The sequence below is a fragment of the Micromonospora sp. HM5-17 genome (assembly GCF_003762835.1).
Taxonomy (GTDB): domain Bacteria; phylum Actinomycetota; class Actinomycetes; order Mycobacteriales; family Micromonosporaceae; genus Plantactinospora.
Genome location: NZ_RJWA01000006.1, coordinates 344,728 through 401,795 on the forward strand (window position 1 = coordinate 344,728; position 57,068 = coordinate 401,795).

General features: G+C 74.4%; 52 protein-coding genes and 2 pseudogenes (2 of these 54 only partly in view). 22 read left to right on the forward strand and 32 right to left on the reverse strand.

What is annotated here, in order from left to right; all coding sequences use genetic code 11:
• From hpnH to EF879_RS28515, 12 genes and pseudogenes are all read right to left on the reverse strand, one after another.
• On the reverse strand, nt 1-638 hold the 5' portion of the coding sequence (hpnH, locus tag EF879_RS19345) for an adenosyl-hopene transferase HpnH (RefSeq protein ID WP_233604578.1). Its footprint begins 412 nt before the window's first position; the window shows 638 of its 1,050 coding nt (coding positions 1-638); its start codon is at nt 636-638; its stop codon lies beyond the left edge, outside the window.
• Nucleotides 639-675: 37 nt separating this feature from the next.
• Nucleotides 676-1,635, reverse strand: coding sequence for a 4-hydroxy-3-methylbut-2-enyl diphosphate reductase (gene ispH / locus EF879_RS28860; RefSeq protein ID WP_255420928.1), 960 nt, complete (start codon nt 1,633-1,635; stop codon nt 676-678).
• A gap of 81 nt (nt 1,636-1,716) precedes the next feature.
• Nucleotides 1,717-2,157: pseudogene (locus EF879_RS28865) on the reverse strand (4-hydroxy-3-methylbut-2-enyl diphosphate reductase); the annotation flags it as partial.
• A gap of 29 nt (nt 2,158-2,186) precedes the next feature.
• Nucleotides 2,187-4,394 (reverse strand): squalene--hopene cyclase, encoded by a 2,208-nt coding sequence (shc, locus tag EF879_RS19355; protein WP_123560575.1) that lies wholly within the window; start codon nt 4,392-4,394, stop codon nt 2,187-2,189.
• The gene (locus EF879_RS19360) at nt 4,394-5,431 is read right to left on the reverse strand and encodes a polyprenyl synthetase family protein (protein ID WP_123560576.1); all 1,038 of its coding nucleotides are present in this window, start codon (nt 5,429-5,431) and stop codon (nt 4,394-4,396) included. The genes shc and EF879_RS19360 overlap by 1 nt, the downstream gene beginning before the upstream one ends.
• Complete coding sequence (hpnE, locus tag EF879_RS19365) at nt 5,428-6,777, reverse strand: hydroxysqualene dehydroxylase HpnE (protein ID WP_123560578.1); 1,350 nt, start codon at nt 6,775-6,777, stop codon at nt 5,428-5,430. The genes EF879_RS19360 and hpnE overlap by 4 nt, the downstream gene beginning before the upstream one ends.
• Nucleotides 6,774-7,652 (reverse strand): presqualene diphosphate synthase HpnD, encoded by an 879-nt coding sequence (gene hpnD, locus EF879_RS19370; protein WP_123560792.1) that lies wholly within the window; start codon nt 7,650-7,652, stop codon nt 6,774-6,776. The genes hpnE and hpnD overlap by 4 nt, the downstream gene beginning before the upstream one ends.
• On the reverse strand, nt 7,649-8,578 hold the full coding sequence (hpnC, locus tag EF879_RS19375; protein WP_199736508.1) for a squalene synthase HpnC: 930 nt from the start codon (nt 8,576-8,578) through the stop codon (nt 7,649-7,651). Before hpnC ends, hpnD begins: the two co-directional genes overlap by 4 nt.
• A 217-nt stretch (nt 8,579-8,795) precedes the next feature.
• On the reverse strand, nt 8,796-9,638 hold the full coding sequence (locus EF879_RS19380; protein WP_148086484.1) for a DMT family transporter: 843 nt from the start codon (nt 9,636-9,638) through the stop codon (nt 8,796-8,798).
• A 16-nt stretch (nt 9,639-9,654) separates the two neighbouring features.
• Entirely contained in the window at nt 9,655-11,001 is a 1,347-nt protein-coding gene (locus tag EF879_RS19385) for a glycosyltransferase (protein WP_158624206.1), read from the reverse strand.
• A 298-nt stretch (nt 11,002-11,299) separates the two neighbouring features.
• Nucleotides 11,300-11,872: a CHRD domain-containing protein gene (locus EF879_RS19390; RefSeq protein WP_123560584.1), complete on the reverse strand. Its 573-nt coding sequence runs from the start codon at nt 11,870-11,872 to the stop codon at nt 11,300-11,302.
• Between the two features lie 293 nt (nt 11,873-12,165).
• A complete protein-coding gene (locus tag EF879_RS28515) occupies nt 12,166-12,297 on the reverse strand; it encodes a hypothetical protein (protein ID WP_255420924.1) in 132 nt (43 codons plus the stop codon).
• Between the two features lie 509 nt (nt 12,298-12,806).
• Between EF879_RS28515 and EF879_RS19400 the strand changes: the two genes are divergently transcribed.
• The 3 genes from EF879_RS19400 to EF879_RS19410 all read left to right on the forward strand — a co-directional run bounded on the left by EF879_RS19400 (nt 12,807) and on the right by EF879_RS19410 (nt 15,956).
• The gene (locus EF879_RS19400; RefSeq protein WP_123560587.1) at nt 12,807-13,631 is read left to right on the forward strand and encodes a hypothetical protein; all 825 of its coding nucleotides are present in this window, start codon (nt 12,807-12,809) and stop codon (nt 13,629-13,631) included.
• A gap of 110 nt (nt 13,632-13,741) precedes the next feature.
• Nucleotides 13,742-14,602 carry an SAM-dependent methyltransferase gene (locus tag EF879_RS19405; protein WP_199736509.1) on the forward strand — a complete coding sequence of 287 codons (861 nt, stop codon included), beginning with the start codon at nt 13,742-13,744 and terminating at the stop codon, nt 14,600-14,602.
• A 241-nt stretch (nt 14,603-14,843) separates the two neighbouring features.
• Entirely contained in the window at nt 14,844-15,956 is a 1,113-nt protein-coding gene (locus tag EF879_RS19410; protein ID WP_123560590.1) for a lytic polysaccharide monooxygenase, read from the forward strand.
• 138 nt (nt 15,957-16,094) lie between these two features.
• On the opposite strand, the gene EF879_RS19415 is transcribed toward EF879_RS19410, so the two are convergent.
• Both EF879_RS19415 and EF879_RS19420 read right to left on the reverse strand, forming a co-directional pair.
• Nucleotides 16,095-16,997 carry a DUF2726 domain-containing protein gene (locus EF879_RS19415; protein ID WP_123560592.1) on the reverse strand — a complete coding sequence of 301 codons (903 nt, stop codon included), beginning with the start codon at nt 16,995-16,997 and terminating at the stop codon, nt 16,095-16,097.
• Between the two features lie 120 nt (nt 16,998-17,117).
• Nucleotides 17,118-18,305 (reverse strand): monooxygenase, encoded by a 1,188-nt coding sequence (locus EF879_RS19420; RefSeq protein WP_123560594.1) that lies wholly within the window; start codon nt 18,303-18,305, stop codon nt 17,118-17,120.
• 190 nt (nt 18,306-18,495) lie between these two features.
• Between EF879_RS19420 and EF879_RS19425 the strand changes: the two genes are divergently transcribed.
• Nucleotides 18,496-19,263 carry a YcnI family protein gene (locus EF879_RS19425; RefSeq protein ID WP_123560596.1) on the forward strand — a complete coding sequence of 256 codons (768 nt, stop codon included), beginning with the start codon at nt 18,496-18,498 and terminating at the stop codon, nt 19,261-19,263.
• A gap of 79 nt (nt 19,264-19,342) precedes the next feature.
• Here the strand turns inward: EF879_RS19425 and EF879_RS19430 are convergent, their stop codons facing one another.
• Entirely contained in the window at nt 19,343-19,840 is a 498-nt protein-coding gene (locus EF879_RS19430; protein ID WP_148086486.1) for a hypothetical protein, read from the reverse strand.
• A 270-nt stretch (nt 19,841-20,110) separates the two neighbouring features.
• Between EF879_RS19430 and EF879_RS19435 the strand changes: the two genes are divergently transcribed.
• On the forward strand, nt 20,111-21,697 hold the full coding sequence (locus EF879_RS19435) for a restriction endonuclease (protein WP_233604580.1): 1,587 nt from the start codon (nt 20,111-20,113) through the stop codon (nt 21,695-21,697).
• Nucleotides 21,698-21,706: 9 nt separating this feature from the next.
• Here the strand turns inward: EF879_RS19435 and EF879_RS19440 are convergent, their stop codons facing one another.
• On the reverse strand, nt 21,707-22,108 hold the full coding sequence (locus tag EF879_RS19440) for a helix-turn-helix domain-containing protein (protein WP_123560797.1): 402 nt from the start codon (nt 22,106-22,108) through the stop codon (nt 21,707-21,709).
• A gap of 318 nt (nt 22,109-22,426) precedes the next feature.
• Here EF879_RS19440 and EF879_RS19445 point away from each other — a divergent pair, with 318 nt between their 5' ends.
• Complete coding sequence (locus tag EF879_RS19445) at nt 22,427-23,527, forward strand: acetate/propionate family kinase (RefSeq protein WP_199736510.1); 1,101 nt, start codon at nt 22,427-22,429, stop codon at nt 23,525-23,527.
• 29 nt (nt 23,528-23,556) lie between these two features.
• Here the strand turns inward: EF879_RS19445 and EF879_RS27730 are convergent, their stop codons facing one another.
• Entirely contained in the window at nt 23,557-23,724 is a 168-nt protein-coding gene (locus tag EF879_RS27730) for a hypothetical protein (protein ID WP_199736511.1), read from the reverse strand.
• A gap of 538 nt (nt 23,725-24,262) precedes the next feature.
• On the opposite strand from EF879_RS27730, the gene EF879_RS19455 reads away from it, so the two are divergent.
• On the forward strand, nt 24,263-26,113 hold the full coding sequence (locus tag EF879_RS19455) for an ABC transporter ATP-binding protein (protein WP_233604581.1): 1,851 nt from the start codon (nt 24,263-24,265) through the stop codon (nt 26,111-26,113).
• Nucleotides 26,110-28,008, forward strand: coding sequence for an ABC transporter ATP-binding protein (locus EF879_RS19460; RefSeq protein ID WP_123560606.1), 1,899 nt, complete (start codon nt 26,110-26,112; stop codon nt 28,006-28,008). The genes EF879_RS19455 and EF879_RS19460 overlap by 4 nt, the downstream gene beginning before the upstream one ends.
• A 13-nt stretch (nt 28,009-28,021) precedes the next feature.
• Here the strand turns inward: EF879_RS19460 and EF879_RS19465 are convergent.
• Nucleotides 28,022-28,898 (reverse strand): annotated as a pseudogene (locus EF879_RS19465) (AMP-binding protein).
• 99 nt (nt 28,899-28,997) lie between these two features.
• Nucleotides 28,998-30,014: an iron-siderophore ABC transporter substrate-binding protein gene (locus EF879_RS19470; protein WP_123560608.1), complete on the reverse strand. Its 1,017-nt coding sequence runs from the start codon at nt 30,012-30,014 to the stop codon at nt 28,998-29,000.
• 427 nt (nt 30,015-30,441) lie between these two features.
• Between EF879_RS19470 and EF879_RS19475 the strand changes: the two genes are divergently transcribed.
• From EF879_RS19475 to EF879_RS19485, 3 genes are all read left to right on the forward strand, one after another.
• Nucleotides 30,442-31,470 carry an iron ABC transporter permease gene (locus tag EF879_RS19475; RefSeq protein ID WP_123560801.1) on the forward strand — a complete coding sequence of 343 codons (1,029 nt, stop codon included), beginning with the start codon at nt 30,442-30,444 and terminating at the stop codon, nt 31,468-31,470.
• A gap of 5 nt (nt 31,471-31,475) precedes the next feature.
• Nucleotides 31,476-32,540, forward strand: a complete 1,065-nt coding sequence (locus tag EF879_RS19480) for an iron chelate uptake ABC transporter family permease subunit (protein ID WP_123560803.1) — start codon at nt 31,476-31,478, stop codon at nt 32,538-32,540.
• Nucleotides 32,541-32,640: 100 nt separating this feature from the next.
• Complete coding sequence (locus EF879_RS19485) at nt 32,641-33,450, forward strand: ABC transporter ATP-binding protein (RefSeq protein WP_199736526.1); 810 nt, start codon at nt 32,641-32,643, stop codon at nt 33,448-33,450.
• 328 nt (nt 33,451-33,778) lie between these two features.
• On the opposite strand, the gene EF879_RS28520 is transcribed toward EF879_RS19485, so the two are convergent.
• Nucleotides 33,779-33,904 (reverse strand): hypothetical protein, encoded by a 126-nt coding sequence (locus tag EF879_RS28520; RefSeq protein ID WP_255420926.1) that lies wholly within the window; start codon nt 33,902-33,904, stop codon nt 33,779-33,781.
• Between the two features lie 45 nt (nt 33,905-33,949).
• Between EF879_RS28520 and EF879_RS19490 the strand changes: the two genes are divergently transcribed.
• Together EF879_RS19490 and EF879_RS19500 are read left to right on the forward strand one after the other, a co-directional pair.
• Nucleotides 33,950-34,123, forward strand: coding sequence for a hypothetical protein (locus EF879_RS19490; RefSeq protein WP_233604582.1), 174 nt, complete (start codon nt 33,950-33,952; stop codon nt 34,121-34,123).
• Nucleotides 34,124-34,456: 333 nt separating this feature from the next.
• Complete coding sequence (locus EF879_RS19500; protein ID WP_123560611.1) at nt 34,457-35,245, forward strand: SDR family NAD(P)-dependent oxidoreductase; 789 nt, start codon at nt 34,457-34,459, stop codon at nt 35,243-35,245.
• Nucleotides 35,246-35,399: 154 nt separating this feature from the next.
• Here the strand turns inward: EF879_RS19500 and EF879_RS19505 are convergent, their stop codons facing one another.
• Nucleotides 35,400-35,891, reverse strand: coding sequence for a hypothetical protein (locus EF879_RS19505; protein ID WP_123560613.1), 492 nt, complete (start codon nt 35,889-35,891; stop codon nt 35,400-35,402).
• Nucleotides 35,892-36,139: 248 nt separating this feature from the next.
• Here EF879_RS19505 and EF879_RS19510 point away from each other — a divergent pair, with 248 nt between their 5' ends.
• From EF879_RS19510 to EF879_RS19520, 3 genes are all read left to right on the forward strand, one after another.
• A complete protein-coding gene (locus EF879_RS19510; RefSeq protein WP_148086487.1) occupies nt 36,140-36,871 on the forward strand; it encodes a hypothetical protein in 732 nt (243 codons plus the stop codon).
• Between the two features lie 259 nt (nt 36,872-37,130).
• Nucleotides 37,131-37,565, forward strand: a complete 435-nt coding sequence (locus tag EF879_RS19515) for a hypothetical protein (protein ID WP_123560617.1) — start codon at nt 37,131-37,133, stop codon at nt 37,563-37,565.
• Complete coding sequence (locus tag EF879_RS19520) at nt 37,562-38,344, forward strand: nickel/cobalt transporter (RefSeq protein WP_123560619.1); 783 nt, start codon at nt 37,562-37,564, stop codon at nt 38,342-38,344. Before EF879_RS19515 ends, EF879_RS19520 begins: the two co-directional genes overlap by 4 nt.
• 114 nt (nt 38,345-38,458) lie before the next feature.
• On the opposite strand, the gene EF879_RS19525 is transcribed toward EF879_RS19520, so the two are convergent.
• Nucleotides 38,459-39,058 carry a TetR/AcrR family transcriptional regulator gene (locus EF879_RS19525; protein WP_123560621.1) on the reverse strand — a complete coding sequence of 200 codons (600 nt, stop codon included), beginning with the start codon at nt 39,056-39,058 and terminating at the stop codon, nt 38,459-38,461.
• 60 nt (nt 39,059-39,118) lie between these two features.
• Between EF879_RS19525 and EF879_RS19530 the strand changes: the two genes are divergently transcribed.
• Both EF879_RS19530 and EF879_RS19535 read left to right on the forward strand, forming a co-directional pair.
• Nucleotides 39,119-40,006, forward strand: a complete 888-nt coding sequence (locus EF879_RS19530) for an alpha/beta hydrolase (protein ID WP_123560623.1) — start codon at nt 39,119-39,121, stop codon at nt 40,004-40,006.
• 37 nt (nt 40,007-40,043) lie between these two features.
• Nucleotides 40,044-40,823, forward strand: a complete 780-nt coding sequence (locus EF879_RS19535) for an alpha/beta fold hydrolase (protein ID WP_123560625.1) — start codon at nt 40,044-40,046, stop codon at nt 40,821-40,823.
• Nucleotides 40,824-40,997: 174 nt separating this feature from the next.
• Here EF879_RS19535 and EF879_RS19540 read toward each other — a convergent pair whose 3' ends face one another.
• The 5 genes from EF879_RS19540 to EF879_RS19560 all read right to left on the reverse strand — a co-directional run bounded on the left by EF879_RS19540 (nt 40,998) and on the right by EF879_RS19560 (nt 47,418).
• Nucleotides 40,998-43,364, reverse strand: a complete 2,367-nt coding sequence (locus tag EF879_RS19540) for an AMP-binding protein (RefSeq protein WP_158624207.1) — start codon at nt 43,362-43,364, stop codon at nt 40,998-41,000.
• Complete coding sequence (locus EF879_RS19545) at nt 43,268-44,557, reverse strand: beta-ketoacyl synthase N-terminal-like domain-containing protein (protein WP_123560629.1); 1,290 nt, start codon at nt 44,555-44,557, stop codon at nt 43,268-43,270. The genes EF879_RS19540 and EF879_RS19545 overlap by 97 nt, the downstream gene beginning before the upstream one ends.
• Nucleotides 44,544-45,794, reverse strand: coding sequence for a beta-ketoacyl synthase N-terminal-like domain-containing protein (locus tag EF879_RS19550; protein ID WP_158624208.1), 1,251 nt, complete (start codon nt 45,792-45,794; stop codon nt 44,544-44,546). The genes EF879_RS19545 and EF879_RS19550 overlap by 14 nt, the downstream gene beginning before the upstream one ends.
• Nucleotides 45,784-46,044, reverse strand: a complete 261-nt coding sequence (locus EF879_RS19555) for an acyl carrier protein (RefSeq protein ID WP_158624209.1) — start codon at nt 46,042-46,044, stop codon at nt 45,784-45,786. Before EF879_RS19555 ends, EF879_RS19550 begins: the two co-directional genes overlap by 11 nt.
• A 267-nt stretch (nt 46,045-46,311) precedes the next feature.
• Nucleotides 46,312-47,418, reverse strand: coding sequence for an L-dopachrome tautomerase-related protein (locus tag EF879_RS19560; RefSeq protein WP_123560807.1), 1,107 nt, complete (start codon nt 47,416-47,418; stop codon nt 46,312-46,314).
• A gap of 242 nt (nt 47,419-47,660) precedes the next feature.
• Between EF879_RS19560 and EF879_RS28870 the strand changes: the two genes are divergently transcribed.
• Nucleotides 47,661-48,599, forward strand: coding sequence for a peptidoglycan DD-metalloendopeptidase family protein (locus EF879_RS28870; RefSeq protein ID WP_370375528.1), 939 nt, complete (start codon nt 47,661-47,663; stop codon nt 48,597-48,599).
• 51 nt (nt 48,600-48,650) lie between these two features.
• Here EF879_RS28870 and EF879_RS19570 read toward each other — a convergent pair whose 3' ends face one another.
• The 3 genes from EF879_RS19570 to EF879_RS19580 form a co-directional block, all read right to left on the reverse strand.
• The gene (locus EF879_RS19570; RefSeq protein ID WP_123560635.1) at nt 48,651-49,685 is read right to left on the reverse strand and encodes a TRM11 family methyltransferase; all 1,035 of its coding nucleotides are present in this window, start codon (nt 49,683-49,685) and stop codon (nt 48,651-48,653) included.
• 144 nt (nt 49,686-49,829) lie between these two features.
• Nucleotides 49,830-50,681, reverse strand: a complete 852-nt coding sequence (locus EF879_RS19575; RefSeq protein ID WP_233604583.1) for an SAM-dependent methyltransferase — start codon at nt 50,679-50,681, stop codon at nt 49,830-49,832.
• A 201-nt stretch (nt 50,682-50,882) separates the two neighbouring features.
• Nucleotides 50,883-51,689 (reverse strand): hypothetical protein, encoded by an 807-nt coding sequence (locus EF879_RS19580; RefSeq protein ID WP_123560637.1) that lies wholly within the window; start codon nt 51,687-51,689, stop codon nt 50,883-50,885.
• A 311-nt stretch (nt 51,690-52,000) separates the two neighbouring features.
• Between EF879_RS19580 and EF879_RS19585 the strand changes: the two genes are divergently transcribed.
• Genes EF879_RS19585 through EF879_RS19595 form a run of 3 tightly spaced genes read left to right on the forward strand, consistent with a single transcriptional unit; the run spans nt 52,001 to nt 55,697 of the window.
• Nucleotides 52,001-52,504 carry a (2Fe-2S)-binding protein gene (locus EF879_RS19585; protein ID WP_199736527.1) on the forward strand — a complete coding sequence of 168 codons (504 nt, stop codon included), beginning with the start codon at nt 52,001-52,003 and terminating at the stop codon, nt 52,502-52,504.
• A complete protein-coding gene (locus EF879_RS19590) occupies nt 52,501-53,475 on the forward strand; it encodes a xanthine dehydrogenase family protein subunit M (protein ID WP_123560641.1) in 975 nt (324 codons plus the stop codon). Before EF879_RS19585 ends, EF879_RS19590 begins: the two co-directional genes overlap by 4 nt.
• A gap of 2 nt (nt 53,476-53,477) precedes the next feature.
• Nucleotides 53,478-55,697, forward strand: coding sequence for a xanthine dehydrogenase family protein molybdopterin-binding subunit (locus EF879_RS19595; protein WP_123560643.1), 2,220 nt, complete (start codon nt 53,478-53,480; stop codon nt 55,695-55,697).
• Between the two features lie 103 nt (nt 55,698-55,800).
• On the opposite strand, the gene EF879_RS19600 is transcribed toward EF879_RS19595, so the two are convergent.
• Nucleotides 55,801-56,454, reverse strand: a complete 654-nt coding sequence (locus EF879_RS19600) for a hypothetical protein (RefSeq protein ID WP_199736512.1) — start codon at nt 56,452-56,454, stop codon at nt 55,801-55,803.
• Between the two features lie 321 nt (nt 56,455-56,775).
• On the reverse strand, nt 56,776-57,068 hold the final stretch of the coding sequence (locus EF879_RS19605; protein WP_123560644.1) for a TrmH family RNA methyltransferase. Its footprint extends 529 nt past the window's final position; only the last 293 of its 822 coding nucleotides appear in the window; its start codon lies beyond the right edge, outside the window — the gene reads right to left on this strand; it ends in the stop codon at nt 56,776-56,778.

Consider the following 57,068-nt stretch of genomic DNA (forward strand, 5'->3'; position numbering starts at 1 on the left):
AGCATCATCTGGTCCACCCGGAGCTCGTCGTTCAGGTAGTCGAGTACCTCGATGACGGTCTGCGGCGTGTCGGTGGAGAAGAAGGTGGTGTTGCTGGTGACCCGGAAACCGCGCCGCTTCGCCTCCTTCACGGCCGCCACCGCCTCGTCGAAGACGCCCTCCTTGCACACCGAGGCGTCGTGCCGCTCCCGCAGCCCGTCGATGTGGATCGCGAAGGAGAAGTAGCGGGACGGACGGAAGCGGTCCAGCTTCTTGCGGAGCAGGGCGGCGTTGGTGCAGAGGAAGACGTACTTCCGCCGCTTGACCAGTTCGTCGACGATCTTGTCGATCTCCGGATGCATCAGCGGCTCCCCGCCGGCGATCGAGACCATCGGGGCGCCGCACTCCTCGACCGCCGCGATCGCCTGCTCCACCGGCATCCGGCGCTTCAACACGTCCGCCGGGTGCTGGATCTTCCCGCAGCCCGCGCAGGCGAGGTTGCAGGCGAAGAGCGGTTCGAGTTCGAGCAGCAGCGGAAAGTGGGTCCGTCGCCGTAGTTTCTGGCCGATCAGGTACCGCCCGATCCGCATGCTCTGCCGCAGTGGCATCCCCATCGTCAGCACCCCGCTCCCGCTCGCGCCCCCGTCGGGCTGGTCCATCCCTCGTCCGTCGCCTCGCCTCGCTGTCTACTCCCCGTCATGGTGTCCGTATCTCCTTGGGAAGGGTGAAATGCACGTCCTCGGTGTGCGTGGTGTACTCCCGTATCCCGTCGACGCCGAGCCCGGCGAGGGCCGCGACGGCCTCGTCGACCAGTCGGGGCGGGGCCGAGGCGCCGGCGGTCACGCCGATCGTCCGTGCCCCGGCGAGCCACCGAAGGTCGATCGCGTCGACGGCGTCGACCAGGTACGCGGGAGTTCCCCCGCGTTCGGTCACCTCCACCAGTCGCCGGGAGTTGGAGGAGTTGGCCGAGCCGAGCACCAGGACCACGTCGGAGACGGCCGCGACCTCGCGGAGCGCCGCCTGCCGGTTCGTGGTGGCGTAGCAGATGTCGTCGGAGGAGGGGCCGGTCAACGCCGGGAACCGCCGCCGCAGGACGTCGAGGACCCGGGCCACCTCGTCGGCCGCGAGCGTGGTCTGCACCAGGTACGAGACCCGGTCCGGGTCGGCGACCTCCACGCGCTCGGCGTCGCTGACGCTCTCGACCAGGGCGATCCGGCCGGGTGCCTCGCCGAGGGTGCCCTCGGTCTCCTCGTGTCCGGCGTGCCCGATCAACAGCACGGTGTTGCCCCGGCCCGCGAACCGGCGGGCCTCGCTGTGCACCTTGGTCACCAACGGGCAGGTCGCGTCGATCACCGGTAGTCCCCGGTCGGCGGCTGCGGCCCGGACCGCGGGGGCGACACCGTGCGCCGAGAAGACGGTGGGCGCACCGTCGGGAATCTCGGTCAGCTCGTCGACGAAGACCGCACCCCGACGTTGCAGGTCGGCGATGACGTGCGTGTTGTGCACGATCTGCTTGCGGACGTACACCGGCGGCCCGTGCCGGGCAAGGGCCTGTTCGACGGCGCTGATCGCCCGCTCCACCCCGGCGCAGAACGACCGGGGCGCGGCCAGCACCACCTCCCCGGCGCTGGTCGCGGCGGCCCACTCGACGAGCACTGGGGCGACCTTCGGCAGGGTACGCAGCGCGGCCCGGACCCGTTTCCAGGTCAGCGGACGGTACAGCCGCTCCGGTGGGACGTCGGCGACCACCCGCACACAGATCACGGGGCGGCCGGCGGCCCCGGCCAGCAGCGCCGCCGACTCGGTGTCGGTGGCGAGCGCCCCGGTCGCGGCGAGCCGGGCCCGGACCGGGCCGTCGACCAGCCGACGGCTGGTCACCACCGGTCCGAGGTGGACGGTCAGGCCACGGCGCCGCAGCGCCGCGGCGACCATCGGGGCCGCCGGGCAGGGCACCGCCGGTTCGTCCGGCCGGTCGGCCCGGCGTACCTCGGTGGCGACGACGACGTCGCCGGGGCGCAGTGCGGTGGTGAGGCCGCCGGCGATGCCGGCGACCGCCAGGGCGCCGGCCCCGGAGTGCCGGGCGGCGGCGCGGCCTGCCCGGGCCAGTCCTCGCCCGGTACGGCACAGCGGCGCGCCCGGCGACAGTCCCCGGCGCAGCGCCCGGGCCTCCATCCGCATGGGTGCGAACAGCACCCAGTCGTCCCGGGTCAACTCGACTCACCCTGGTCGACCAGCTCGGTCCGGCCACGCCCGCCGGCCGGACCGGCACCACCGTCCGACCCGCCGGCCGGGGCGACCCGGTCCGCCAGTTCCGTCCGGGCTGTCGCCTCCGCCCGCGTGGCCAGCTGCGCCGCTCCGGTCGGCCCAACAGCTCCGGTCGGCTCCGCCGGCGCCGCCGGCCCGACCTCGGCCGTCAGCTCCGCCGGCGCCGCCGGCACGACGCCGGGCCAGCCCGGGTCGGCGAGCAGCCGCCCCAGGGCGCTCACCGGGAAGACCAGGCGGTAGAGGTGGTAGTTGATGTAGAAGTCCCCCGGGAAGCCCGTGCCGGTGTACTGCGGTTCGTCCCAGCCGCCGTCCGGGCGTTGGGTCTCGACCAGCCAGCGCAGTCCGCGGCTGACCGAGCCGATGTCGTCGGTACGGGCGGCGTGCAGCGCCAGCAGCGCCCAGGCGGTCTGGGAGGCGGTCGAGACGCCACGTCCCCGCCACGACGGGTCGCGGTACGAGCGCATGTCCTCGCCCCAGCCGCCGTCCGGGTTCTGCCGGCGATGCAGCCAGCAGACGGCCCGGACCACGGCCGGATCGTCCCGGGGCACCCCGGCGGCGATCAGCGCCGGGACGACGGCGCCGGTGCCGTAGACGTGGTTGGCGCCCCACCGACCGAACCACGAACCGTCCGCCTCCTGGTGGCGTCGTAGCCAGGCCACGCCGCGCCGGACCGCCGCCGAGTCAGCCAGCCCCTCCGCGCAGAGCGCCTCCACCACGTGCGCGGTGACGTCCGCGCTCGGCGGGTCGATCACCTCGCCGAAGTCGCAGAACGGCAGATCGCGGGCGATCGCGCGGGTGTTGTCGACGTCGAAGGCACCCCAGCCACCGTCCGCCGACTGCATGCCGCGCAACCAGGCGACACCGCGGGCGACGGCAGCCCGCACGGCCGGGTCCGCCCCGGTACGCCGCAGCGCGAGCAGCACCTCCGCGGTGTCGTCGGTGTCCGGGTAGCCGTCGTTGTCGAACTCGAACGCCCACCCGCCCGGAGCCAGGCCCGGCCGGCGTACCGCCCAGTCCCCCGGCACCCGGATCTCCTCGGCCAGCAGCCACCGCGCGGCCCGATCCAGCGCCGGATGCCCGGCCGACACCCCGGCGTCGGCAAGGGCGGTCACGGCCAGCGCCGTGTCCCAGACCGGCGACTGGCACGCCTCCAGCCGGCGGACCGGCCCGTCCGGGGTCTCCTCATGTACGGTGAACCGCTCCAGGCCGGCGAGCCCGGCCTTCAGCACCGGGTGCGACAGGGGATAGCCGAGCAGGTGCAGGGCGATCAGCGAGTAGACCCAGGGCGGCTGGATCCCGCCCCAGGAACCGTCCGCCTCCTGCCGCGCGATGACCCACTCGGCGGCCCGGCGCAGCGCGGTGCGGCGGACCGGGCCGATCGGATGGCGCTCGTACCGCCGCAGCGCCGCGTCGAGGCGGTGCATCCAGCCGGCGCGCCGCCGCAGCGAGGGCGGTCGCTCGGGACGCTGCCCCGTACGCAGCTCGCGCAGGGAGAAGCCGAGCGGGCGTACCGGCCGCAGCGATCGGACGATCGCCAGCGGCACGATGGTCTGCCGGGCCCAACAGGCGAAGTCGTAGACGTTGAGGGGAAAGCGGGGCGGCAGGAACACCACCTCGGGCGGGATCGCCGGCAGCCGGTGCCACGACCACTCGCCGAACAACGCCAGCCAGATCCGGGTGAAGACCCGGCTCCGCTCGATGCCGCCGTGGGCGAGGATGAACTGGCGGGCTCGCCGCAGGTGCTCGGCCTCGGGCGGGTCGCCGGCCAGCCGCAGCGCCGCGTACGCCTCGATCGTGGTGGAGGGGTCGCCGGGCCCACCGTAGAAGGTTGCCCAGGCGCCGTCCGCCCCCTGCTTCGACCGGATCCACCGCGCCGTCGGCTCGGTCACCTCCGGGGTACGGATGCCCAGAAACTCCCGCAGCAGCAGGTCCTCGGCCTCCATCGTCACGTTGGTCTCCAGCTCCCCCTGCCACCAGCCCTCCGGCTGCTGACGGGAGAGCAGCAGGTCGCGGGCCCGGTCCAGCGCCGCCCGGGCCTGGTCCCACAGCGGGGCCGGAATCCCGGCCGTACGTCGGGTCTCCGAGGCCTCGGGGTGGCCGCCCGTCTCGGGGCCGGCCGGAGCACCACCGGGAGAAAGCAGTCCAGACATCAGTGGTCCCGTCCCGTCATGAAGTGCGCGATCGCCACCAGATCGGCGTGCACGCCGGGGAGGTCGGCGCCGCCCGTCGCCCCCACCTCGCCGAGCTGGTCCAGCTCGGCGAGAGCCTCGGTGAGGAGCCGGTCGGCCTGTTTCTCCGTCCAGTCCCGGGCCCCGGCCTCCTCGATCAGCGTGGCCGCCAACGCCAGCTCCGTCGCGGAGAGGTCGCCCGGGCTGGCGTACAGCTCGGCGAGCTGGCTGCCGGCCGGGCCGCCCGCGGTCAGGGCGCGGACCACCGGCACCGACTTCTTCCGGGCCCGCAGGTCGGCCAGGACCGGCTTGCCGGTGACCGCCGGTTCACCCCAGATCCCGAGCAGGTCGTCGACGAGCTGGAAGGCCAGGCCGAGCCGTTCCCCGTACCGGGCGAGCCCGTCGACCACCGCCGGCGACGCACCGCAGAGCACCGCGCCGAGCGTCGCCGAACAGGCGAGCAGTGCGGCCGTCTTGTCCCTGGCCATCGCCAGGCACTCGTCGAGGGTGACGTCGGAGCGGTGCTCGAACTCGACGTCGGCGGCCTGACCGGCGATCAGCCGGCGGATCGCGGTGTGCAGCGTGGCGAGACCGGCGCGCACGTCCACGTCCGGCGCCGCGCAGATCACCTCGTCGGCCAGGCCGAGCAGCGCGTCGCCGGCGAGGATCGCCGGGCCGATTCCGAACGCCGCCCAGGCCGTCGGCCGGTGCCGCCGTTCGCGGTCGCCGTCGATGACGTCGTCGTGCAGCAGCGAGAAGTTGTGCACCAGTTCCACCGCCACCGCGGCCGGTAGCCCCCGCTCCATGGGCTGGCCGGCGGCCCGGGCGGAGAGGAGGGCCAGGCCGGGACGCAACCCCTTGCCGGCGCGGCCGCTCGGTTCGCCCGTCGCGTCCCAGTACCCCAGTTGGTATCCGGCGACGAGCCGGGTGCGCTCGTCGATCCGCTCCAGTGCGGTACGGATCTCGGGCTGGACGAGCTCCTCCACCGTGGCGAGGACGCTGGGCAGCATCATGCTCATGTCGGTGCCTCCGTCGCGTTCGATGTCGAACCGAGGTGGGCGAGTACGACCTCGGCGGCCCGCTGGCCACTCCGCACCGCACCCTCCATCGTGTCCGGCCACCCCGTGTCGGTCCATGCGCCCGCCAGGGCCAACCCGGGCGACCGGGTCCGGGCCGGCGGGCGGGCGCTCCGCGAACCCGGCCCCTGCCGGAACGTCGCCCGGGGTTCCCGGGTCACGAACGCGTCCCGGACCCGCGTCCGCCGGGCCGCCGGGAAGATCTCCGCCAGGGCGGCCAGGTAGGTCCGCACCAGCTCGCCCGCCCGAATTCCCAGCACCTGCTCGGCGGCGGAGATGGAGACCACCAGGTACTGGCCGGACACGCCGGCCGGGGTCCGGTCGAAGACCCACTGCACCGGGGTGTCCAGCCCGGCCGCGAACGCCAGATCGGTGACCCGGTGCTCGTAGTGCACGTGCACGTTGACGATGGGGGCGGCACCGAGCCGGGCCCAGCGCGCCCGATCCGGGGCGGCCTCGGGCGGCACCAGGCGGGCCGCCTGGGGGTGCGGTACGGCCAGCACGACCGCCTGGGCGGTCAGCCCACCCCCCTCGCCGGCGATCCGGTACCGGCTCCCCTCGACGCGGATCTGCTGGACGCGGACTCCGGTGCGGACCGTGGCGCCCCGCTGGCGCAGCAGGGCGGCGGCGGGCTTGCCGTGCAGTTCGGCCAGGGGCGCGGACGGTAGGCCGAGGTCGGCGGCGTCGGCGCGGTCGAGCAGTCCGGTCCGGAACACCCGGGCCGCCAGCGCCAGTGAGGCCTGCGCCGGCGGGGCGTTGAGCGCCGCGGTGCAGATCATTTCCCAGAGGCACCGCACGGTCTCGCTGTCCTGGCCGTGCGCGGCCAGCCAGGCGCCGAAGCTGATTCGGTCGGCGGCCGGATCGTCCGGTTCGACCCGCCGCAGCGCGGCCGCGGCCCGGACCGCCGCCATCCGCTGGCCGAACGCCAGCGGCCGGTACCGGAGCAGCGCCGGCAACAGGTGCGCCGGGGCGGGCAGCCGGCGGTTGCGCGCCAGCAGGTGGGGTGGGCGGCCGGCCCGGAGAATCGGCACCGCGAACCCCTCCTGCACCGTGACCCGGTCGGTGCTGCCGAGCCGGGCCAGCAGCCCCCGGTACTGCTGGTAGCAGCGGAGGAAGACGTGTTGGCCGGTGTCGACGGTCAGCTCGCCGCGCCGGAACGAGTAGGTGGCGCCGCCGAGCGCCGGACGCGCCTCCAGCAGGGTCACCCGGTGCCCGGCGTCGAGCAGCCGCACCGCCGAGGCGATGCCGGCCAGGCCGCCGCCGATGACGCAGACCTCCTCGGTGGTCATGACCCGCTCCGGGTCATCGCCCGTGCCGCCACGTACGCCTTCTCCCAGCCAGACAGGGCCACCCGGCGTCGGGTGACCGCCAACGGATCCGCGATCATCCGGGCCAGGAGCCGGTGGTAGATCCCGGCCATCGCCGCCACACAGGCCGCGCTGCGCCGGTCCAGCATCGGCAGCAGCCGCAGCCCGGTCCGGTAGTACCGTTCGGCGCGCTGGGCCTGCCAGCGCACCAGCCCCGCCAGACGCTCCGGCGGGTCGGTCAGCCCGCCGCCCGGGTCGATGTCGAGGGCGCACCCGAAGCGGTCCAGGTCGCGCCGGGGCAGGTAGATCCGGCCAACCCCCCGGTCCTCCACGATGTCCCGGAGGATGTTGGTCAGTTGCAGGGCGATGCCGAGGGTGTCGGCCAACTCCGCCGCCTCCGCCCGGTCAGCCCCGGGACGCAGGTCGAAGACGCCGAGGGAGAGCCGGCCGATCGAGCCGGCCACCCGCCGGCAGTACCCGATCAGCTCCTCGAAGGTCTCGTAGCGGGTTCCCCGCACGTCGGCGAGGCAACCGTCCACCAGTTCGTCGAAGGCGGAGAGCGGGATCGGCAGCCGGGTGGCGGCGTCGGCCAGGGCGACCAGCACCGGGTCGCCGCCCGCGTCGGGTAGCCGGTGCAGCGCCGCCCGGACCTGGTCCAGCCGGGCCAGCCGGGTGGCGGCGGGCAGATCGCCGTCGCCGATGTCGTCGATGCGGCGGGCCACCGCGTACACGGCGCAGAGCGCGGCCCGCCGGTCGGGGCGGAGCAGCCGAATGCCGTACGAGAAGTTGCGGGCCTGGGTACGGGTGACCCGCGCGCACTCCCGGTAGGCGCGCTCCAGCCCGGTGTCCCCGCTCATCCGCCGGCTCCGGTCCGGCGCCGGCCGACGGCCGGGATCCGCCACGAGCGGAGCCAGGCGGCCGCGATGCCGGCACGGGTCGGCTTCGGCGGACCGGGCAGTGGGTCGTAGTCGGCCCGGGCCAACGCGGCGAGCGCGGCCCGCCCACCGGCGACGTACCCGCCGACCGCCAGCCGGGCCCAGCCGCGCAGGTCGCCAACCAGCGGCGCGCCGGCGTCGAGCAGTTCCCGGGCCCGTTCGGCCTGGCGGCGGACCACCTTCCGGAGCGGTTCGTCGGCCCGCGCCGCGTCCAGCGTCTCCTCGGGCACCCCGGCGGCCGCCAGATCGCGGGTCGGCAGGTAGATCCGGCCGCGGCGCCGGTCCTCGGCCACGTCCTGGAGGTGCTCGATGATCTGGAGTGCGGTGCAGATGCGGTTGGAGAGTGTGATCCGGGCGGGGGTGGCGGCGTCGAAGACGTGCAGCACCAGTTCGCCGACCGGGTCGGCGGAGAGGTGGCAGTACTCGACCAGGGCGCCGAACGTCGGGTACCGGGTGACCTGCTGGTCGCGGCGGTTCGCCTCGATGAGCCGGAGCAGCGGGTCGAGCGGGAACCGGCACTCGACGACGGTCGGCGCCAGCCGGACCAGCACCGGGTGGCGGGGCGGGTGGCCCTCGTAGAGCGCCCGGACCGCGCGCTCGACGTGGTGCAGCGCGGCCAGCCGCGCCTCCGGCCCGTCGTCCCGGCCGGCGGAGTCCGGCTCGTCGCCCAGGTCGTCGACGTATCGGGCGTACGTGTAGAGGGCGAGCAGGTGCCGGCGGATCCGCGTCGGTAGGACGCGGAGCGCGACGGGGAAGTTCTCCCCGGCCAGCACGGTCTCCGGCTGCCGGCGCTCGCCGGGCCGATCCGCGGACGGATGGCCGAGGGCATCGTCGGTCAGATCAAGCACGCTGCCGCCTCTCGCGAGGTCCGGTCGGCTCCCGAGTCCAGCCGGACCGCCGCGCCGGTTTGGTCGTAGCCCATCGCTCGCGCTCAGTAATCTTCACCGAGCGTACCCAAATTCCCACGCTCGGCGGTGCGGGCTGCCGAATTCCTTTCTGGCGTGTCCGGGTTACCCCGGCCGGGACGGACGCCACTGCGGCCGACACGGACGCGACCGCGGCGTGTCAGCTTGACCGGGTACGCCGGGCCAGCCAGATGCCGACGCTCATCACGACGACGCCGAGCAGCCCGACGACCAGGCGCGTCCCCTCGAGGGAGAGTTCCTCCTCGAATGCGGTGACTCCGATCAGCACGCTGGTGAACGGGTCGAGCAGGGCGATCGCGGTGAGCGGGGCGGCGATCGGCCCGCCCTGGTACGCGTTCTGGTTCAGGGTCAGGGCCGCGCCGCCGATCACCAGCAGGGCGTAGAGGTGCCAGTTGGTGACCACCCCGGTCAAATCGTCCGGAATTTTCTCGGTGACGCTCTTGAGCAGGGCGGCGGCCACGGCGTAGAGCAGCCCGGTGGCGATGCCCAGCATGAGGCCTCGGGTGGCGTCCTGGGTCCGCCAGGCGACGAGGAGGCAGACCGCGACGATGGCGCCGACGGCGGCCCCGACGCCGACCCAGCCCAGGGTGGTCGGCTCCTCCACCCCGCCCCGGGGATTCGCGGTGACCAGGAACGCGGTCAGCCCGGCAACCCCCATCGCCACCACCAGCAGGTCCCGTCGGTGCGGACGGCGACGCTCGATCGCGGCCTCCAGCGGGATCGCCATGAACAACCCGCTGACCAGGAGAGGCTCGACCAGGGCGAGCGCACCGAACCGGAGCGCGAGTGCCTGGAGGATGGTGCCGATGCCGTCCGGGATCCACCCGAGCAGCCACAGCCGTCGGTGCGCGAGCCGGAACAGCAGACGCGGGTCGATCGTCCGGGTCGACTCCTCCCGCTTGGCGGCCTGCTGTTCCAGGACGGAACTCACGGCGAAGCAGGCGGCCGAGGCGAGCCCCAGTGCGATGGCGACGCCGTTCACCGGGCCTCCGCGCGGCTCAGGTACGCCGGCCCGGCCGGTTGGCGGCCCGGGCGCCACCGCTGCCGTGGGGGCGGTCCGGCCTGGTCCACCACCGCGCCACCCCCGCGCGCAGCCCGCCCCAGCGGGTCGGGGTCCGACGCCGTGCCGCCCGCCCGGCCCCGACCTCGGGCGGCACCGGGCCGTCGGCCGGCTTGCGGAACGCCGCGGGCTCGAACAGCGCCGGATCGTCGACCGGCGCCGGCGAGCCGGGCCCCCGTCCCGGCGCGCCGCCCCGCTCCGGGACCGGGGGCGGCGCCGCGATGCCCCGGGTCACGTCGGCGACGACCTGGGCGGGGTCCATCGTGAAGAGCGCGAGCCCGGTCTCCCGCTGCCGCTGCCCGGCGGCGCCGTCGACGAGCCGGAGCAGCGCCGGGGCCAGGTCCGCCCGCCGGCGGACCCAGGTCGCGACGCCGGCCTGCGCCATGGTGGCGGCGTTGGCGCGGCCGTGACCGGGGATCGGCCGGTAGGTGGCGACCGGCACGCCCGAGGCCATCGCCTCCAGCGCGGTCAGCCCGCCGGCGTTCTCCACGAGCACGTCGGCCGCGCGCAGCAGCTCGGGCATGTCGTCCACCCAGCCGAAGACGTGGTTGATCCCGCGGCGCCGCAGCCGGCGGTAGAGGCCTGTGTTCCGTCCGCAGACCACGACCGGTACGGCCACCCCCGTCTCGGCGATCTCGGCCGCGGTCCGGGCGACCGCGCCGACCCCCCAGGAACCCGCGACCAGCAGGGCGAGCCGGGCGTCGACCGGGAGCCCCAGGCGCCCGCGGATCCGCCGCTTCTCCTCCGCCGTCCCGGGACGGAAGGCCGCCGAGACCATCCGGCCGGCCACCCGGACCTCACCGGCGCCGAGCGCCCGCGCCTCGGCCCGGGTGGTGACGTGGGCGGCGCAGTGCACGTCGATGCCGGGCGAGACCCAGATGGGATTCACCGCGAAGTCGGTCAGATAGGTGATGGCCGGTACGCCGAGCCGTCCCTCGCGCCGCAGCGGCCCGAGGAGCTGACTGACCACCGGGTACGTCGAGACGACCGCGCGGGTGTCCGGCGGCAGCGCCCGGAGCACCCGGGGCCGCACCGGGCGCAGCAGAGCCCGGGTGATCGGCGCGGCCCGACTGAAGTTGCCCCCGATGGCGAAGAGCAGTCCGTAGACCCAGGGGAGCCGGCTCAGAATGCCGTGGTAGGTGCCGCGGAGCAGCCGTCCCAACCGCCAGGGAAAGATGTCGGCCAAGTCCACGCAGTCGGCCCGCAGACCGCGGGCACGCAGCCGACGGGCCAGTTCCCGACTCGCGCCGTCGTGGCCGGCACCCGCGCTCGCGTAAATGATCATGACGAGTGGAGGTCGCTCTCCGCTGCCGGACGACGGCTCGGGCGCCTCCGCGCGGTTCGTCCGAAACCACCCGGGAGTGAAGCTCATCCCACCCTCTACCCGCCGAGAGTGCGAAGATTCCTCGTGGTTTCGCCCGTCGGACTCGCGCCTCGCCGGACTCGTTCCGCCCTCCGGCAGGGCCGCTGCGCCGTAGACTCGGTATCCCGACGTATGCCGGACCCGGGTGAGGCGCCGGCTGCGGGAGGTGGGAGAGCGGACGTCACCGGGGCCGTGCCGAGCGGCGGTGCCGCCCGGACGGTTACCGGTACCGGTGGCCGAGTTGGGCCCGGATCTCCCCGCCGGGATGGCGCGAGGTGTGCACGTTGACGTACATCCGGCCGGCCCGGATGGCGGCGATAACCTCGCCGATCTCCCCCGCCGCGATGCCCTGGGCGTCGGGGCCGATCACGTCGGCTGCCCGGATGGTGCCGGAGATCGACGCCGGCGCGGCGGGGCAGGGCTGGGTGCCCGCCGGCCCGTTGCCGAGGTTCGTGCAGAGGAAGATGCTGATCCCGCCGCTCTGCGCCCACCCGCCGAGATGGAGGTGCGCCTGTGTGACCTCGCCCGCGAGCCCCTCGTAGCTGAGCTGGTAGCTGATTTCCGGGGTATGCGGATCAATTCGGGCGGAGAAGCGGCCGCTACCGCTGGTGGAGACGACGAGCGGGTCCTCCTGGTAGCCGGTGAGGCGCTCCTGACGCACGCTCCACCCGCCACGGTCCTCGTCGCCGCCGTAGCGGTCGGCGTTGCCGTAGGCCAGCCGCGCCGTCCCGGCCGCGGCGGCCGACAGGGCGATCGCCGAGGCCGCAAGACCCCACCATCGTCTGGTCGTCATCGCCGCCTCCCCTGTCGGATCACCGCCCGGCTGAGACGGTCGATCGCCCAGGGGCGAGACCGCCTCCGACGGAGTGTTCGTTACTCTGCGTAACGGCGATCCGAGCCCACGGAGACGGACCACAGGTGACGGATCGTGGACAGCGCCCGGAACACGGGGCGCTCGATGCCACCAGGCTCGCGCCCGTACCACCTCGACCGGGGCGAACCCGGCGGCGGTGGCCGGCTCGCGGGTCAGCGTGGCGGGCGCGGGGCCGGCTGCGACCGGCCCGGCGGCGGGGGTGGCGACCGGTGTCAGCAGGCGTCGATCAGCGCCTCGAACTCGACCCGCGTCAATTCGTCGTCACGCTGAACCAGCTCGACGAAGGTCTTCTGGGCGTCGCGGGTCGTCGAGGTACCACTCCGACGCCGCTGTCCATGCCTCACCCCCGTTCCGCCGGGCCCACCGGAGCGGCGAACCGCCGGTTCCGGTTTGGTCCGCCACGGCGCCGTCGACAGATGTCGGACGACCCGGCCGGCGCACCGCCGGTCCTGGGTCAGGCCAGCTGCTCAGACGTCACGGGCTGGCCGAGGTCGACGGCCGGCCGGACCACGGATCAGGCTTCGGTGGCCTTCCAGCCGGGATCGATCGTGGCTGTCACCACGGCCACGCGACGCGGCCACACCTGGTCTTTCACGGCGATCTGGACAGCCAGCGCGCGTTGTCGGAGCCGACCTCGATCCGGTCGGAATCCGCGGCGGGCCGGCCCAGCCTCCGGAAGGCGTCTGTGCGCACCAGCATGTCAAGGCACCTCCTGTGTCACCCAACAGTGCTGTCGATGCGCGACACCCCCGTTGTACCATGTCATCGGAACGACGACAACTAGTCCGTCATCAGAACGATGACATTTTCGGTACCGGCGCGGCCGGGACGGAGCCGGACGGGAGGGACCGCGATGGCGGACCGGCGGGAGACCCGGGTGAGCCCGGACGGCACCCAGCCGCGTGGGCACCAGATCGACGCGCACGAGCCCCTGTGCACCAGCAGCGCGCTCGACCGGGTGCAGGCCGTGACCAGCCGGATCGGCGCGCTGCCGCCGGCCCCGCGGGTCGCGCCCGAGCGGACCGGCACGGGCGCGCGGTCCGGCCGCACCTCGAGGCCGGCCGGGCGACGCGGCGAGCCGGACGGCGGGGCCGACCCGGCGGAGCCGGCCGGACAGACAGCGGACGACGACCCGACCGTGGCCCAGATCCTCGACGCACTCGTTCTGCTGCGGCGGCTCCGGGCCGAGTTGGAGAGCTGGGAGCCGCGGCTCATCGCCGCCGCCCGGGAGCGGGGCGCGAGCTGGGCGGAGCTGGCACCGGCGCTCGGCGTGGCGAGCCGGCAGGCCGCGGAGCGCCGGTACCTACGGCTGCGCCCCAGCGACGACGACGCCGCGCACCTGACCCGCGACGACCGGGTCCGGGCCGAGCGGGACCGCCGGGCCGGCGACCGCGCGGTCGCCCGGTGGGCCCGGGACAACGGGGCCGACCTGCGGCAGCTTGCCGGCCAGATCACCGCACTGACCGACCTCGCCCCGTCGGCCCGCGCCGACCTGGACCGGCTCCACGAAGCACTGGGCGACAGCGACCCGAGCACCCTCGTCCGACTGATCACCGAGACCGCGCGCCATCTCCGCCCCGCCCATCCCGCACTCGCCGCCCGGGTAGACGCGATGACCGAACGGATTGACGAGGTACGGCAGAGCACCCGGGAGCGTCGGGCCAGCGGCCGGTCCTGATTGCCGCACCGCAAGTTCCCCGCTCAGACGAGTCTGAGTAAGCCGAACAGCTGATTTATCATTTAATGTTTTGTGATATGATGCGGGATTTGGCGGCTAGCGTCGCTCGGGTGAACCGTACGTACAGCAACAGCGCCCGCGTCGCCGCGGCGGCCCGGGCAGCCCACCTCATCGTCGACAACGAACCCCGCATCTTCCAGGACTCGCTGGCCGAGGCCCTGCTCGGCGACCAGGCCGCCGAGTTGCTCGGCTACCACCGGCAGCACGGCCACCAACCCATCCTGGCAAACGCCCGGGTGCAGGCCACCGTACGGGCCAGGGTGACGGAGGACATTCTCGCGGACGCGGTCGCCTCCGGTGTGGACCAGTACGTCCTCCTCGGCGCGGGGCTCGACTCGTTCGCCTACCGGTCGCCCCTCGCCCCGACCGTACGGGTCTTCGAGGTCGACCACCCGGCGACCCAGACCGCCAAGCGCGAGCGACTCTCGGCGATCGGCGTGGACACCACCCGGGTCCGCTACGTCCCGGTCGACCTCGAGGTCGAGACGCCCACCCTGCGCGATCGCCTGCTCGACGCCGGCCTGGACCCAACGCGGCCGGCGGTGGTGAGCTGGCTCGGCGTCACCATGTACCTCACCCCCAACGCCACCGGGGCAACCCTCGCCCAGCTCGCCACCCTGGCACCCGGCACGCAGCTCGTCCTCGACTACATCCTCCCGGCCGAGCAGCGTGACGAGGCCGGGAAGATGTACGCCGAACTGGTGTCGGCGCACACGGCCGAACGGGGCGAGCCGTGGCTCGGTTTCTTCACTCCCGACCAGATGTCCGCGCTCCTGGCCACGCACGGGTTCCGGATGGTCCGCGACGTCGGGCAGCGGGAGGCGCTGGATCCGGCGATGTGGCAGCGGACCGACGCCCTGCGGCCGGCCGCCCTCGCCCGGATCGGCCACGCGGTGCTCCGCGCCGGCTAGGGCGTGTCCCACGGGGTCACCGGCGGGTTGCGGCGCAGCCGCGGACGCCGGGCAACGAACGCCGGGGAGTGGCGGGGCCCGCCACTCCCCGGCCCTTTTGTTGGCATGTCAAACTATTGACAGCCAGGTCGAATAGATGTGAATCTCTGGCCAGGGCACCGTCGCCGGAGCCGGGCGGCCGTGCGGAGGCACCGGGCAGCCTCCCGCGTACTCGATCGTCATCGACGTCTGGGGAGCCCCCATGCCATCACTCGCCCATCATCTCCACCCGGCCCGGCGCCGTACGCCCACACTGGTACTCCTGCGGATCCTCGCCGTCGCGGTGACCGGGATCGTGCTGCTCGCCACCGCCCTCGTCGACACCGCCGAGGCACACGGGTCGGCGATCAACCCACCGTCCCGCAACTACGGCTGCTGGAAGCGGTGGGGCAGCGACTTCCAGAACCCACGGATGGCCACCGAGGACCCGATGTGCTGGCAGGCCTGGCAGGCCGACCCGAACGCCATGTGGAACTGGAACGGCCTCTACCGGGACGGCGTCGCCGGCAACCACCAGGCGGCGGTGCCGGACGGCCAGCTCTGTAGTGCCGGCCAGACCGGCGGCACGCGGTACGCCGCGCTCGACAACCCGGGCGCCTGGCATGCGGCCCAGGTCGGCACCACCTTCGGGGTCACCGTCCACGACCAGGCCCTGCACGGCGCCGACTACTTCCGGATCTACGTCACCCGGCAGGGCTTCAACCCGCTCACCCAGCGGCTGCGCTGGTCGGACCTGGAACTCGTCCGGGAGACCGGCCGGTACGCGCCGGGCGAGGGCACCCGGGAACCCAACGATCCGGTGCTCAACGGCGTCTCCAACACCATCACCGTCAGCGCGCCGGGACGGACCGGTCGACACATCGTCTACACGATCTGGAAGGCGAGCCACGCGGACCAGACGTACTACTGGTGCAGCGACGTGATCTTCGGCGGCTCGGGCGGCAACCCGACCCCGACCGCCACCGCGACCCCACGGCCGACCACTCCCCCGGCCACCACGCCGCCGGCTGGCCCGGGTGACTGCTCGGCGACGTACACGATCACCGGTAGCTGGTCCGGCGGCTTCCAGGCCGACGTCCGGGTCACCGCGGGCAGCACGGCGATCAGCGGCTGGACGGTCACCTGGACCTTCGCCAACGGGCAGCAGATCAGCAACAGCTGGGGTGCCGACATCACCAGCAGCGGAGCCACCGTCACCGCCCGCAACACCACGTACAACGGCAGTCTCGGAGCCGGCGCCAGCACCACCTTCGGATTCCTCGCGTCCTGGAACGGCAGCAACGCCGTACCGGCGCTGAGCTGCACCGCCGCCTGAGCAGCGGATGCGACGAGGGTCCTCCTCCCGTCGGCACCACGTCGGGAGGGGACCCTCGTCGGTCTCGCCCCTCCCCGGGAGGCGCACCCGGTTCCCCGACCGCGGGAACCCTGGCCGTCGCTCAGTCGAGGGAGACGCTCAGTCGAAGGAGACGTGGTCGAAGGCGTACGGGTTGCTCAGCTCGTCGCGGCGGCGCCGGAGAAGGTCGAGTTCGCCGGCGAGTGCGCTCCGGTCGCGCAGCGGCAGCGCGACGAGGTCCCGAAGTCGGAGCCGCTCCCCCACCGCCATCGTCGCGAGGTCCTCGGCCAGCCGAGCCGGCTCGATCCCGCAGCCGAACCGGTACTGCCAGATCCGCACCCGCTCGAAGAGGAACTCCCCGGGGCGTACCTGCAACCACGCCCAGCCCTCGGCCGGGCCGTCCTTCCAGTCCAGCCGAAGGCTGCGCAGGATCGGATCCACGAGCTCCCGGTTCACGTACGCGTCGACCGCGGCCGCCCGGGCCACCGCGCCGAGGTCGTTGACGGGCCCGGTCCGGCCGTCGGGCAGACGACCGAGGATGTCGCGGAATCCCGACGGCTCGGCCAGAGCCAGCTCGCCGAGGTCGCTCGGGTCCCCGGCCGCCTCCAGGAACACGCGGGCGTCGATGACGTACTCGACGATCCGGCGGGCCCGCGGACCCGGTCGCAGGGTCGGCGACTCGATCCGCAGCACCTCCAACCCGACCGCCTCGCAGACGGCGTGCTTCATCCGCTCGCTTCGCTGACGCTGCGGAGTCTGGGCGGTGGGGTCGACGAACTCGACCACGAACGGGGCCGCCCGGCCGGCGGGATCGACGACCACGAAGTCGAAGAGCGCCCGGCTCGCCGTGTTCCACTGGTTGGCGGTGACCCCCGGCGGCCGGCGCGGCACGACCTGGCCGAGCCGCTGTCGGCAACGGGCGATCCGGCCGGCCCGCTCGATGGGCTCGCCACCCGCCCCGGTCTCGTCAAGGTCGCCGGGGAGGCCACGGGCCGAGGCCCCGTCGTTGTCGCTCGTCGCCATCTGTTCCCTGGTCCGTAACGTCCGCAGCCCGCCGCCACGCCTCGGGCGGAAGCCTCCCCATGCTAGAAAGCCGTCGGGGAGGCACCGTCGCCGGTCCGGCGGCGTGGCCCGTGCCCGGGGTCAGGACGGCGGGGACCAGATGACCAGACCCAGGCACATCTCGTCGCTGGTCCCCTCGCCCCAGACGACGTACCGGGGTGGCAGGTCGCGCAGCTGGGGCAGACGCCGCCGCAGTGTGGCGTCGTGTGTACAGGTGACCCGGTAGACGTCGCCGGGTTTGACCGCGACCGGCTCCGGCAGCGGGTGGGTTCCCTGGTCGTCGAAGTTGTACACCGGGACGTCGAGCAGGGTCCGGGCGCCCGGGGTCCCCGGGTTGAGGTCGATCCGGATCGACCGGCCGAGCAGGTGCATGTGGCCGGCGAGGGCGTGCACCAGACCGGGCTGGGTGACCCGGTGGTCGCAGGACTGGGTGTTGCCCGGCACGGCTGGTTCGCCCCGGCGGCAGGCGGCGCCGATCTGCTCCGTCCGCCGGGCGGCGTCGGCGCCGAACCGCCGGGCCACGTCGCGGAGCGCGGCCGTCCGGTCGCACAGCTCGCCCTCCTCGCCCGGGGCGCAGGGCAGTTCGACCGGCGCCGGCAGCAGTGCGGTGACGAGCGGGTCCAGCGGGGTACGGCCGTCGGCGAGCCGCAACCGGATGCCGGACTGGTCGGTACCGACCGGCCGATTGCCGAGGGTCAGCAGGTTGTAGTGCACCTGCATCGCCAGCAGGCTGCCCGGCGGCATCGGGTAGCCCAGCCCGGGGGCGAGTAGCGTCTCGTTGACGCCGGGAGCCCAGTGCGCCACCCAGGCCGCCTGGCCGACCCCGGCGTCGCCGAAGCAGGTCCATCCGGGACCCGGCGACTCGGCGTCGAACCGGCGTACCGCCGCCACCTCGGACGGCTCGATCCGGAAGAAGATCGCGTGGTGCACGATCTCGACGTTCTGCGGCAGGAACTGGCTACCGGTCAGGTACGCCGGACTGGTCAGCTCCGGATCGACCAGGAAACAGCGGTACTCGTCGGTGCCGCCGGCGGGGGGCGCCGGCCGGTACGGCTCGGGCATCGACAGGGTCAGGAACCGCTCCCCGTCCCGCAGCGGGGTGGGCGGAGGCGGGGTGGACCCACCGTGACGGCCGTGCGGACCGGACGCTGTCGGCGTCGGTGCCGCTGCCGGGTCCGGGTCGGCGGCGCAGGCGGTGGTCAGGAGGAGGGCAGCCAACAGGGCCGCCCCGGTGCGGATTCGCCGTACGCGTCGGTGCACGTCATACATAACGGTCAGACTGCGCCAGGGATCCGGCCACGACGACGCCTCCCAGAGGATTTATCAGGATGAGGACGTCGTCCGGAGCTGGCGGCACCGGTGGCGATCCGCCGGCTCCGCCGACGTTCCACGTTGAACCTTTTTCGGGCGGGAACCGAACTACCGGGCGACGACGGTCGGCGAAACGGAGGATGCTCACGTGGGTCACAGGGTGGGGCGAATCGTCGGGATCCTGGCGGCAGCCCTCGTCGGCACGACGCTCGACACGACGCCCGCGACCGCGGACGTGTCGGTGACCCCGACACAGGCGGTCCGCGGCGGCGCGGTGAAACTGACCTTCCAGGTCCCGGAGGACCGGGCGCCGGCGTACACCACCCAGATCGAGGTACGGCTCCCGGAGGCGACACCGGTCGCGGAGGCGTACCCGATGTCGGTGCCGGACTGGGCCCCGCGGATGACCATGCGCCGCCTCGCCCAGCCCCTCGACGGTCTTCACGGCGGCCGGATCACCGAGGTCGTCGCCGCGATCACCTGGACCCGGGCCGACGGCGCGCCCCGGTCGGGCCGCCCGGCCGAACTGACCATCTCCCTCGGCCCGCTGCCCGAGGCCGACCGGATGGTCTTCGCGGTACGGCAGACGTACTCGGACGGGTTGGTGACGAACTGGGACGAGGTCGCGCCGCGGGAGGGCGGGTCCCCGCCGGCACGTCCCGCGCCGGTCCTCACGCTGCTGCCGGCCGCGACCGCGCCGTCGCCGTCCGGGGCCGGATCGGACACCGGCACCGAGGCGCGGGAGGCGGGCCCGGCCGGTGACGGGTCCGGCGGATTCGGATCGCTGGCGGTCGGTTCGGCCGCCGGGCTGGTCGCCGCGGCGGCGCTCGGCGCCTGGCTGCTGCTGCGGCGACGGGACGACGCCCGCCCCGACCGCGACCGTCGCCCGGGACGGGCGTGGCGGCTGCGGGAGTGACCACTCCCCGCCGGCCGACCCGCCCTGGGCTCCGGCGCGGGCCGTCAGCCTCCGGCGCCGGCCGTCCCCTGCCGGGCGGTCATTCCCCGACGTCGGTCGTCCCGGCGGGTTCGGTCTCGCCCGGACGCAGCACCGCCTCGGGGCGACACAGCACCGTCACCCGGTAGGAGAGGCCCAGATTGGAGAAGATCGTGCCCCGCAACCCGAGGCAGAGGCCGACCCCCGGCTCCCCCTCCGGGTGCTCGAAGAACTCGACCACCGGCTCGGCGAGGGCGCCGACCAGCCCCTGGGTCCGCATCGCCGTCGTCGCCACCTGGAGCAGCCCGGCGCTGACCTGCACCTCGACGTCGTCGAGGGCGTCCAGGTCGTACCAGTGGGTGTCCGGCAGGAAGAGCCGCGACTCCACCTCCCGCTTCCGGTAGTCCGGTCCGAGCTGGCCGCTCTCCTGGTCGGGGCGGTCGCCGATCCAGGCGATCCCGGCATAGTCGGTGCGGAGCCGCCGGACGTCGGCGGGGAAGCCCGTGACGATCGTGTCGAGGCGCGGCTGGGCGACGAGGTGCACGTCTGCGTCGGTCACCCGCGGCACATTAGCACCGCGACGACGGCACCGGTCCCGACCACCCGGGATGACCAGCACTCCCTCCGACCGGCGTGCCGGGGTACGCCCACCGGGCCCCCGCGGATCGACGCCGGCGGCTACCCTGGGGTCCCCGCTGGACGGACCTCCGCCGTCGCCGGAGAATGCATCGAGCGACGACGGTGACTGTCACAACGGGCACGGTTCGTCACCCGGGCCACTCCGGGTGACCCAGTGAGCGAGCGCTGATCGGGGACGCAGATGGGCATCATGGGGCAGCTGCAGCGAGCGCACGCGCAGCAGGTGCACGCCGAGCAGCGTGCCCAGGCCACACTGTATCGGCAGCATCAGCAGATGCTCTGGGAGGCCGAGCACGCCCGGCGGGTCGCGGAACGCGCGGCCGAGGAGGACGCGCGGGAGCGCCGGCGGCTGTACGTTGAGGCCCGGGCGAAGCGGGTGGCGGCGGCGAACGCCGACCTCCGGTCCCGATTGGACGAACTCGACAACCTGCTGCACACCACGCTCGCCATCGACGACCACATCGACCTGGAGCGGCTCAAGAAGACGCCGACCTATCCCCCGTTCGAGCCGGGTGAGCTCGGCGTGCCGCTGAAGGCCCCGGACTGGCGGCGGTTCGCCCCGCCGACGCCGCACGCGCTGGACAAGATGTTCGGCGGCGAGTCACGGTACCAGCGGCTGCTGGCCGAGGCCGAGCAGGCGTTCGAGAAGGCGAAGGCGAAGCACGCGGCCGCCGAGGCGGCTCGGCAGCAGCGTCTCGCCGAGGCGCGGCGGGCGTACGAGCAGCAGCGGCGGCAGATCGATGCGGAGGTCGCCGCCCACAACGAGGAGATCGACCGGTTCGGGGCGGCGTTGGCCGCCGCCGAGCCCAACGCGGTCGTCGCGTACTTCGGCCTGGTCCTCGGCAACTCGGTCTACCCGGAGGACTTCCCCCAGCGGTACCGCCTCGCCTACGTCCCCGACTCCCGGCTGATCGTCGTGGAGTACCTCCTCCCCACGGTCGCGGTCATTCCGCGGATCCGCGAGTATCGCTACGACCGGGCCCGCGACGAGGTGCTCACGGTCACCCGTCCCACCGACGAGATCCACCGCCGGTACGCCGAGGTGATCGCCCAGATCTCGCTCCGGACCGTGCACGAGCTGTTCGAGGCCGACCGGACCCGGCTGGTGGAGACGATCGTCTTCAACGGCATCGTCGAGACGATCCATCCGGGCACCGGTCAGCCGGTGCGTCCCTGCCTGGTGACGCTCCGGACCGAGCGAAAGACGTTCACCGCGATCAACCTCGCCAACGTCGACCCGTCGGCCTGCCTGCGCCACCTGCGGGCCACCGTCTCGTCCCGTCCCGAGGAGCTGGTGCCGGTCCGGCCGGTGCTGGAGTTCGACGTGGTCGACAAGCGCTTCGTCGACGAGGTCGACGTCCTGGCCGACCTGGACCAGCGGCCGAACCTGCTCGCCCTCAGCACCGCGGAGTTCGAGGGCGTGATCCGGGACCTCTTCGCCAAGCTGGGTCTGGAGACCAAGACGACCCGGGCCGCGCCGGACGGCGGCGTCGACTGCGTGGCGTTCGACCCCCGGCCGCTCTTCGGTGGCAAGGTGGTCATCCAGGCCCGGCGACACCGGGGCACCATGGACGTCTCCGCGGTACGGGACCTCTTCGGCACCGTCCTCGACGAGGGCGCGACCAAGGGAATCCTCGTCACCACCAGCAGCTACGGCCCGGACTCGGTCGAGTTCGCCTCGGGCAAGCCGCTGGAGCTGATCGACGGCTCCCAGCTGCTCCACCTGTTGGCCGAGCACGCCGACGTTCGGGCGCGGATCGATCCGAGCGGGAGCTGACGGTTCCGGTCAGCCCGGATCGGTGCCGTGCCGGCGGTCGTACGCCTCCCGGGCGGCGGCGATCGCCGCTCGGTGGCGTTCGGCCCAGCCGGTGAGGGTCACCAGCGCCTCGTAGAGTTCCCGGGCCATCTCGGTGGCGGCGTACTCGACCCGGGGCGGCACCGTGGGATAGACGGTACGGGTCAGCAGCCCGTCCCGCTCCAGGTTGCGCAGCGTCAGGGTGAGCATCCGACGGCTGATCCCCGCAACGGCCCGTTCCAGCTCGGTGAAGCGGACCGGCCGCCGGCTCGCCTCGATGATGATGGCGATACTCCACTTGCCGCCGATCCGGTCGAGCACCTCGCGCGCCGTGCAGGCGCCGATCATCCCGGACTCCGCCTGCGCCGACACCTCGCCGTGTCGGTCGGACATCGGGGCTGCCTCCTCGTCGCGGGCCACGGGGCCGGGTCCGGTGCCGACCCGGCGGCGTCGCCGGTCACACATCGTAACCCGGCGCCGGTCCACCGACCGCGGCGGTCGCCGGTCGGGTCGCCGCGCCCGATCCGGTCCCGAGACCGGGCGAGGAGTGAAGCGGAGAGATCGGCGGTGCCCCGGAGATGCCGGGGTGAGGAGTGAACCGGGGGTGTCGGGGTAAGGCCGTCAACCGGACCGGGTCGGCGCGGAGGGGGCGAGATGTCGGCCACGACGAGGAACCAGCCCGCCGGGCGAGGACCGACATCCCGGACGGTGTTGGCCGTCAACGCGGGCTCCTCCAGCATCCGGCTCAACTACGTCCGGGACGGTCACCTCCTCGACGGGGCCGACCGGGCGGAGCCGCCCGGCTCGGCGGGGGCGGCGCGGTTCGTCCGGGACGTCATCGCGGCCCACGACCCGCCGGACGCGGTCGGGCACCGGCTGGTGCACGGCGGTGACCTGGTCCGGGCCCCAACCCGGGTCGACGACGCGATCCGCGCCCGGCTGGACGAGCTGGCGACGCTGGCGCCGCTGCATCTCCCGCCCGCCCTGCAGTTGCTCGACCAGGTCCGGGAGCAGCTCCCCGACGTACCGCACGTGCTCTGCCCGGACACCGCCTTCCACGCGGAGCTGCCGGAGGCCGCCGCCACCTACCCGCTGCCACTGGAGTGGCGGCAGCGGTGGGGGCTCCGCCGGTACGGCTTCCACGGCCTGTCGTACGCGTACGCGCTGCGCCGTACCGCCGACCTGCTCGGCCGGCCGGTGGACGACCTCCAGATCCTCCTGGCCCACCTCGGCGGCGGGGCGTCGGTCTGCGCCGTCCGGAACGGACGCAGCGTCGACACCTCGATGGGGTTCACCCCGCTGGACGGGGTACCGATGTCGAAGCGGTCCGGCGCCGTCGACCCCGGCATGCTGCTCTGGCTCCTGGAGGATGACCGGCTCAGCCTGGCCGAACTCACCGAGGGGCTCAACCGCCGGGCGGGGCTGCTCGGACTGTCCGGCGGCCGGTCGGACGACACCCGCGACCTGGTCGCCGCGGCGTCCACCGACCGGGCCGCAGCCCTGGCGCTCGCCGTCTACGCCCACCGGGTACGCCGAGAACTGGCCGCCGCCGCGACCAGCCTGGACCGACTGGACGCGCTGGTCTTCACCGGCGAGATCGGCTGGGACCAGCCGGAGGTACGGCACGACGTCTGCGCCGGGCTTCGGCTGCTCGGCGTCGAGCCGCCCCGAGGGGGCAACCCGGACGCCGACGCGGTGGTATCCGCTCCGGGTGCCGCGGTGCCGGTGCTCGTCGTCGAGTCCCGGGAGGACCTGGAGGTGGCGGCGGAGACGCTGGCGGTGCTGGGCTGGGTCGGACCGGCGCGGGGCTAAGCGGACGCGTTCCCACGTCGCCGGCGTGCTCAGGCCATCAGGCTGGTGAGGAAGTCGCCGATCCCCTGGGCGATGGCCATCAGGACGCTGCCGATGGTCTCGACCATGTCGGCGGCGCCGTCCGGCCGGAAAGCGATGAAGAAGATCAGGAACCCGACGAAGAGCCAGGTCAGGATCTTCTTGGCAAGAACCGGCATCTTTCCTCCGCTGGGGCTTCCCCCGTCTCGTCCGACCGGGTCCTCGGTGTTACGAGCGCTGGCGTCACGGCGGGTACCGCCTGTCCTCGGTCGACCACCCCACCCGCCCGGTCCCGGCGGGTCGACGATCGTGTGCTCCGCTTCCCCGGCCCGACCGGCGCGCAAACGGCCGCTGCCGCGTCGTTCCCCGGTGCCGGCGATATCGGGTTGCCGACCCGGTCGGCGTCGGTCCCCGGCGCGCCCGCCGCGCCGTTCGCCCGGTCTGGACCATCCGATCCGCAGGGGCAACCCGTACGGTAGCGGCGCCACTGCTCCTTATGTCCGGATATCGCGGGAGCTGTCGTTCCTGGCCGCCTCCGGTACGCCGAAGCAGCACCGGCTCACCCGGGTGCACCGCATCGCCTCGGCGGCCGGACCCCGGCCTCGCCTCCGCTCACCACCGACGACCGCGGCACGCCGCCCGCCACACAGCCGGGGCACGCGCCAGCCGACCCGGAGGGTAGGTTAGCCTACCCTTCATATCGGGGGGAGGACGCGCGTGCGGAGCGACACGGCCTCGGCGCGTACCGTGCTGGCCGGTGCCGTCACCGGTCAGGCCCGGTACGTCGCCCTCAGCGCAGTGCTCAGCGTCGGCCACCAGGCCGGCGAGGCACTGGTGCCGGTCCTGATCGGGGTCGTCATCGACCGGGCCGTCGGGACGGGCGGGCTCCTCGACCTGGTCCTCTGGATCGGCGTGCTCGCCCTGACGTTCGCGGCCCTCTCCACGAGCTTCCGGTTCGGTGCCCGCACCGCGGAACGGGCCGTCGCGCAGGCCGCGCACCGGCTCCGGGTCGCGATCACCCGGCGGGTGCTGGATCACCGGGGCGGGCTGACCGCCACACACCTGCCCGGCACGCTGGCGTCGATCGCCACCAGTGACGCGGAGCGGGTCGGCATGGTCAACCTGGCTCTCGCCACCGGCATCGGCGGCCTGGCCGGGCTGGTCGTCGGCAGCGTGGCGCTGATGGTCGTCTCCGTCCCGCTGGGCCTCCTGGTGCTGGTCGGCGCGCCGCTGCTGCTGTGGCTCGCGCGGCTGCTCGCCCGGCCGCTGGAACGGCGCAGCCACGCCGAACAGGAGCACGCCGCGTACGCCTCCGGACTGGCCGCCGACCTGGTCGCCGGGCTGCGGGTGCTCAAGGGACTGGGCGCCGCCCCGGCGGCGGCCCGGCGGTACCGCCGGGCCAGCCGGGACTCCCTCGCCGCCACCGTCCGGGCCGCCCGGGCCCGCGCCTGGCACGACGGCATCCTGCTCACCGTCACCGGGCTCTTCGTCGCGGCGGTCGGCCTGGTCGGCGGTCGGCTCGCGACGCAGGGCGCGATCACCGTCGGGCAACTCGTCGCCGCCGTCGGTCTGGCCCTCTTCCTCCTCGGCCCGCTCTCCCTCGTGAGCTGGGTCAACGGCGAGTTCGCCCAGGGGCGGGCCTCCGCCGCCCGGATCGCCGCCGTGCTCGGCGCCCCACCCGGCACGCCGGACGGCACCGCGGCGCCGGCGGAGCCGGTACGCGGCCGGATCGACCTGCGCGACGTCTACTCCGGCACCCTGCGCGGCATCGACCTGTGCGTCGAGCCGGGAGCGCTTGTCGGGATCGTGGCCACCGACCCGGCCGTCGCCGACGACCTGCTCCGCTGCCTGTCGCGGGAGACCGATCCGGAGCGGGGCAGCGTCGAACTGGACGGCGTACCGCTGCGTACGCTGGACCCGGCGGAGCTGCGCCGCGTGCTCCTCGTCGCGCCACACCAGGCGGACCTGTTCGAGGGGACCCTGCTCGACAACGTGGCCGCGCCGGTCGTCGCCGTCGCCGCCCGGGCCTCCGACCCGGGGCCGCACGAGGGCTCCCCATCCGCCGGGCCGGACAGGGAGCCGCACGAGGGCTCCCCATCCGCCGGGCCGGACAGGGAGCCGCACGAGGGCGCTGCATCCGCCGGGCCGGACGGCGTGGACCCGCTCGCTGTTCCGGCCGTCCGGCAGGCCATCGCCGCCGCGGACGTGACCGAGGTGGCCCGGGCCCTGCCGGACGGCCTCCGCACCCGGCTCACCGAACGGGGCCGGTCCCTCTCCGGCGGGCAGCGGCAACGGGTGGCGCTGGCCCGGGCACTCGCCGCCGAGACGCCCGTTCTGGTGCTGCACGATCCGACCACCGCGGTCGACGCCGTCACCGAGGCCCGGATCGCCGAGGGCGTGCGGGCGCTGCGACACGGCCGGACGACCCTGCTGGTCACCACGAGTCCAGCCCTGCTCGCCGGCACCGACCGGGTGGTCCTCCTCGACGGCGGGGCGGTCCGCACCGAGGGGCGCCATTCCGACCTGGTCCGGGAGGAGCCCCGCTACCGGGCGGCGGTGCTGGGGTGACCCACGGAGACGAGAGGGCGCTGCTGCCCACGGCGACCGGTGCGGAGGCCCGGGCCGCGCTGCGCGAGCTGCTCCGGCCGCGCCGCCTCCTGGCACTGGGTGCCTTCGGGCTGCTCAGCGCCGCCACGGCGGTCGGCCTGCTCACCGCGCCGGTCCTCGGCGGCATCGTGGACCTCGCCGTCGCCGGCCGGCCGCCGGACGCGGTCACCGCCCCCGCGCTGCTGCTCGTCACCATCGCGGTGGTGCAGGGGGTCTGCCTGGCCGCCGGGCAGACGCTCGTCGCCCGGCTCGGTGAGGAGATGCTGGCCGACCTGCGCGAACGATTCGTCGACCGGGTGCTGGCGCTGCCGCTCGCCGTCGTGGAGCGGGCCGGCTCCGGCGACCTGACCTCCCGGGTCACCGGCGACGTCACGGTCATCGCAGAGGCGGTCCGGACGGCGTTCCCGCAGCTGGCCCGCTCGGCGCTGACCATCGGCCTGACCCTGGTCGGGCTGGTGGTGCTGGACTGGCGTTTCCTGCTCGCCGCCCTGCTCGCCCTCCCGGTGCACCTGCGCACCGTCCGGTGGTACGCCGGGCGGGCCCGGTCCCTCTACGCCCGGCAGCGGGTGGCGCTCGGCGCCCAGCAGCAGCAACTGCTCGACACGATCGGCGGGGCGGCGACGGTACGCGCCTTCCGGCTCGCCGAGTCGCACCTGGACCGGGTCGCCGTACGCTCGCGGCACGCGGTCGACCTCACCCTGCGCGGCATCCGGTTGATGACCCGGTTCTACGGCCGGCTCAACGTCGCCGAATTCGTCGGCCTGTCGGCGGTCCTGGTCACCGGCTTCCTGCTGGTCCGGGCGGACGCGGTGAGCGTCGGTACGGCAGCCGCCGCCGCGCTCTACTTCCACAACCTGTTCAACCCGCTCAACGCCGCGCTCAGCCTCGTCGACGACGCGCAGTCGGCGGCGGCCAGCCTGGCCCGGTTGGTCGGCGTCAGCCGGCTCTCCGCCGCGGACCGGACCGACGACGGTGCCAGACTCGGCGCTTCGGTGTTGGCCGACGGCGGCGACGTCGCCATCCCTCCGTCATCGAGGTCGGCCGATGACGCGGCCGATCCGGCCGGAGCCGACGAGACCGCCGTGCCGGCAGCCGGACCCGTCGTCCCGGCCGACACCACCGGTATCGCCATCGAGGTCAAGGGGCTGCACCACGCCTACGCGCCCGGCCACGAGGTGCTGCGCGACGTCAGCTTCACCGTGGCGCCGGGCGAGCGGGTGGCGCTGGTCGGCGCGAGTGGCGCGGGCAAGACCACGCTGGCCCGGCTGATCGCCGGCATCGACCGGCCGAGCAGTGGCGTGATCCGGCTCGGCGGGGTGCCGGTCGACGAACTTGGCGGGCAGGTGACCGGCCGCATCGTGGCGCTGGTGAGCCAGGACGGGCACGTCTTCGCCGGCCCGCTCGCCGACGACCTGCGGCTCGCCCGTCCCGACGCGACGGACGAGGCGCTGCGCACCGCGCTCGACCGGGTCGGTGCCCTGGGCTGGGCCACGGCCCTCCCGGACGGACTCGCCACCGTCGTCGGCGAGGGGGGCCACCGGCTCACCGCGGCCCAGGAGCAGCAGCTCGCGCTGGCCCGGCTCGTGCTGGCCGCGCCCCCGGTGGTGATCCTGGACGAGGCCACCGCCGAGGCGGGCAGCGCCGGCGCCCGTCTCCTGGAGTCCGCCGCCGACCGGACCCTGGCGGGACGTACCGCCCTCGTGATCGCCCACCGACTCAGCCAGGCCGCTACGGCCGACCGGGTCATCGTGCTCGACGCCGGCCGCGTGGTCGAGACCGGCACCCACGACGGCCTCGTCGCCGCGGGCGGCCGGTACGCGTCGCTCTGGTCCGCCTGGTCTGGCGCCCGCGGGTAGGCGCGGCCACCGATCATCGCCGCCGCCCTCGGCGACCGCGACGTCGCGGTGCCCGGCTACGGCGTCGGCTGCGCTGCCCCGCCCGGGCCGCGGCCATCCGCTCGCGGAGGCTACGCGGCCGCGGGTCGGTCCAGTTCGCCTCGACGTACGCCAGGCAGGCGTCCCGGGCCAGGCACGGCCGGTGCCGACGGCCGGTCCGGAGTGACCGGTGCCGCCGGCGCGCCGGGCGTGGCGGGCGTCGCGGGTGCGGACAACGACGCGCCGGGCAGTGGCAGCGCGGAGAGCGACAGCGCGGAGAGCGGCACGTCGGGCGCGGCCAGGGCCGCACGGAGGAGTGGACGAACCCACCGGCCAGCCGGCGGGCGGTCGCCGAATCGATGTCGCCGGCGGGTGGCGGGGCCGGCTCCCCGGTCGGGTCGTTCAGCAGCAGCCGGGGCAGCTCCGGGGCCGCCGGCAGTCGCGCGGCGAGCGTGGCCGTGGTGACCAGGCAGACGGGCTGGGCGTCGGCGAGCAGGTAGCGGATCCGCTCGGCCGGGTGGTCGGGATCCAGCGGCAGGTACGCGCCGCCGGCCTTGAGCACCACCACCTCGGCGATGATCATCTCCACCGACCGGGGCAGGCAGAGCGCGACGACCTTCTCCGGCCCGCCCCCGGGCCAGCAGCCCGTGCGCCAGCCGGTTGGCCCGGGCGTTCACCTCGGCGTACGTCAGCTCGGTCTCCCCGAAGACCAGCGCCACCGTCTCCGGGGACCGCCGGACGCCGGCCTCGAAGAACGCCGGCCAGGCCGCCGGCGGGCCCGGCGCCACGGTCTCGTTCCATTCCACGAGGATCCGGTGCCGTTTCACTGTGCTCGGTCCGTCGTCGGCCGGATCCAGACCGGTTGTGGGCACGACGAGGTACCGCCTCTCGCAGCGGGTGGAGGGTGGGGAGGAGGGAGTGGTTGACCGGCCGGCGGGCCGGGGCGGCCCGCCGGTCCGCCGGCCGGTGGCTCAGGCGCCGCCCAGCAGGGGCAGGATCTGGTCCAGGGCGTACGGGATGCTCAGCACGGTGCTGAAGGAGAGCGCGGCGCCGATCGGCGGGTTCTCGTACGGCAGGAAGAGCGCCCCGTTCCGCTTCGCCACCTCCAGGGTGGCGTAGACCCGGTCGGCCCGGACCCGGGGCTCGGCGGAGGCGTCCGAGGTGAGGAAGAAGACGCGGTCGACGTCGATGAGGTCGAGCCGCTCGGAGCCGATCTCGGCGGCGTACTCGTCGCCGACCGCGTCGACGATCTGCTGCGGCACGGTGAAGCCGAGCTGGGTCAGGAAGACGACCTTCGGGTCGCTCGGCGCGAAGACGGCGTACTTGCCGGCCTCGTACGGGTCGACCACCGCAACGGTCTTCCCGGCGAACTCCGGGTGTTCCTGGCGGGCCTTGGCGAACCGGGCGTCGACCTCGGCGATCAGCTGCTCGGCCCGGTCCGGCTTGCCGAGCGCCCGACCCGCCTGCCGGGTCATCTCCTGCCAGGGGGCGGCGTAGTCGGGGTAGCCCTTCGGCTGGGCCACGGTCGGGGCCAGCTGTGAGAGCTTCTGGTACTGCTCCTGGGTCATCCCCGAGTAGAGACCGATGATGAGATCCGGCTTCAGCGCGGCGACCTTCTCCAGGTTGTAGTCGTCGCGCTCGCCGACGACCTCGGGCGGGGTGCCGCCCCACAGCGGCTGTGCCCACGGCCACTTCCCGTACGGCCGTTCCCCGAACCAGTCCACGGCGCCGACCGGCACCGTCCCGAGGGCGAGCACCGGGTCCTGGTCGCTGAGCCCGAGCGTCACGACCCTGGTCGGCGGGCGGGGAATCTCGGTGGTGCCGTACTTGTGCTCGACCCGTACCGGGAAGGCGCCGGAGCCGGTCGCGGGCGCCGGGTCGGCGTCGTCGGAGTCGCCGCCGCAGCCGGCCAGGCCGAGGGCGAGGACGAGCAGGGCGGCGGCGAGCCGGGGACGACGGCGGGTGGTGCGAAGTGATGAGCTGGACATGGGCTCCTCGTCGGATCGTCGGCCGACGTTCTCGGGCGGCCGCTGGGCGGGGCAGCGGGACGGTGCCCGGGACCGGCCGTCGGCGCGGCGCGGACCAGGCCCGGCCGCGGTGCCGGACGGCAGGCGTCAGGACGGTCGGATGCCGTCGGCGCGGCGGAAACGTGTGCGGTACACCGACGTCGGGTGTGACGCCGGCCGGCCGGGCCGGCACGGAGTCCCGGCCCGCGACGGGCGGTGGCGCCCGCTGCGGCCGATAGTAAGGTAATCCTTACCTAACCTCAACCGGTCCGGAACCGCCGGTCCGGGAGCCGCCGGGGCGGCAAAGTAAGGTATACCTAGCCTAAGAAGATCTCCCCCAGCCAGTCCCTTCCCGACGATCGTGAGGCCCCGCGTGACAACCGACCAGGCAACCCCGGCGGTCGCCGGCCTGTCCCGGCCCGGCCGACCACCCGGTGCGCGCCGGGGTCCGCTCGGTCCCCTCCTGCTCGCCACGGCCCTCCTGATCGTCCTGGCGCTCTGCTCGATCGCCGTCGGCAGCCGGCAGATCCCGCTCGACGAGGTCGTCATGGCCCTGGTCGACCGGTCCGCGGCCGACCCGCAGATCGCGGCGATCATCTGGGGGGTACGGCTGCCCCGTACCCTGCTCGGCCTCCTCATCGGGGCGGCGCTCGGGCTCTCCGGCGCGCTCATGCAGGGGTTGACCCGCAACCCCCTCGCGGACCCGGGCCTGCTCGGGGTCAGCGCCGGGGGTGCGCTCGGCGTCGTCGTCGCCGTCGGCGGCTTCGGCATCGGCGCCCTGTACGGCTACATCTGGTTCGCCTTCGCCGGCGCGCTGCTCGCCAGCGTCGTGGTGTACCTGCTCGGCAGTCTCGGTCGGGGCGGCTCCACCCCGGTCAAGGTCGCCCTGGCCGGCGTGGCGGTCACCTTCCTGCTCAACTCGCTGACGAACGTCGTCGTGCTGCGGGATCCCCAGGCACTCAACCGCTACCGGTTCTGGGCCGCCGGTTCGCTCGCCGGTCCGGACGGCGCCACCATCCTGGCGGTCCTCCCGTTCCTGGCCGTCGGCGTCGTCCTGGCGCTCGCCACCGCCCCCGCCCTGAACAGCCTCGCCCTCGGCGACGACGTCGCCACCGCGCTCGGTCGCCGGGTCGGTCTGGTACGGCTGCAGGGCACCCTGGCGGTCACCCTGCTCGCCGGGGCGGCGGTCGCCGTCGCGGGCCCGATCGTCTTCGTCGGGCTGGTCGTCCCGCACGTGGCCCGGCTGATCACAGGCCCGAACCACCGGTGGTTGCTGCCCTTCACCATGGTGCTCGCCCCCGCCCTGCTGCTCCTGGCCGACGTGGTCGGTCGGATCGTCGCCCGGCCGAGCGAGGTCGGCGTCGGCATCGTCGCCGCGTTCCTCGGCGGCCCGTTCTTCATCGCGCTGGTACGCCGGCGCCGACTGGCGGAGCTGTGACCCGGATGAGTCTCCTCGAACTGTCCCGGCGCCCTGGACGGACCACGTTCCGGCTGTCCCGGCCGGCGGTCTCCGGCGTACTCCGGCCCCGGCTGCTGCTCTGCTGCGTCGGGCTCGCCGCGCTGACCGTCGTGGTCTGCTGCGTCGGCATCGCGACCGGGGACTACCCGATCAGCCCGCTCCGGGTCGTTCCGGCGCTCGTCGGGGCCGGCGACCCCGGACAGGTCTTCATCGTGCGGGAGCTGCGGCTGCCCCGGGCGCTGGTCGCGATCCTGGCCGGCGCGGCGTTCGCCGTCTCGGGCGGCATCTTCCAGACCATCACCCGCAACCCCCTCGCCAGCCCCGACATGATCGGTATCAACGCCGGCGCCACGACCGCGGTGGTGGCCGGGATCGTCCTCGGCGGCGGCGGACTACGTCTGCCGCCGTTGGGGCTGGCCGGCGGGCTGGCCGCCGCCGGGCTCATCTTCCTGCTCGCCTGGCGACGCGGCGCGACCGGGTACCGGATCGTCCTGGTCGGCATCGCCGTGGCCTGGATGTGCACCAGCGCCACCGACTATCTGCTGACCCGGGCCCAGCTCGCCGAGGCGCAGAACGCCGTCGGCTGGCTGGTCGGCAACCTCAACGGCCGGGGCTGGGAGAGCGTACGTCCGTTGGGCGCGGCGGTGGCGGTCCTGCTCCCGGCGGCGATGCTGCTCGGCCGCTGGACCCGGACGCTGCACCTCGGCGACGAGGTCGCCCGGGGCCTCGGCACCCCGGTCCAGCTCGCCCGGCTCTGCCTGCTCGTCGTCGGCGTCGCGCTGGTCGCGTTCGCCACCGCGGCGACCGGGCCGGTGCTCTTCGTGGCGCTCGCCGCGCCGCAGATCGCCCAACGGCTCGCCGGGTTGTCCGCACCCCCGATTCTCGCCGCCGCGCTGACCGGGGCGCTGATGGTCTCGGCCAGTGACCTGCTGGCCCGTTGGATCATCCCGGACGTCGACCTGCCGGTCGGCGTGGTCACCGGGGCGCTCGGCGCGGCGTTCCTGCTCTGGCTCCTCGTCCGCACCAACCGCGCCGGTTCTGGAGGCTGACGTGACCCCTCACCCGACCCTGGCCGAGACCGCCTCGCCGGCTCCGGACGGCTCCGCACCCGCGACCCCGGCCGATTCCGGGACGCCCGCCCCGCCGACCCTGCGGGCCGAGCGGCTGCGGCTGACCTACGGCGAGCGGGTCGTCGTCGACGGCCTCGACCTGGTGGTTCCGCCCGGGAAGATCAGCGTGATCGTCGGCGCCAACGCCTGCGGCAAGTCGACCCTGCTCCGGGCGCTCGCCCGACTGCTCAACCCGGCGAGCGGCAGTGTCCAGCTCGACGGACGGGCGATCCACACCCTGCCCACCCGGCAGGTCGCCCGGCAGGTGGGGATCCTGCCGCAGGCGCCGGTCGCGCCCGAGGGGCTGACCGTGATCGACCTCGTCGGTCGGGGCCGTGCCCCGCACCAGACCTGGTGGCGGCAGTGGTCGGCGGCGGACGAGGCGGCCGTCTCCGCGGCGCTGGCCGCGACCGGCATCACCGAGCTCGCCGACCGGCCGGTGGACGAACTCTCCGGCGGGCAGCGGCAACGGGCCTGGATCGCGATGGCCGTGGCCCAGCAGACCCCGGTGCTGCTGTTGGACGAGCCGACCACCTTCCTGGACCTGTCGCACCAGATCGACGTGCTGGACCTCGTGGTCGACCTGAACCGGCGGGACGGTCGGACCGTGGTGATGGTGCTGCACGACCTCAACCAGGCGTGCCGGTACGCCGACCACGTCATCGCGATGAAGGCCGGCCGGATCGTGGCCCAGGGCGTACCGGCGGAGGTGATCACCGCCGACCTCGTCGCGGAGGTCTTCGACGTCCGCTGCACGGTGACCGCGGACCCGCTGACCGGCACTCCCCTGGTCATCCCGACCGGGCGGCACCACGGCGGCCCGGCGGCGCCCAGCCCAGCCACGGACTGAGGGGCGGCGCCGGGCGTCGGGGCCCGGTCCGCCGGAAGCAGATCGGCGATGGCCGGGGACGGCGAACGGTGTTCGACCGCCGGACGTCGCGGGCCGCGAGGCCGGGCGCACAACGAGCTGACCCGCTGGGCGCCCTCAGGCCGACGCGGCGCCCGCGTACTCCGGTCGCCGCCCGTTCGACGGGTCGGTGGTGGCCGCGGCGCGGTCGGCGATCGAGGCGAGGATCTCGGCCGCCCGGATGGCGGTGTTGGAGCAGCGACGAGGAGATCCCGTGGGTGTGCTCGGTGCAGATGCGCGACGGTCTCGGCGGAACTCTGGCCGGCGCCGATCACGACCGGGACGGCGCGGCGGGCACCAGACCGCGGAGGTTCGGCAGCAGGTCGCGGTTGTGCCAGACCCGGGTGCCCAGGGTGATCCCCTCCGGCAGGTGCGGCCGCAGTCCGATGCCGAACACCAGGTTACGGGCCCGGAGGACGCGGGCGGGGCGGAGCAGGGACCGGTGCGGGAGGACGACGGCGTGGTGATCGTGGCCGGGCCCGACGCGCACCGCGGGCGCAACCACGGCCTGGCCATCTCCCGGGTACGCACCGAGGACGGCCGGGACCACGCCGCCACCGACGACTTCCGGAGCATGGGCGGGTACCTGACCCCGTATCCCGACCGCCGTCTCTGACCGGGCCGCCGCCGGCCGAATGGTGGCCGGTCGCGCGGTGGCCAGCGGCTCGGCGTCGCCCGCGGGTGGGCCGCGAACGCCGCCACGGCCGGAGGTTCCGCGTTCCCCGTCGCGGTCCCGGCCCGGCTGCCTAGGCTGGGATCGAGCCGGCGACCGGGCCCGGGACCGGTGGCCTGCGAACGGCGGCTGGCAACCGTGACGGCCCTCCCGGAGCGGACCGGCGGCGCGGGGCGGGGAACCGGCTCCGACCAGCGGCCGGAAGCGGTGGTTAGACATCGGTGACCGGCGGCGCGGGCCCGACCAGAGACGAGCGCACGACCAGAGAGTGGAGCCATGACAGGAGTGAACGCGGTCGGCGGCCGGGACGGCCTGCTCGCCGGCAAGATCGCGTTCATCACCGGCGCGGGCCGGGGCATCGGCGCGGCGGCGGCTCGGCTGTTCGCCCGGGAAGGCGCCGCGGTCGTCCTCGCCGCCCGCACCGAGTCCCAACTCGTCGACGTGGTCAACCAGATCCGGGCCGCCGGCGGGACCGCCGACTACGTGCTCACGGACCTCACCGACCCGGGGAGCGTCCAGGCCGCCGTGGACACGGTCATCCGGCTGCACAAGCGGCTCGACGTGGCCTTCAACAACGCGGGTGTCTCGATCCCGCACACCCCCATGGTGAACGCCACGACCGAGAACTTCGACCTGGTCAGTGCCGTGAACTACAGGGGCGTCTTCCTCTCGATGACGGCGGAGATCCGGGCCATCCGGGCGACCGCCGGGGCCGGCGCGATCGTCAACAACAGCAGTGTCGGCAGTTTCCGGGGCGCACCGGGGCTGGGGCCGTACGCGGCCACCAAGCGGGCCGTCAACAGCCTCACCGAGACCGCGGCGGCCGAGTACGGTCCGGAGGGGATCCGGGTGAACGCGATCGCCCCCGGCACCACGATGACCGGGATGATCCGCCGGTGGGCCGAGGCGGACCCGACCGCGGTCGAGCGGCTGAACGCCCTGACACCGTTGCGTCGGGCCGCCGACCCGGACGAGATCGCCGAGGCCGCCGCCTGGCTGCTCAGCGATCGCGCGTCCTTCGTCACCGGCGTCTGCCTGCCGGTCGACGGCGGTCTGCGCGCCTGACCCGGACCCGGCCACCCCGAACGGCCCGCGCACCTCACCCGAACCCGGCCGACCGGGACGTCACAACCGGGCCGGATCCTGGTGAGACCACCCGGGGTGGGCGCCGGGCGGCGGCCCGGCGCGGGACCGGGTCGGGCGGCGTCGGGCAGGCCGGTCAGCGGGCCGCGCCCCGCAGCGGCAAGACCGATCCGGTGAGCCGGCCACCCGGGCGGTAGACCACGCACATCACCGTCCGATCACCGTCGGCCCAGGTCTGCGCGGTCGGCAGAATCGGGTAGTAGTCGAGGGTCTCCCGGGCCCGGTCCGGCCAGCTCCGGTCGAAGATCTCGCCACAGCCCCGCCAGGCGAACGCGGCCAGCCGCGGCCGGTCACACGGGCCGTCCGGAGCCTGGAGGAAGCCGTACGACTGGTTGTCCGCCCCCTCCCCGCAGGGCTCGTAGCGCACCATCACCTCGGCGTCCCGCCGAGAGTACGCCGGGTCGGTGAAGCACTCGCCGCCCTCGATGGTGAGGATGCCGGTGGTCTCCGCGGTGATGAAGGTGTCCGTCTTGGTCAGCGGTGCCGAGACCGAGGGTTCGGTCGCGAAGAGTGCGGCGAGGGCACCGGCGGTGGCGGCCAGCGCCCAGCGGCGGGACGGCAGGTTCATCGGGCTCCGTGGGGTCGGCCGGGGGCGGCAGTGATCGTAGGTGGGCCGGGGTGAACGGGCGGCCACGCGCGGGTGACGCGGCGCCCGCGGCACCGTGAAGCCTTCGGCCGTGGGGCCGGACGGAGCGTGGCGTTCACCTACCGGTCAGCCGACCGTCGACCGCCTTTCGATCGCCTCTGCGTGAATGCGCCGTGGTCATCGGCCATCCGCCGGTGACGAGTGCCCGTTCACCCGAAAGGTGATTCTCGTTGAGTGACGTCAAGCGACCCTGGATTGTGGGTTCGCGGCGGGCGCGACTGACGGCGGTCGCCGCCGCGGCCCTGCTCGTCGGCGGCTTCGCGGTGACGCCGGTGGCGTTCGGCGACGCCGCGCCGGGCAGGTACCCGGCGGCGGAGATCCACCGACCGTCCCCGATTCCCGACCTGTCCGTGCACGACAGCACCGTCTACGCGGTGTCGGTCTCCGGCGGCAAGATGTACGACGTCGACGGCTCGGTCTGGACCGGCAACGGCGCCGACATCATGAGCAAGGCGGAGGACAAGCAGCTCTACCAGCTGATCGACGTCACCGCCGACAGTATCCGGTACGAGGCCCGGTACGCCAACGGCGAGCTCCACGACGGCGTCGTCATCCGGAAGAACGCCGCCGGTGAGCGGACGGTCAACGAGCTGCGTACCCCGGAGAACACCACGGGCGAGCAGGTGGCGGTCGACCGGACGACCGTCACGCGGAAGGACCGGCTCACGATCTCGGCGTACGGCTACGACCCGGGCGAGCAGGTGGCCGTGTACCTGCGCGACACCCGGGGCGGTACCGGACGCAAGAAGGTGCTCGTCGCCCACCGGCGGGCCGGCGAGCTGGGCCGCCTGACGTACAGCTTCAGGCTGCCGCCGCTGGTGACGCGCAAGGGCACCTACGTGGTCTACCTGGAGAGCCCGAACCAGCGCATCACCAGCCCGGTCATCACCGTGACCAGGTGACACCCGGACCGGGCGCGGCGGCGACGGTCCGCGCCGCGCCCGGTCCGCCACCGAGGAGAGACTTTCGTGACTGTCCGCATCCGACCCGTTCGCGCGGTGCTGGCCGGCGCCGGCCGCCGCCCATCCCTTCGGCCCGCCGTCCACGGCACACGTCACCGTCGACGGCGCCCGGGTCACGATCGCCTGGCGCGCCGCCGAGGACGACTGGGTCGCCCTGGGTCACGCACTCGGGGCCTTCGAGAACCCGTCCCTCGGGCCGGTGGCGACCGAGCTGACCGGTGAGCAGAAGCTGCGCCGGTCGAACCGGGTCCACGACTACCTGCTGGACCGGATCACGGTGCGGCAGGACGACGCCCCGTGCCCGGGCCGGGTGGTGGCCCTCGACCGGCTGCTGGACCAGGGCGCCCGGCTGCGGTTCGAGTGTCCCGCCGAGGTGGCCGAACTCGACATCACCCTCACCGCCCTGACCGATCTCAACGAGGCGTACCGAACGGTGCTCACCAGCCAGACCCCGGCGGTCCCGAGGCGTGTCCTGTTCACCGCCGCCGAGCCGACCCACCGGATGCGGTTCTCCGCCGACGGCGGCGGTCCGGGCCTGACCGGGGCCCTGGTCGGTGCCGGCGCGGCCCTGGCCACCGCCCTGGCCACCCTGGCCGTGGTGCGGCTGCGGCGACGCGTGCGGAGCCGGTCGTGACCGGCGTCGAGCAGCGGCTGGTCGCCCTCTTCGACGGCCGCGCGGTCTTCTGGCTGGCCCTGGTGGTGGCGGTCGGGGTCGGGGCCGCGCACGCGGTCGCGCCGGGCGACGGCAAGAGCGTCACCGCGGCGTACCTGCTGGGCACCCAGGGACGCTACCGGGACGCCCTACGGCTGGGTGTGATCGTGGCGGCGATGCACACCTGCTCGGTCCTGGTGCTGGCGCTGGTCTGGGTCGGCCTCAGCGGCGCGGCGAACGTCGGCACGAGGGACCTGACCGCCTGGTTGCAGGTCGTGGCCGGACTGGTCGTGATCGGCGTCGGCGCCCACCTGACCTGGCGGCACCTCTGGGGCCGGGGGCACGGCCACACGCACCCTCACCGGTCTGCGCGTGCCCCCGGGCACGGGCACTCCCACGACCACCAGCACCACGACACGCCGGCGCCGGCCGACCCGTGGTCCCGGCGCGGGCTGACCGCGCTGGCCGTCTCCGGTGGGCTGCTCCCCTCCCCCTCCGCGTTTCTCGTTCTGGTCAGCGGCCTGCTGACCGGCCGCGCCGTCGACGCGCTCGTCCTGGTTCTCGCCTTCGGCCTCGGCATGGCGGTCACCCTGACCGGGGTCGGCGTGGTGACGATCCGGGGGTTCGCGCTGCTGTCCGGGCGGGTCCGGCGCTGGCCGGTGGCGGTGACCGCCACCTGGCTGCCGGCGGTCGCCGGGGTGTTCGTGAGCATCGGCGGCTGTCTCTATCTCGTCGCCGCGGTGTCCGTTCTCTCCGGCTGACTCCCTCTGCGGCTGACCCCGGGCCACCGACCCGGGTGGGGTCCGGTTCCGCCCCGCCGGGCCGGCACGGCCGGGGTGCGGACCCGGCGGTGGGACGCGGTGGGCGCCCGCCGGTCAGCCGGCGCCTCCCGGCGGGCTCGACCCCGCCGTGATTCCGGCGAGCAGCCAGCCGAGGCCCCGGGTGAACTGCGCCGTCACGTCCGCCGGCGCGAGCGGGCGCTCGCCGTCGGGGCCCACGGCGGCGAACGCGGCGGAGCCGATGGCGTGCACGATGAGGACCCGGCGCGCCTGCCCGACGTCGGACTCGTCGACGCCGGCCCGGCGCAGCAGGGTGTCGAGGATCTCGCCGAGCCGGACGGCGTTGGCTCCCCGGGCGCCCTGCCGGGCCAGGAAGACCGGCACCAGGTCGGGGTGTCCGAGCAGCACCGTGTACGTCGACGTCATCAGAGCGCTGATCCCGGCGACCGGGTCGGGCGTGTCCGCCTCCGGCGCGCGGACCTCGGCGAGCACGCCGTCGAGGACCTCGTCGAGCAGCTCGGTCTTGCTGCGGACGTAGCTGTAGAGCGTGTTCGGGGCGACGCCGAGCCGGCGGGCCAGCGACCGCATGGAAAGCGCCTCGATCCCGCCCTCGGCGAGCAGTGCCCGGGCCGCGGTGAGGACGTCCGCCCTGGTCAGTCCGGCCCGTTGCCCCGGGCCGCGAGAGGTGCTCCGCATGTTGCAAACTGTACACCGTCCAGTTAAATTGAACGCCGTACAGTAGATGAGGGAGTACACATGACGTCCGCAACCCCGATCGTCGGCACCGCCGCCGGTGTCCCGTTCCTCGCCGTACCGCCGGAGGGCGGGCCGCGCCCCGCGCCGGTCGTCGCGGCCTGGCACCTGCTGGACCCACCCCGCACCGAGGCCGCCTTCGCCGCCGCGCTTCCGCTGGCCGGGCTGGACGCCTGGCGGATCTACCTGGGCCTGCCGCTGTCCGGATCCCGGCTGCCGGCCGGCGGCTTCGACGAGCTGATGCGGCTCGGCTACGAGGACTCGGTGCGTAACCTGCAGGGCCCGATCACCGCCCAGGGCGCCGAGGAGTTCCCGGCGGCCTGGGCGGAACTGCGGGACCGGCTCGGGTTCGGCGACAACCCGCTGGCCCTGGTGGGTGGGTCGATCGGCTCCGCCGTGGCCCAGCTGGTGCTGACCGAGACCGCGCCGGCGGCCGGCCTGCCGGTCGCGGCGGCGGTGCTGATCAGTCCCGTGATCGAACTGCGCGCCGTGGTGGGGGCGATGAGCCGGCGGTACGGCCTCACCTACACCTGGACGTCGGAGTCGGACGCGGTGGCCGACCGACTCGACTTCACGGCCCGGGCAGCGGAGATCGCCGCGGCCGGCGAGCCGGCGATCCTGGCCGTCGTCGGCGCCGACGACGCCCCGGACGGGTTCCTCGACCCGGCCCGGCGGCTCACCGCAGCCCTCGCCGCCCGGTACGCCGACCCGAGCCGGGTCGACCTGGTCGTCGTTCCCGGCATGGCACACGCGTTGGCCGAGGAGCCCGGCCTCGAACCCGCCGCCCAGCTGCCGCACGCCCGGATGGTCGACCAGCACGCGGTGACCTGGCTGCGCAGGCACCTGGCGGCCGGCCGGCCCGACACCGCCGCGGCCGGGACTCCCCGGTGATCCGCCCGACGGACGTCCGGGACGGCCGGAGCAGCCCGTGACGGTCGTCCTCGTCCACGGCAACCCGGAAACCACGGCCGTCTGGGACCCCCTGGTCGACGCGCTGGGCCGACCCGACGTCGTCCGACTGGCGCCGCCCGGGTTCGGCGCCCCCGTCCCACCCGGCTTCGCCGGCACGCCGCAGGCGTACCGGGACTGGCTGGTCGCCGAACTCGAGGCCCTGGGCGGCCCGGTCGACCTGGTGGGTCACGACTGGGGCGGCGCGCACGTGCTGGGCGTGGCGACGACCCGGCCCGACCTGCTGCGCAGCTGGTGCACGGACAGCATCGGGATGTTCGAACCCGGCTTCGCCTGGCACCGGCTGGCCCGGACCTGGCAGACGCCGGGCGACGGCGAGGCGGCGGTGGCCGCGTTGACCGATCCCGACCCGGACCGCAGGGCGGCCTACCTGGTCTCGGTCGGCGTCCCGCCCGCGGTCGCCGCCGCGCTGGCGCCCGGTTGCGCCGCGGTCTCCGGCGACGCGGTGCTGCGGCTCTACCGCAGCGCCCCACCGTCGGTGCTGGTCGACCTCGGCCGCACGCTACCGGCCGCGCGTCGGCGTCCCGGGCTCGTCCTGCTGGCCACCGCCGACGCCGCACTCGGCGACGCCGCGAGCCGCCGTCGCGCCGCGGCGCGGGCCGGCGCGGCCGTCGGCGTCCTGCCCGGCCTCGGGCACTGGTGGATGCTCGAGAACCCCCGGCTCGCCGCCGACCTGCTGCGGCGCTTCTGGACACGGCCGGACGGGCCGGCCCGCGAGGTGCCCGACGCGCCGGCGTGACGGCCCCGGCGGCCACCGCCGGGGAGTGCGCGGCACGCCCGGGATCGGGACCGCATCCGGGCGCTGGCCACCGCCGGCTCCCGGACCCGGTGGTGTCGCGCCCGGGCGGTGGGCGTCCACCGCTGCGGCGGGGTCGGCCGGAGGTGTTCCGCCCCGACCCCGCCGCGTCGGCGGTCAGTCCGCGAACAGTCCGGTGAGGACCTGCGCGGTCTGCGCCGGATTGGTCGTGACGAAGTAGTGGTCGCCGGTGACCAGGTGCAGGCTGGCGAGGCGGTCGCCGGGGAGCAGCGCGGCGAGCGCCTCCCGGGTGCAGAGCCGGTCCTCGGTCCCCAGGAGAACGTGCACCGGCCGGGTCCGGACGCCCTGGAAGCCGTCCGGAGCGAGCGCGATGTCCCGGCGGAACCGGGGCAGCAGCAGCCGACCGATCTCGTCCGGGGTCAGCGAGGTCGCCGGGAGCAGTCCGGAACGGCGCAGGGCGGTCAGCAGGGTCTCGTCGTCGTCGGAGACCAGCGCCGGGCGGTCCGCCCCGGAGGCCAGCACCGGCGGCGCGGAGAGGACGACCTCGGCGCCGCCGAGCCCCGCTCCCGCGGTGTCCGCCAGCGCGGCGGCCAGCACCGCCCCCAGGCTGTGCCCGAAGAGGACGGCCCGATCGGAGAGGTACGGCGCCCCTGCCCGCCACCACGCCCGGGCCGCGTCCGCCACGGTCGCGCCGTCCCGGTAGACCGCCTCCCCGGCGACCACCCGCCACGACCCGGGCAGGTGCCGGGCCAGCCGGGTGAACGCCCCGGACGACCCGCCGGCGTAGGGGATGCAGATCAGGGTCCGGCCCGGACCGTCCCGGAGGACCCGCATCTGGACCGCCACCACGTCCCCGCCGCCCCGACGGGCGACCACCGGGGCGGTACGACCGGCGACCGGGGTACCACCGGGCGCCGGGGTGCCGCGGGCCGGTGAACCACCGCCGCGCCCCGGAGCGGCACCGGCCGCCGCGGCACCGCCCACCGGCGACGCGCCGTCACCGGCGGGTGGAGCCGCACCGCGGACGCCCGCGGCCCGCAGCCTGTACCGGGCGAGCTTGCCGGTGGAAGTGACCGGCAACTGCGCGACCACCTCCACCAACGCCGGCCGCTTGAACGGTGGCAACGCCGCCCGGAACACGGCCCGGGCCTCCCGGCGCAGGGCGTCCGGATCGACCCCCGGCATCGGCACGAGGTAGGCGACCGCCTGCTCCAGTCCGTCGGCGCCCCGGGTGCCGACGACCGCGCACTGGGCCAGTCCGGCCAGGTCCCGTACCGTCGCCTCGATTTCGAGCGGCGAGACCTTGTAGCCGCCGACGTTGATCAGGTCGTCGTGCCGGCAGACGTACCGGATCTCGCCGTCTGGCTCCTGCCGGACGATGTCGCCGGTGTAGGCGCCCCCGTCGGCGAAGGTCCGGGCGTTCTCCTCCGGACGCTCGAGGTAGCCGGCGGCAACCGAGGGGCCGGCGACGTGAAGCCGCCCCTCCATGCCGGCCGGCAGCACCCGGCCCGCCTCGTCCCGTACGGTGAGCGTCGTCCCGGGTACGGCGGTGCCGGTCGACCCGGGCCGGCTGTCCCGGGTCGTCGCCACGATGTGCAGCACCTCCGTGGCGCCCAGGCCGTTGAGCAGCCGGACACCGAAGATCCGGGTGACGTCGGCGCAGAGCGACCCCGGGAGGTGCTCGCCGGCCGACACGGCGAGCCGGACCGACTCGAGATCACGCACCGGACCGGGTGCGGTGTCCGCCGCCTGGCGGGCCCGGTCCCGCAGCCCGGCATAGATCCGTGGTACGGCGCAGAGCACGGTCGGCCGGTACCGGGCGATCGCCGCGGTCAGCCGGAACACGTCGGGCGGCCCGGACAGCAGGACCACCCGTGCCCCGGCCGCGAGCGGGAAGAGCAGGGAGTTGCCGAACCCGTAGCCGAAGGAGAGTTTCGCGGTGGAGAGCACGGTGTCGCCGGGCCGCAGGTCGAGAACCCGCCCGAAACCGTCCAGCACCCCGTCCACCCCGGTCCGGGTGTGCCGTACCCCCTTCGGGTTGCCGGTGCTTCCCGAGGTGTACTGGATCAGCACCTCCGCGCCGGGAGGCCGCTCCACCGGCGGTGGTACCGGCTCGGCGCCCGGCTCCGCCCAGTCCGCGCCGCCCCGGGTCAGCCCGACACCGGCCCGGTCCGCCACCGCGGTACCGCGCTCGTCGGCGTGCAGGAAGCCCGCCCCGCAGTCGCGGGCGATAAACGCGATCTCTGCCTCGGTCAACGCCGGGCTGACCGGGACCGCGACCGCGCCGCGCCACCACAGCGCCAGGATCGCCACGACGGTCGGTGTGGCGTCGTCGGCGAGAACGAGCCCTCGGGTACCGGGACCCACGCCGACCGCGGCGAGCCGTGCCGCGTACCCACGCACGGCGCGGTGCAGCTGGGCGTAGCTCAGCTCGCCGTCGTCGTCGACGTACGCCGGGCGCTCACCCCGCCCGAGGGCGAGGTGTCGGCCGAGCAGCCGCTCGACAAGGTTGACGCTTCCCACGATAAAACCTCCATGATGGCCGCGTTTCCGGACGGCTCGACCGCCAGCACGAGCAGGCTCGCCGGCGGGGGTGTGTGGACGCAGTGGGCGACGGCGCAGATGGCGGCGAGCAGCCCGCCGGCGGCACCGAAGTCGCCCAGCACCCGCTCCAGGTGCCAGACCGGCCAGGCATGGTCCTTGGCCAACGCGTCGACCAGGTCGGCGTCGCCCGTGGACACGACCAACGGCCCGTCCGGCGGTGTGCCCGGGGCGGACCCGCCCCGGACCAGGTCGCGGCACTGGGTCACCAGGTCCGCGGGATCCAGGCCGAGCCGGAGGACCCGACCGAGCCGGACGCCGGGCTCACCGTCGCGGCACGGCCGCAGGGCGAGGCAGCCGGCCCCGTCCGCGGCCCAGGCGCCGGTCTCCCCACCGGCTCCGGCCTCGGTGTCCCCGGCGGCACCGGCCAGGCTCCACCGACTCACCGTCGCCGAACCGCCGACCAGCGCCCGTCCGGCGGAACCCTCCGCGACCAGCCGGCCCGCCTCGGCCAGGGCGGAGAGGCCGGCCGTCGGACCGCCGGTGAGCGTCTCGTTGGGGCCGTCGAGGCCGAGCCGGATGGAGACGGTTGCCGCCGGGCCGTTGAACGCCGAGGCGGGGCCGAGCAGCGGACTGCACAGTCCCGGGTCCAGCGTGGCCGCCTCCACGCAGACGGTGGCGTACTCGGACAGCCCCGCCGTCGAGCTGGCCCAGAGGACCGCGACCGGCCCGTCATCCGACCCGGGTCGCGCCGGCGGCCCGGCCCCCACCACCGTCGCCGGATCGACCGGGGCCGTCGTCTCGCCCGTCACCGGTGCCGGGCCGGCGGCCGCCATGTCCCGGGCCGAGGCAGCGGCCGCGAGGGCGAGCAGGGACTCGTACGGCAGCGCCCGAAGGCCCCGCCCGGCGGCGGTTTCGGGCACCCGAGGCTCGACCGGACCCCAGGCCAGCCGCTCGACCGGGTCGAGGTCGCTGCCCGGGGCCGCGAACCGGCGGACCGCGGGCGGCGGCGCCGGCGGCCCGCCGAGCCGGCGGACGAGGTCGCCGACCCGGGTCACCCCGGGCAACCGGAGCCCCAGACCGGCGACCGCGAGCGGGGCACCGCCGGGCGTCGCCGCCCCGGTCCGCGGGTGGCGGGCCGGCCGGCTGGCCCGCCGGTGGTCAGCTCGCCGCATCGTCGCACCTCCCCAGCAGCACCGTCGACACCCCGCCGCCGAAGCCGAACGCCGGGCTCAGCACGGTCCGGACCGGCGTACGCCGGCCCGCGGGCTCCACCAGGTCGATGCCGTCGCAGGCCGGGTCGGGCTTGCGCAGGGTCACGTTCCCCGGCACGAAGTCCTCGGTCAGGGCGCGTACGGCGAGCACCGCCTCCAGGGCGGCGGCCGCCCCCTCCGGGTGACCGAGCTGCCCCTTCACCGAGGAGACCACCGGGCGGCGTCGGCCGGGCAGCGCCCGGGCCAGCGCCCGGGCCTCGATGCCGTCGCTGGCCGGTGTGCCGGTGCCGTGCGCGCTGACCCAGTCGACGTCGTCGGCGGTCAGCCCGGCCCGGTCGAGGCAGCCGCGCACCGTCGCCACCAGGCCGGCGCCGTCCGGATGCGGTCGGGTCGGGTTGTGCGCGTCGGCGGCGGCGGCGCAGGCCAGGACCCGGGCGAGCGGCCGGCGCCCCCGCGCCCGGACCCGCTCCCCCGGCTCCAGGACCAGCACGGCGGCACCCTCGCCGGGGATCGTGCCCCGGCGGTCGACGTCGAACGGGCGGACGGTGTCGTCGGCGAGCGCCCGCAACGACGTGAACATCGCGAGGATCTCGAGCGAGAGTTCGGAGACGCCCGCGCAGACCGCGACGTCGACCTCGCCGGCGGCGACGGCCCGGGAGCCGGCGGCGATGGCGCTGTTCCCGGCCGCGCAGCCGGGGGCGAGCAGCACGGCGGGGCCGGTGACGGTGAGCACCGCGCGCAGCGGGGCCAGCAGGTCGTCCGGGCGGGCCCACCCGCCGCCGGCCGGTACGGCGAGCCGGCCGGCTCCGATACCCCGGTCGAGCAGTGGCCGGGTGGCCATCACCGTGCCGACGAAGACGCCGAGCCGGTGTCGACGGCTCCGGGCCGGCACGCCGGCGTCCCGGAGCGCCTCCAGGGCGGCGGCGGCGAGGTACCGGGCCGCCAGGCAGCGGTGCGCCGGCACCAGCGCGTCGAGCCCGGCCACGGCGTCGGGTGGCACCTCCGCGCCCCGCCGGGCCGGGTAGCCCGACAGGTCGAACCGGGTCACCGGGCCGGTCAGCACCCGCCGCTCGGTCACCGCCCGCCACAGTGCGGCGGTGCCGAGCCCTGCCGCGGAGACGGCACCCGTGCCGGAGACCACGACGTCGGGCCGGGAACCGCCGGGTGGGCGGACGAGGGTCGTCGGGTCACGGTCCAACGGAGACACCCCGGTTCCGCAGCACGGCGAGCGTGTCGCCGAAGTCCCGCAGACCGGCCGCCTCCTCGTCGGTCAGCCGTACGCCGAGCTGCCGCTCGATGCGTACCACGAACTCCACCTTCTGCACCGAGTCGATGCCGAGGTCCTCGTAGAAGGCCGCGCCGTCGGTGATCTCGTTCGGGCGGACCTCGAAGATCTCGGCCGCCAGGTTGCGTAGCGCGGCGGCCGAGACCGCGTCCCGGTGTGTCAAGTCCGGCTCCTCTCCCGTCCCCGCAGCCGCCACGGGCGTGGAAGTTGCGGGTGAACTTCGCTCTGGGTTTTCCAGGAACCAAACGACCGGACCCTTCGCAGGATGCGACCGGATTGTGCGACGGCATCCTGCCGATCAGGTCCTTGCCGCAATCCGATCAGATCGATACGCCACGGCGGATCCGTGCGGTCGCCGTGGGTCGCCCCGGGGTGGCACCGCCGTCGCGCGGCGCCCGCCCGGGCGATCTGGCGGACCTGACGCCGCAGGTCAGGGCAGCAGCGAGACCGGACCGGCGTCGATCCGGACCCGGAACAGGACGTACGGCTTCCGCCGTCGGTCGATTCCACCGGAGTACGTCGGCTGCCGGTGCAACTGGTTCGCGATGACGTAGAGGTACCCGTCGGCGGCGACGGACATGGTGTCCGGCCAGAGCAGCCGGGGATCCCGGACCAGGGTGTCGTAGCCGCCGTCCGGGTGCCGGCGGAGGATGGCGTTCTGCTCGTAGCCGGTGAGATAGATCCGGCCCGCGTCGTCGCTCTCCAGCCCGTCCGAGGCGGTGCCCTTGTCCCCCTCGTCCCGGACGGTCGCGGTGACCTGGTCGTCGTCGAGCGACCGGTCGGCCAGGGCGTCGACGGAGACGCTGTAGAGCCGGCGGGAGGCGAGCGGGCAGTAGAAGAGGCGGCTGCCGTCGGCGGAGATGGCGATGCCGTCCGACCCCACGGTGACCGGGCTGGGCGGGCCGTCGGCCGGCCGCTGGAGGAAGGGCCGCCCCTCGACGAGCGGCCGGAACGAGGCCAGCGGCTCGGCCTTGGTCGAGGGGTCGTCGTGCAGGCGCCGCCAGGCGGCGCCGCTGGCGAGGTCGACCACGATGATGCCGTTCGGGCCGGAGCCGGACGAGTCGGTGATGAAGGCGGTGCCGGCGGCTCCCCGGCGCAGGTCGAACCGGACGTCGTTGAGGTACGTCGTCGGCAGCGCGACGTCGGGCGGGAAGACGATCGTCTGGGCGACGGTGTCGGTGTCGAGGTCGATCCGGACCAGCTTCGGCCCGCCGGTGCGGGTGGGCTGGAACATCGGGCTGCCGGTGTCGAGCACCCAGAGCCGGTCGGCCGGGTCGACGACGACGCTCTGCACCGAGACGAAGGCCCCGGCGTCATCGATCCCGGCGGGGCTGTTCCAGGCCGGGTCGGGATAGGGCTGGCAGGTGCCGTCCCGCAGCTCGGCGACGGTGGCCGCGACGTCGTCGCCCCAGCGCGGGAAGTTGACGAAGATCCGGCCCCGCCGGGAGACGGTCACCCCGGTCGGCATGGCGCCGGTGAAGGTGCCGACCACCTCGAGGTCGCCACAGCTCTCGTCGCTGGTCAACTGGTCGCTCATCCAGGCCCCCGTGGATGTCGCGGCCGGCGGACGCGCCGCCCGCCCCACCCCGGGCACGGGCCCGGCCGTACCGATACCGCCACCGTACGGCACCTCGTACCGGGGGATTGCGGGAATCGGCGAGATCCTCCCGGCGGCGACGTCCGGCGGACCGTTCATGATCTATGTAGAAGTCTTTCCAACAATTCGTCTGGTTGGTTAGATACCTTCATCCTGTCGCCTTCGGAGCCGGAAGGGTCTCCATGTCGAACCAATACGCCCGCGGCCTCGCCGTCCTCGCGGCGACCGCACTCGCCGCCAGCATTCTGGTCCCGGCAAGCCCTGCCGCGGCGGCCACGGTGACCGTCGACAACGCCACCGCCGACCGCTTCACCGCCAGTGCCAACTGGGGCACGTCCACCTGGTCCAGCCAGCGGCAGGGCCCCGACTACCGGTACGCCACCCCGAACACCACCGCCAGTGACCCGGCGTGGTTCAAGATCAACGTACCCAGCGCCGGCAACTACCTCGTCGAGGTCTGGTACCCGGCCGACCCCGGCTACAACAACGCCACGCCGTTCATCGTCGCCACCACCAGCGGCAACCAGACCATCCCGGTCAACCAGCGGGTCAACGGCGGACGGTGGGTGAGCCTGGGGACGTTCTCCCTCGCCGCCGGTGACTACAACGTGGTCGGGGTGAGCCGGTGGACCAGCGGCACCGGGTACGTCATCGCCGACGCGGTGCGGATCACCACCGCCACCGACGGCGGCGGCCAGTTCTCGCTGCCCCTGCCCCGGACTGCCCTGCCGCGCAGCGAGTACGACGACCCGCACCACGACTACCCCGCCATCGACCTGCCCGTGCCGACCGGCACGCCCGCGTACGCCGTCCGGTCCGGCACCGTGGTCCGGATCAACGACAGCAGCTGCGGTCAGGGGATCAACCTGACCGGCACGGACGGGGCGATCTACACGTACTGCCACTTCTCCGCGTGGTCGGTGGCGAACGGCGCCACCGTCACCGCCGGGCAACGGATCGGCTCGACCGGCAACACCGGCAACTCCACCGGCCCGCACCTGCACTTCGGCATCCGGACCGGTAGCACCCGGCGCTGCCCCCAGCCGTTCCTGCTGGCGATCTACGACGGGGTCACCCCACCCGCCGCCACCAGCCTGCCGACCAGCGGCTGCAGCTACTGACCCCCACGGCCCCGTCCCGCCGCCCGTGGCGGGACGGGGCACGGTCGGCGGTCAGGGCTTCCGGGCGACGACGACGTCCCGGACGATCGCCTGGTCGACCCGGTGGACGAACCCCTGGTACGGCTCGTCGGTCTGCACCTCCAGGCCGGCATCGGCCAGGATCTGGGCCGCGTCGTCCCGGTGCGCCACGTACGTGTTCCAGGCGAGTCCGAGCGCCCCGCCCCGCCGCAGCAGACCGGCCCAGACCGGGGCCGCCTCGGCCAGCAGCCGCAGCGGGCTACGGGAGAGTCCACCTCCGGCGCTGCGGCTGCCGTGCTGCACGCCGTACGGGGCGTCCGCGACCACCAGGTCCTGGCTACCCGCGCGGAAGAACTCCAGGCTCCGGGTGGTGTCCGCGTTCACCACGTCCAACCGCTGCACGTCACCGGCCCGGTACGCCTCCCTGTCCGCGGCGAGCTCCACCCGCAACCGCCGGCCGACGAGTCTCCGGTCCCGCCGGACCGGCCCCGTCTCGGCGTGGTGCTTGATCCGCTTCCGCTTCAGCCAGGTCTGGATGTACGCCGAATACGCCTCGAAGTCCTTCTGGTCGTGGTCCACCCCGGCGGCGTGGAAGCCGTACATGAGCGCCTGGTTCAGGGTCGTGCCGCGCCCGCAGAGCGGATCGATGACCCGGAACCGCCGGACCGGCATCTCCGCCGCGAAGTCCGACGACAGGAGGGTGACGTTCAGCAGCAGCTTGGTGAACTGCTCATTGGTCTTCCCCGGGTATTTCGGAATGGTGAGCAGGTCGTCGTCGAACCGGTCGAGCCGACGCAGCTCCACCGGACGGAGCAGACCGTCGACGACCTCGAACAGCGCGTACATCGCGGAGAGGTTGGCCAGGAACGCCGTGTCCCGGTCGGTCAACCGGTCCGCGCTGAACGTGACGTAGCGGACTCCCCCGATCGTCGTCTCCGACAGCCGGGTCAACCGGCCGTCGAGCACGGCTCGGTTGAACACCGCCAGCTCGGCCCGGGTCAGCGCGACGGACGCGTCCGCGTAGACCCGGTTCGACGACGGGTGGATCAGCAACGCGTAATCGCCCATGTCTCCTGCACGCATTCGGTCGGCCGGCTCGATGGTAGAGGGTCGGGCTCCGGGGCCCGGCTCACCCTCGGCCGGCGGCCAGGACACGTCGCCGGGTCGTGAGCGGTCGGGCCACGGGCACCCGCCGCCGGCGGACAGCCGCGGTCAGGGCCGGCGGAGCACGCCGCCGTACTCGTAGAACGGGGTCTCGTCGCCGCCCTGGCCCAGGTACGGCCGGAGCGCCTCGTCGACCGGCGCCAACGGCGGCTGGTCCGGGTCGGGCCGCCAGGTCTTGACGTCGACCAGCCCGGGATCGACCGCCTCCCAGCCGTCCAGGAACGCCGCCACCTCAGCGGTCGTCCGGTTCTTCCAGGGGATCCCCATCCGCTTCACCATCGCGTTGCCCTCGGCCACGCTCGCCGGGTCCGGGCCGGCCAGCTGGGAGTACCCCAGGTAGCTGCCGGGGACGACCGACGCCCGGATCGTGTCGAGCAGGTGCCGGACGGCCGCGTCGTCGACGATCGAGTGGGTCACCGAGAGCAGCAGCACCCCGACCGGCTCCGCGAAGTCGATCATCTCGCGGACGGTCGGGTCGGCGATGACCTTCTCCGGGTCCGTGAGGTCGGCGGCGATCACCCGGGTCGTCTGGTCGTCGGCGAGCAGCGCGCGGCCGTGCGCGAGCACGATCGGGTCGACGTCGACGTAGACCACCCGGGCGCCGGGCTGGAACTGCTGCGCCACCTCGTGCACGTTCGCCTGGGTCGGTAGCCCGCTGCCGAGGTCGAGGAACTGCCGGAGGCCGAGGTCGCGGGCGAGGTACCGGACCACCCGGTAGAGGAATCGACGGTTCTCCCGCGTGACGTCCAGGCTGGACGGGTACTGCCGGCAGACGTGCAGCACGGCGGCCCGGTCGACGGGGAAGTTGTCCTTGCCGCCGAGGCAGTAGTCGTACATCCGGGCCGAGGTGGGCACGTCGATGGGGAAGGCGGGGAAGCCACCGTCGTTGGGGGCGGTCACAGGCTCACTCCGGGGTCGGGGAATCGGACGTCCAGGGTAACCCGCGCCGCCCAGCGGATCGGATACCGGACGCCCGAGCCGGAGGCCCGTCTTGACATCCAGAGTAGAGGGTCGTCCGCACGAGCGGGCGACAGCCCGCGCGACCTCGTCGTGACCGGCCCGGCTCGCCGGCCCGCATCCCGGCACCCGCCGGGCGCGGGTTCAACGTCCGCAACCGACCCGATGCCGGCCCAGCGCGAGGTCGTCCAGCCACAGGTCGAAGTGGTCCGGGGTCGGTCCGCTCTGGTAGAGCTGCCAACCGATCTTGATCGTGTCGGCCCGGGGCAGGACGAAGTCGACCGGATTGCCGCCGTGCTCGGTGGTGGACACGGTCAGGTCCGGCTGCGGCACGCCGTCGATCCAGACCGCAATCCGGTTCTCCCTGGCGTCCCACTCCCACTCGAGGCACTGCCAACGGTCCTCCACGGTGGGCGCGGACTCCCGCCAGTTCGTCCAGTCGCCGGTCGGGCCGCCGTCGGCGCCCACCCCCCAGTACGACCCGCCGAGCGGCGGTGCCCACTGGCCGCCGATCGGCCGGACGATCTCGGCACTGCCCGGCCCGGTCGCCTCGACCAGGGTGAAGTGCGCCCAGTCGGGGGCGGTCGGAAAGGCGTCGACCTTCACCCGCATCCGGCCGTAGAAGTGGTTACCCGGGGCGGCGAAGTCGTCGACCCTGAGGAAGGCCCGTCCGTTGCCCTCGGTGTGGACGTGCAGGACCTTGTCGCCCCGCTGGCGCTCCACGGTGAGGGTGCCGGCCCGGGTGTCGATACCCCAGGCGAGCGTGGCGGCGCCGCCGGTGGGGAGCCGTTCGAAGTCCTCGCAGAACAGCAGCGCCCGGCCGCCGCAGCCACCCGCGTGCCCTCCGACGCCCCGGCCGGGGTCGTCGCCGGCCAGCACCGCGCCGCCGCCGCTCAGCACCACGCCGGCGGCCAGGAGGAGCGGAAGGATGCGTCTCGTCAGCCTCACCATGGCGCAAGAGCATGACACACGTCGATGCAACGCGCCAGCGTCGAGGAGGTCGACATAGAAGATCCTCTCTGGTTTACTGGGTACGACGACCGGTCTCCGCCGCGCCCGCCCCACGGGAGTCCGGGTACCCGGAGGTGCTGTCTGCGGAGGTGCGCATGACCCCTGGGTCCGAACCCGACGCGACCCCGGCCGGCGCCGGCCTGTCCCGTCGCGGGGTGCTGCGCGGCACCGCCGTCGCCTCCGCCGGACTGGCCGTCGGCACCGCCGCCCCGGGAGCTGTCCCCACCCCGGCCACCGCCGCCCCGGGCGGCGTGGCACCCGCGTCCGAGGCCGCCGGGGTACGACCGGTCGACCTCCGTCTCACCGTCAACGGCCGTACCGCACGGCTCCGCCTCGACCCCCGGGTGACCCTGCTGGACGCCCTGCGGGAACGCCTCGGGCTGACCGGCACCAAGAAGGGCTGCGACCGGGGCCAGTGCGGGGCCTGTACGGTCCACGTCGACGGCCGCCGGGTCCTCGCCTGCCTGACCCTGGCCGTGACGGTCGCCGATCGTCGGGTCACCACGATCGAGGGCCTCTCCGAGGGCGACCGGCTGCACCCGGTGCAGCGGGCCTTCCTCGACCACGACGCCTTCCAGTGCGGGTTCTGCACTCCCGGCCAGATCATGTCGGCGGTCGCGCTGCTCGCCGAGGGGCACACCGGCTCCGACGACGAGATCCGCGAGCAGATGTCCGGCAACATCTGCCGCTGCGGGGCGTACGAGAACATCGTCGCCGCGATACGGACGGTCGCCCGCACCGGAGCGGCGCGATGAGGCCGTTCGCGTACGCCGCCGCCCGGAGCCTGCCGCAGGCGCTGGAGCAGGTAGGCGCCGACAGCGCCTACCTGGCCGGCGGCACCACCCTGGTCGACCTGATGAAACTCGAGGTGCTGACCCCGCGTCGGGTCGTGGACATCAACGGGCTGCCGCTGCGGGGCGTCTGGGTCGACCGGGACGGCCTGCACCTCGGCGCGCTGGAGCGGATGAGCGACGTCGCCGCGCACCAGCTGGTCGCCGACGGGTATCCGCTCCTCAGCCAGGCGCTGTGCCAGTCCGCCTCCGCCCAGCTGCGCAACATGGCAAGCATCGGCGGCAACCTGCTGCAACGGGTCCGCTGCGGTTACTACCGGGACACCGCCAGCCCGTGCAACCGCCGCGAGCCCGGCACGGGCTGCCCCGCCGTGCACGGCGAGAACCGGGGCCACGCCATCCTCGGCACCAGTGACTCCTGCGTCGCCACCCACCCGAGTGACCTGGCGGTGGCGCTGGTGGCGTTGGACGCCTCGGTCCGGCTGGTCCGGCGCGGCGGTGCCACCCGGGCCGTCCGGCTCGCCGACTTCTACCGACTGCCCGGCGACACCCCGCACCTGGAGCACGACCTGCGGCCGGGCGAGCTGATCACCCGGGTCACCGTGCCGCCGCTGGCCTGGGCGCGCCGGTCGACGTACCTGAAGATCCGGGACCGGCGGTCGTACGAGTTCGCCCTCGCCTCGGCCGCGGTCGCCCTGGACCTGGCCGGCGGCCGTATCCGGGACGTACGGGTGGCGGTCGGCGGCGTCGGGACCCGGCCGTGGCGGCTGCCGGCGGTGGAGGCCGCCCTGCGTGGCCGCCCGCTCCGGGTGGAGGTCGCGGAGGCCGCCGCCGAGCGGGCCGTGGACGGCGCCCGCCCGTTGTCGCAGAACGGCTTCAAGACGACGCTGGTACGGCGCGTCATCGTGCGTGCCCTGATGAGGGTGGCGGGGTGACGATGTCCGGCTCAGCCCCCCGGACCGTCTCGGTCTCCCGGGTCGACGGCCGTCTCAAGGTCACCGGCGCTGCCCGGTACGCCGCCGACCAACCCGTCGATCGGGTGGCGCACGGGTACCTGCTGCTCAGCACGGTGGCCCGGGGAACGGTCCGGGCCATGGACGTCGCCGCCGCCGAGCGGGCCCCCGGGGTGTTGGCGGTCTTCACCCCGTTCCGTCCGGTCGAACTGCACGGCACCGGCAACCCGTTCAGCGTCGGCCACCGCTGGCTGCCCCTCCAGGACACCGAGGTCCGCTATTACGGCCAGGTGATCGGACTGGTCGTGGCGGAGACCTTCGAGCAGGCCCGGGACGCCGCCGCGCTGGTCCGCGCCGAATACGACGCGCACCCGCCCGCGGCCTCCCTGCCCGACGGCATCCCCGGCGCGACGGATCCCGGCCCGATCATGGGCGAGCCGGCGAGGCTGGAGTTCCTCGCCCCGGGGGTCGAGTCGATCGAGGCGGCGCTGGCGGCCAGCGAGGTGACGCTGTCGGGCCGGTACACCCAGCCGATCAAGCACCACTGCGCGATGGAGCCACACGCGGCGACCGCCGAGTGGCAGGACGACGGGCTCACCCTCTACACGGGTACGCAGAGCGCCACCCTGACGGTCGGGGCGGTGGCGGCGGCGCTGGGCGTGGCGCCGACCCAGGTCCGGGTGGTCAGCCCGCACGTCGGGGGCGGTTTCGGCAACAAGATCGCCACCTGGGCCCATCCCCTGCTCGCCGCGGCGGCCGCCCGGGTCCTGGGCCGGCCGGTGAAGGTCGTGCTGACCCGGGAGCAGACATTCACGGTGACCGGGCACCGCTCCGGCCTGGCCCAGACGGTGACCCTCGGCGCCCGGCGGGACGGCACCCTGGTCGCGGTCCGGCACGAGGCGTACGCCACCCAGTCCGCCTCGGGCGGAACGTTCGAGGCCGCCGCGCACACCACCTCGCGCTACCTCTACCGCGCCGAGAACATCCACCTCGACCAGCGGATCGTGACCCTGGACATCCCTCCGCCCACCTGGATGCGGGCCCCCGGCCAGGAGTCCGGTTCGTTCGCCCTGGAGACCGCGCTCGACGAGCTCGCGGTCGAGCTGGGCATCGACCCGGTGACGCTGCGGCTGCGCAACGACGCCACGGTCTACCCCGGTCGGAACGTGCCCTGGTCCAGCAAGCACCTGGCCGAGTGCTACGAGGTCGGTGCGCGGCGGTTCGGCTGGGACCGGCGCGATCCGGTTCCACGCTCGACCATTGACGGGGACTGGCTGGTCGGCACCGGCGTCGCCACCGCGAACTATCCCGGTGAGCGTTTCCCAGCCTCGGTCCGGATCCGCTTCCGGGCCGACGGCACGGTCGGTGTCGACAGTGCCACCGCCGACCTGGGTACGGGAATGTGGACGGTCCTCGCCGTCCTCGGCGCCGAGTCGCTCGGCCTGCCGGTCGACCGGATCCGCCCCGACCTCGGCGACTCCACACTGGCGCCCAACATCGGGGCCTTCGGCTCCGGAGCCACCGCGAGCACCGGCCCGGCGGTCGCCGCCGCGGCCCGGGCCGCCATCGCCGAACTGGTCCGGGTCGCCGTGACCCACGAGGACTCGCCGCTGTACGGCGTACCGGCCGAGGAGATCGACTACGACCACGGACGGCTCGTCGCCCCCGGGGTCCGGATCGGCTTTCCCGCCCTGCTCGGCGCGGTCGGCCTCGACACGGTCGAGGCGACCGGCAGCGCCGGACCGGGTCCCGACCACGGCCGGTACGCCTTCACCTCGTTCGGCGCGCACTTCTGCGAGGTCCGGGTCAACCGCTGGACCGGCGAGCCCCGGGTCAGCCGGATCACCACCGTGATCGACGCCGGCGCCATCATCAACGCCACGACCGCCCGCAGCCAGATCGTCGGCGGGGTGATCTTCGGGATCGGTCAGGCGCTGCTGGAGGGCTCGCGGCTGGAGCCGGCCACCGGCCGGATCGCCAACGCCAACCTGGCGGACTACCTGCTGCCGGTGAACGCCGACGTGCCGCCGATCGACGTCCACTTTCTCGACCATCCGGACACCCTGTTCAACCCGCTCGGCGCGCGCGGGATCGGTGAGATCGGGACGGTCGGGGTCGCCGCCGCGATCGGCAACGCCGTCTACCACGCCACCGGGCGACGGGTCCGTGACCTGCCGATCACCCTGGACAAGCTGCTGGACTGAACCGGACCCGGGCGGAGAGCAGCGGCAGCGGCCACCGCGCCCCGAGCCGGCCGGACGTGCCCTCCCAGCGGCGGGGCACGTCCGGCCGGAGGTCGGACGGCGGTCAGCGACAGACGTCCAGCGAGCTGTTCACCAGGGTGTTGTTCCGGAAGACGTTGTTGCCGCCGCCGCAGGGGCGCTCGATGATCGCCGAGTTGGTCACGGTCAGGTTCTGGATCGTGATGTTCGACGACGGCGGGAACTCGGCGCGGGCCGCGATCCGGATGTCCCGGTCCCGGAGGCTGCCGCTCCGGGCCGCGATCGTGACGTTGGTGCAGTTCTCGATCAGGATGGCGTTGCTGCCGGTCTGCGCTCGATCCGAACACCGAGCCCGGTCGCGCCGAGCCGCAGGTCCAGCCGGCCGAGATGGATGTTTGGTGCCATTGCGCACGAAGACCCCGAAGTACGGCGAGCCGGTGACGGTGAGGTGGAGGACGTCGACGTCGGTGACGTTCCGGGCCCGGACCACGGCGTTGTCCGCGGTCGGCGTACCCACGACGGTGATGGTGCCGCAGACCTCCAGGCCGGTGTAGCTGGGCAGGTCGAGCGACTGGTTGGCGTTGATCTCGCCGGATCCGCGGACCACCACCCGCTGCATGGAGGTGCGTCCCGGGGTCAGGCTGCCAACCGCCCGCCGCATCGCCTCGAGCAGGTTGGTGCCGCTGTAGACGGTGGTGCCACCGTCGCGGGCGGTCCAGGTGCCGCCGGCGCGGGTCACCTCGGCCTGGAACGACCCGGCGCCGCAGGTGGTGATGTCGGCCGAGGCCGGGATCGGAACGGCCGCGACCCCGGCGGCGCCAGCAGCACGGTGACGGCCGCGCCGACGAGGACGGCGCAGCCGCGACGGGGACGGGCGGGCCGGGCCCGGGTGGTGGTTGCCATCGGTTCCTCCCTGGGTCGGATAGGCGGGACGGAAACCGGGCACGGGCCACCGGACCGGACGGGTCACCAGCTGGAAAGGCCTTTCTTGCCCACCTCCGGGTAGGTATCGGAGCACTTCGATCAGATCAAGGGCGACGCGACACCCGCAGGGTGCCAGTCACCGGGCACGTCGTTGCCGCACCGACTCGTAGAGCGCGATCGAACCCGCGGTTGCCGCGTTCAGCGAGCTGGCCGCCCCGTACATCGGAATCCGGACCAGTTCGTCGGCGGCCTCCCGCCAGGCGGCGCTCAGCCCGGCGGTCTCGTTCCCGACGAGCAGCAGGGTCGGCTGGCGCAGATCCACCGCGGCGATGTCGCGGGTGCCGTGCTCGTCGGTGCCGACCACCCGCAGCGGCACGCCGGACGCCCGGATCCGGGCGACCCAGTCGAGCACCGGCGCGGGACCCGGGA

Coding starts and splice junctions, on each gene's coding strand:
- shc (WP_123560575.1), bottom strand. CDS start 4,394: ATGTCTGGACTGCTTTCTCCCGGTGGTGCTCCGGCCGGCCCCGAGACG.
- EF879_RS19360 (WP_123560576.1), bottom strand. CDS start 5,431: ATGAGCATGATGCTGCCCAGCGTCCTCGCCACGGTGGAGGAGCTCGTC.
- hpnE (WP_123560578.1), bottom strand. CDS start 6,777: ATGACCACCGAGGAGGTCTGCGTCATCGGCGGCGGCCTGGCCGGCATC.
- hpnD (WP_123560792.1), bottom strand. CDS start 7,652: ATGAGCGGGGACACCGGGCTGGAGCGCGCCTACCGGGAGTGCGCGCGG.
- EF879_RS19385 (WP_158624206.1), bottom strand. CDS start 11,001: ATGATCATTTACGCGAGCGCGGGTGCCGGCCACGACGGCGCGAGTCGG.
- EF879_RS19390 (WP_123560584.1), bottom strand. CDS start 11,872: ATGACGACCAGACGATGGTGGGGTCTTGCGGCCTCGGCGATCGCCCTG.
- EF879_RS19400 (WP_123560587.1), top strand. CDS start 12,807: ATGGCGGACCGGCGGGAGACCCGGGTGAGCCCGGACGGCACCCAGCCG.
- EF879_RS19410 (WP_123560590.1), top strand. CDS start 14,844: ATGCCATCACTCGCCCATCATCTCCACCCGGCCCGGCGCCGTACGCCC.
- EF879_RS19415 (WP_123560592.1), bottom strand. CDS start 16,997: ATGGCGACGAGCGACAACGACGGGGCCTCGGCCCGTGGCCTCCCCGGC.
- EF879_RS19420 (WP_123560594.1), bottom strand. CDS start 18,305: ATGTATGACGTGCACCGACGCGTACGGCGAATCCGCACCGGGGCGGCC.
- EF879_RS19435 (WP_233604580.1), top strand. CDS start 20,111: ATGGGGCAGCTGCAGCGAGCGCACGCGCAGCAGGTGCACGCCGAGCAG.
- EF879_RS19440 (WP_123560797.1), bottom strand. CDS start 22,108: ATGTCCGACCGACACGGCGAGGTGTCGGCGCAGGCGGAGTCCGGGATG.
- EF879_RS27730 (WP_199736511.1), bottom strand. CDS start 23,724: ATGCCGGTTCTTGCCAAGAAGATCCTGACCTGGCTCTTCGTCGGGTTC.
- EF879_RS19470 (WP_123560608.1), bottom strand. CDS start 30,014: ATGTCCAGCTCATCACTTCGCACCACCCGCCGTCGTCCCCGGCTCGCC.
- EF879_RS19480 (WP_123560803.1), top strand. CDS start 31,476: ATGAGTCTCCTCGAACTGTCCCGGCGCCCTGGACGGACCACGTTCCGG.
- EF879_RS19500 (WP_123560611.1), top strand. CDS start 34,457: ATGACAGGAGTGAACGCGGTCGGCGGCCGGGACGGCCTGCTCGCCGGC.
- EF879_RS19505 (WP_123560613.1), bottom strand. CDS start 35,891: ATGAACCTGCCGTCCCGCCGCTGGGCGCTGGCCGCCACCGCCGGTGCC.
- EF879_RS19525 (WP_123560621.1), bottom strand. CDS start 39,058: ATGCGGAGCACCTCTCGCGGCCCGGGGCAACGGGCCGGACTGACCAGG.
- EF879_RS19530 (WP_123560623.1), top strand. CDS start 39,119: ATGACGTCCGCAACCCCGATCGTCGGCACCGCCGCCGGTGTCCCGTTC.
- EF879_RS19545 (WP_123560629.1), bottom strand. CDS start 44,557: ATGCGGCGAGCTGACCACCGGCGGGCCAGCCGGCCGGCCCGCCACCCG.
- EF879_RS19560 (WP_123560807.1), bottom strand. CDS start 47,418: ATGAGCGACCAGTTGACCAGCGACGAGAGCTGTGGCGACCTCGAGGTG.
- EF879_RS28870 (WP_370375528.1), top strand. CDS start 47,661: ATGTCGAACCAATACGCCCGCGGCCTCGCCGTCCTCGCGGCGACCGCA.
- EF879_RS19570 (WP_123560635.1), bottom strand. CDS start 49,685: ATGGGCGATTACGCGTTGCTGATCCACCCGTCGTCGAACCGGGTCTAC.
- EF879_RS19580 (WP_123560637.1), bottom strand. CDS start 51,689: ATGGTGAGGCTGACGAGACGCATCCTTCCGCTCCTCCTGGCCGCCGGC.
- EF879_RS19590 (WP_123560641.1), top strand. CDS start 52,501: ATGAGGCCGTTCGCGTACGCCGCCGCCCGGAGCCTGCCGCAGGCGCTG.
- EF879_RS19595 (WP_123560643.1), top strand. CDS start 53,478: ATGTCCGGCTCAGCCCCCCGGACCGTCTCGGTCTCCCGGGTCGACGGC.